The sequence below is a fragment of the Pseudomonas sp. L-22-4S-12 genome, assembly GCF_009799935.1.
Lineage (GTDB): Bacteria > Pseudomonadota > Gammaproteobacteria > Pseudomonadales > Pseudomonadaceae > Aquipseudomonas.
In genome coordinates this window covers 1-55,998 of the sequence record NZ_WELL01000010.1, presented here as the reverse complement: position 1 = coordinate 55,998, position 55,998 = coordinate 1, and the positions used below count along the sequence as shown (strand labels likewise).

Below are 55,998 nucleotides of genomic sequence, written 5' to 3'. Positions count from 1 at the left end.
AACCCCTGCTCGCCGGTTTCAGCGCCGGCCTGGCCCTGGCGCTGACCGCCTGCAGCGCGGCCAATAACGACGCCGAGAAGAAAGCCGCGGCCAAGCCGGTCGAGCCGGTCGTGCAGCAGCACGTGCTGCATGAGGAAGTGGACGCCAGCGCGGCCTATCGTGCACCGGCCAGGATCAAGGCCGAAGCGGCCAGCGTCGCCGGCGCCATGGAAACGAGCAAGATGCTGCCGCAGAGCATGCCGATGATCGCGCCGGCGCCCATGGCCGACAGCGCCCAGTTCGGCTATCAGGACGTGTACCGCGAGCAGTACCAGAAAGTCGCCGACAACCCGGTGCAGGCCGTGGCCGAGCAACCGGTGTCGACCTTCAGCATCGACGTCGACACCGGCAGCTACGCCAACGTGCGCCGTTTCCTCAACGACGGCAGCCTGCCGCCCAAGGACGCGGTGCGCCTGGAGGAGCTGGTCAACTACTTCCCCTATGCCTACCCACAACCCAAGGGCGACACCCCATTCGGCGTCGGCACCGAGCTGGCCACCTCACCGTGGAACCCGCAGACCCGCCTGCTACGCGTGGCGATCAAGGCCTCCGACCTGAGCGCCGCCGAGTTGCCGCCGGCCAACCTGGTGTTCCTGGTCGACGTGTCCGGCTCCATGGATCGCCGCGAAGGTCTGCCGATGGTGCAGAGTACCCTGAAACTGCTGGTCGACCAGCTGCGCCCGCAGGACCGCGTAGCTCTGGTCACTTATGCCGGCAATGCCAGCGTGGTGCTGGAGTCGACTGCCGGCAGCGAGAAAGCCAAGATCCGTGCGGCCATCGACCAGCTCAGCGCCGGCGGCTCCACCGCCGGCGAGTCGGGCATCCAGCTGGCCTACCAGGAGGCGCAGAAGGGCCTGCTCAAGAACGGTATCAACCGCATCCTGCTGGCCACCGATGGCGACTTCAACGTCGGCATCAGCGACTTCGAGACCCTCAAGCAGCTGGCCGCCGACAAGCGCAAGACGGGCGTGTCGCTGACCACCCTGGGCTTCGGCACCGACAACTACAACGAGCAGCTGATGGAGCAGCTGGCCGACGCCGGCGACGGCAACTACGCCTACATCGACAACCTGCGCGAGGCGCGCAAGGTGCTGGTGGATCAGCTCAGCTCGACCCTGGCCGTGGTGGCCAAGGACGTGAAAATCCAGGTCGAGTTCAACCCGGCCGAGGTCAGCGAGTACCGCCTGCTCGGCTACGAGAACCGCGCGCTGAAGCGCGAGGATTTCAGCAACGACAAGATCGATGCCGGCGAGATCGGTGCCGGGCACACGGTCACCGCGCTGTATGAAATCGTCCCGGTCGGCGCCAAGGGCTGGCTGGAGCCGCTGCGCTACGCCGAGGCCGGCAAGGGCGCGGGCAAACCCGGCGAGATCGCCTGGCTGCGCCTGCGCTACAAGGCGCCGGAGGGTGGCAGCAGCAAGCTGGTCGAGGTGCCGATCAACAAGGGCGATGGCGTGATGCCGATCGCCCAGGCCAGCGAGGACCTGCGTTTCGCCGCCGCCGTGGCCGCCTTCGCCCAGCAGCTCAAGGACGGCCAGTACACCGGCGAGTTCGGTCTGGCCGATAGCGCCGCCCTGGCCCGGGGTGCCAAGGGCGAGGACCGCTACGGCCTGCGTGCCGAGTTCGTGCAACTGGTGGAGCTCGCGCAAAGCCTGCAAACTCCGCAAAACGTTCAAGTCAGGGCCGACTAATTGAACCAACCGATGAGAGACGATGACGCCGCCTTGTTGCGGCGTTATCGCCAAGGCGATGCCGGGGCCTTTGCGCAGCTGTACGAGCGCCATCGCCTCGGTCTGTTTCGTTTCCTGCTGGGCCTGTGTGGCGACCATGCCCTGGCCGAGGAGGTGTTCCAGGACACCTGGATGAGCCTGATTCGCAGCGCCAGCGAGCAACGCGAGGCGGTGCTGTTCAAGACCTGGTTGTACCAGATCGCGCGTAACCGCCTGATCGACCACTGGCGCAAGTCCGGTCGCCACCAGGGAAAACTCGATGAGTACGACGAGCAGCAGCACGCCAGCGCCGATCCGGGCCCCGGACCCGAGCAGCAACTGCTGCTCAGTCGCGACCAGGAGCGCCTGCAGGCGGCCCTGGCCGACCTGCCCGAAGAGCAGCGCGAGGTGTTCCTGCTGCGCGCCCAGGGTGATCTGGAACTGCACGAGATCGCCGACCTCACCCAGACCCCGGCGGAAACCGTGAAGAGTCGTCTGCGTTACGCGTTGAACAAGTTGCGTCGGCTGCTGGCCGATCCGGCTTCGGCCGAGGAGGTATCCGCATGAGCCCCCAAGACAAAGACCTGCAGCAAGAACAGCAACTGCTGCAGCATTACCGCCAGCACAGCCAGGGCGAGCCGTCTGCCGTCGTGGATGCGCTGATCCTCGCCGCCGCCCGCCAGGCCGTCGCCCCGGCTACGCCCAGCGCCGCCCAGCGCCTGCATGGCTGGCTGTTCGGCCGCGGCAGCCGTACCCGCTGGTCGGTGGCTTTTGCCGGCCTGGCCACCCTGGGCATCGGCCTGAGCCTGACCTGGCGCACCCAGGAACAGGCGCCCACTGCCTACGATATGCCGGCACCTGTCGCTGCCGAGGCGCCGGCAGCACCCATGCTGGGTGAAATGGCGCCGCAGGTGGCCCGCGAGGCGCACCAGCCGTCTGCCGAGGTGGAGCAGAAAAAAGTCCAGGCGACGAGCAAGAAGGCCGAGGCCGCCGAGTCCGTTACCGAAGCGGTCGCCCCAAAAGTGGCCTACAGGGCCGCCCCGTCGACCACTGTCCTGCAACCTCAGGCGGCCCCGGCCAAGCCCGCCGCACTGCCGGCAGAGGCACTGGCCGATTTCGCTGCGGCTCCGGCGGCCCGTGACGAGGCCCAGGCGCTCGCCAAGGCCAAGCAGCAGGCGCAGACCGCAGCCAGGACCTGGGACGAGGAGCAGTCGGCGGGCCTGGGTCATTCCGAGGTGGACGAGGCACCGCCGCTGGAACTGCGCCTGCACAATATCCTGCGCCTGCGCGCGGAGGGCCGGCAGGCCGAGGCCGATCGGCTGTTGCAGGCCCTGCGTGCCGAGTACCCGCAGCTGGATCTGGATGCCGAGCTCAAGCGCCTGCAGGGCGCGGCGGAAAAGCCGGGCAGTTCCCGCTAGCGGCGGGCCGGCCCGGCTAGAATGCGGCTCCTTCCCGCGCAAGGAGCCGCGCCGTGTCGTACCAAGAAACCCCGGAAGAGGCCAGGGAACCGCTGAGCAAGATCGTCCTGATGCTGCTCTGGGAACTGGCCCGGCTGGTCGTGCCGATTGCCGCCGTGGCCCTGCTGCAGCCGCTGGTGGCGCTGGCCGTGGTGCTGCTATTCACCCTGGTGACCGGCCTGTGCGTCCGGCTCAAGTGGCCGAAAACCGCCAAGGCGCTGAGCTGGCTGCTGACTGCCGCGGTCATCGGCTTGTGCTTTGCCGTGTTCAACTGGATGTCCAGTTGGTGGGGTATCCCGGTCTGCGTCATTCTGCTGCTGGTCGGCATGGCCTGTGTCAGCAGTTACGAGCGCTATCTGGGGCTGGCCAAGGCCAAGCCGCAGCCGATCGAGGCGCCCGCGCAGCGCGGCGCCAGTGCCTGGCATGGCGATGACCTGCTGACGCCGGAGGGCGAGCCGGTGCGTTGCCTGTCCATGGGCGAGATCGCCATGGGCGGGCCGACCTACGGCACCTACCTGTTTCCCGATGGCGTGCTGCTCGACGGCCTGGGCTCCTCTCTGCGCTTTTCCAGCAGCGGCCGCTACTTTGCCGCACCCTTGCCGAGCCGCGAACGCTGGGGCCTGCTGATCCTCGATCGCCAGGAAAAGCGCGTGTACCGCAATGCCGAGATCGGCGAGTTCTGGGAAATCGACGAATTCACCGACCAGGCCATCAGCGGCCGGCACAGCCCGCTGGTGGGCAACCAGGGCTATCGCATGCCGCTGGCCGACCTGCTGGCGCAAAGCGAGGGCGTCGACCTGGTGGCGGTGCGCGACCTGTGGCTGGAGCCGGGCTGGCACCAGGCGTCGGCGGACAAGACGTTCCCCGCACCGGCCGGCGCGCATCGCCTGCGTGGCATCAGCCACCTGCCGGACAACCTGCGCGAGCTGGACGACCCCACCGAACTGCTGCGTTACCCGGCGCTGCGCCTGGAGATCGATGGTGCGTTGAGCGAACTGCTGATCGATGCCGACGAGCAGCCGCTGTGGCGTGCCGACGGCCAGGCCCTGGTCTGCCATGCCATCACCCTGGCCGCCACCCGGCGCTGGCCGCGCGAGCTGTGGCTGTGGCAGGCCGAGCAGGGCTGGCGGCAACTGCCCGCCGGCTGGGTCCAGGGCGAAGACGAGCCGGACCTGTCCTGGGATGAGGTGATTCGCCTGGAGCAGGATCAGCTGCAACTGGCCGGCAGCTTCAACGCGCCCTGTCTCGATCACCTGCATTTCGGCTACTGGCTGCACAGCACCTGCAGCGACATCGAGACCGGCGTGGGCCATGACGCCGAAGGGCGCATCCTGCTCGGCGAATACCGCCGCAGTCGCCTGACCCTGCTGCAGCCGCTGGCCGGGCAGGGTATGCGCGGTGAAGCGGGGCTGTTGAGCCAACCGCTGCTCGGCGAGGTACAAGCGCGCTTCGACTGGCGCCGCGACAGCCAGGATGGTCGCCTGGGCGCCTATGCCTGCCGTATCGGCGACTGGCAGCTGGAGGGCGAGTGGCTGCTCGATCACCGGGTTTCCGACTGCGGTCGTTACCTGGCCCTGGTGGCCTTTGCCGAGGCGCCGGCGGTGCCGCATCGGGTCTGCGTGGCCGACCTGCAGCAGCGCCGCCTGCTGGCTTACGCCGGGCAGCCGCTGGTGGCGCTCCTGCTGGATTTTCGCGGCGGCGTGCTGCGCCTGGCCGAGGTGCTCGGGCGCTTCGGCCGCGACGAGCGGGATACGCCGCTGCGCCGTTTCGACCAGGCCGCCCCGGCAGCCGAGCGGGCTGCGCGCTTTGTCGAAGGTGACGCCAACACGCGGCCCTATTACCAGCCACTCGCTCTGCGCGTCGGCGCACAGGATCTGCAGGCGCTGCCGAACTGGCGCCTGGTCGAGCGAGCGCAGGTGGCCAATGCCGATGGCGACTTCGTCCTGCCGGCGCCGGGCGGCCGTGATGCAGCCTGGTTGTTCGGCGCGCAGAGCGAGTTTTGCGACCACTACCTGCGCGAACGGCATCCGCGCGGCGGCGGCTGTTTACTCACCGCTTCCGGGCTGGCCCTGGCCAACCTGGGGCCGTCGCTGATCTGGTCGGAGGATGGCCGCTACCTGGCGCTGACTCGCCATATCCGGCGCCTGGAGGCCAGTGAGCGGGTCGACACCGATCAGTGGCAGCTGCTGCTGCTCGATGTACAGCAGCGCACCCTGCGCGATACGGCCAGCCATATCGGCTGCATGCCGCAGTTCCTCGGTTTCGACGCCGGCGGTATCGAATTGCGGGTGCTGCCGAGCGACTGGGAGCATGAGGACTCGGCCGGCGAATGGCAGGTGCGGCGCATCGAGCTAAGCCAGCTGCTGGCGCTGTGCACGGCCCAGTTCGAGGCCCGCGGTGCGCTGTGGCTGCCACCGGAGGAACTGGTGCGGGCCGGCCAGTGGCAGCGCCTGGAGAGCAGCCATCTGCAAGCCTGGCGCTTTGGCTAAGGCTGGAAACATCATGGCAAGGCGCTCTGCTTGTCAGAACGGCCGGCGGGGGCGAGCATAAGGCGTCCCGTTTCGATCCTGCCTGCCATGACCGCTTTTCGTTTGACTGCCCTGCTACTGGCGCTGGGCCTGCTTGCGGCCTGCGACGAACCACCCAAGCCGCCGGCTCCCGTGCCGACTCCGCCGAGTATCGCCGCGCCGCCTGCCGGCCCCGGCGAGCCGCCGGCCCGTGTCGCCGCGCCGCCGGCCGTTAGTCCAGTACAGACTCAGCCGGCGGCGCAGAACAAGCCTGAGCCCCGCGCACCCGTCCGCCAGCAGGCCAAATCGCAGCCTGTCGCGAAGGCTCAGGCTGAACGCCCCACGCGTTTGCCCCCGGTCAAGCTTGATCTGCGTCTGCCGGCCGAACTGGTCGAGCAGATGGAGCTGGGCGAGCCGCTGGCGGAGTTACCGAGCGAGCCCCTGCTGCCTCCGCTGTTCGGGGAGAAACCAGCCGAGCCGGGGCCGTTCCAGCTCAACGGCCGGTTGATCACCAACGATGAGAGCGAGGACTACTGGGATTCGGTGGAAGGCGCCGAGCTGCAGTTCGAGTTCCGCAACTAGCGAGGGCGAATTCGGAACGCTGTTGTGGGAGCGAATTTATTCGCGAAAGCAGGCGCATGGAGTGGCCATTATCGCGAATGAATTCGCTCCCACAGACGATTAGAGCTAGCGCCGCAAACTCCCGTCCAGCACAACCTTATGGGGGGTGTGCGGGGCCGGTCAGTCGACAAACAGGTCGGTCATCAGCTTGCCGGCCGGATCAAAGCGGTACTGCTCGAAGTCGCTCTGGCCCTGTTCGCGGAGGATTTCCTCGTCGATCAGCAGGCGGCCGCTGATGCTGCGTTCGCTGCTGGCGAGGATGGCGCAGGCGGCGTCGGCCATGATCGCCGGCAGGCGTGCGGCCTTCATCACCGCCGGGCCGCCGGCCTCGAACTCGATGGCTGCGGTGGCGATCACCGTCTTCGGCCACAGCGAGTTGACGCTGATGCCGTACTTGCGGAATTCCTCGTGCATGCCCAGGGTCAGCATGCTCATGCCGTACTTGGTGGTGGTGTAGGGGCCGTAGTTGGCGAACCACTTGGGGTCGAGGTTGATCGGCGGACTGAGGCTGAGGATGTGGCCCTTGCTCTGTTTCAGGTACGGCAGGGCGGCCTGGCTGCAGACCATCACCGCGCGGCTGTTGATCTGGAACATCAGGTCGTAGCGCTTGGGCTGCAGGTGTTCGACGCCCACCAGCTTGATCGCCCCGGCATTGTTGACCAGCGCGTCGATGCCGCCGAAGTGCGCGGCGGCCTGGGCCATGGCGGCCTTCACCGCTTCCTCGTCGCGTACGTCCAGCTGCAGGGCCAGGGCCTTGCCGCCGGCGGCCTCGACCTCGGCGGCCACCGAGTGGATGGTGCCCGGCAGCTTGGGATGGGCCTCGGCGCTCTTGGCCGCGATGACGATATTGGCGCCCTGGGCGGCAGCCTTGAGGGCGATCTCGCGGCCGATGCCACGGCTGGCGCCGGTGATGAACAGGGTCTTGCCGGAAAGGGACATGGGTGTACTCCGTGGAGCCTACGACTCGATGTGGGAGCGGCTTCAGCCGCGATATTCAGCTCACCTTGGACTCATTCGCGGCTAAAGCCGCTCCTACAGGTGCAGCGACAGTTCGTGGGCCGTAGCCCGGATGAAATCCAGGCCACGGTTTCAGGCTTCGGCGGCTTCGACTTCCACCAGCAGCTGGCGATTCTTCACCTGGTCGCCCTGGCTGACCTGCACGCGGCGGATCACGCCGTCGATGCCGGCCTTGAGCGGGTGTTCCATCTTCATCGCTTCCAGCACCACCAGCAGCTGGCCCTTGCTGACTTGCTGACCTTCGCTGACCAGCACCTCGACGATCGCGCCATCCATCGGCGCCTTGACCGTGCCGGAGCTGGCGGCGTTCTGCCCGCCGGCCGGTTCGTGGGTGACGTCGGTGAGTTCCAGGTTGCCGGCATGGCCGTACAGCCATACCTGCTCGCCGGCCAGGTGATAGGCGCGGCGCTGGCGGATGCCGTCCAGCTCCAGGCTGGCCCAGCGGCCGTCGCTGGCCAGCAGGCGCAGTTCGACCTGAGCTTCGCCGACCTGGGCGCGCAGCAGCGGCTGTGCGCCGGACTCCAGCACTTCCAGCTCGACTACATGCTTCTGCTCGCCCTGCTTGAGCACGAAGTGCCAGGGCGCGCCACCGGCGTTGCGCCAGCCGGCCAGGCCGGACTGATGCGCGCGGGCATTGGCCGAGGCCTGGTAGAGCAGGGCGCAGGCAGTAGCCAGCTCGGCGGCAGCCGGTGCCTGCGGGGTCAGGCTCGGGTCGTCGGCAAAGTGTTCGCCGATAAAGGCGGTGGTGGCGTTGCCGGCGGCAAACTCAGGGTGCTTGAGCAGGTTGGCGAGGAAGCGCTGGTTGCCGTTGACGCCGAGCAGCACGCAATCCTCGACCGCACGCGCCAGCTTGCGCCGGGCCTCGTCGCGGGTGGCGCCGTAGGCGATGACCTTGGCCAGCATCGGATCGTAGAACGGGGTGACGGCCTGGCCTTCGACCAGGCCGTGGTCGATGCGGATGCCGTCGAGCAGCGCCGGCTCCCAGCGCAGCACCTGGCCGGTCTGCGGCAGGAAGTTGTGCGCGGAATCCTCGGCATATAGGCGCACTTCCATGGCGTGACCGGTCAGGCGGATCTCGTCCTGCTTGAGCGGCAGCGGCTGGCCCTCGGCCGCGCGGATTTGCCAGACGACCAGGTCCTGGCCGGTGATCAGCTCGGTGACCGGGTGCTCCACCTGCAGGCGGGTGTTCATTTCCAGGAAGAAGAATTCGCCGCTCTGGTCCAGCAAAAACTCCACGGTACCGGCGCCGACGTAGTTGACCGAGGCGGCGGCCTTTACCGCCGCTTCGCCCATGGCTTTACGCAGCTCCGGTGTCATCACCGGGCAGGGCGCTTCCTCGACCACTTTCTGGTGGCGGCGCTGCACCGAGCAGTCGCGCTCGCCCAGATAAACGATGTTGCCGTGCTGGTCGCCGAACACCTGGATTTCCACATGGCGCGGCTGGATCACCGCGCGTTCCAGGATCAGCTCGCCGGAACCGAAGGCGTTCTGCGCCTCGGAACGGGCGGTGCGGATCTGCGCCAGCAGCTCGCCGGACTCATGGACCAGGCGCATGCCACGGCCGCCGCCACCGGCGCTGGCCTTGATCATCAGCGGGTAGCCGATGCGCTGGGCCTCGCGGCTCAGAGTCTGGTCGTCCTGCGCCGCGCCTTCGTAGCCGGGGATGCAGGGCACGCCGGCTTCGAGCATGGCGATCTTCGACAGGCGCTTGCTGCCCATCAGGTGGATGGCTTCCACGGTCGGGCCGATAAACACGATGCCGGCCGCCTCGCAGGCGCGGGCGAAGTCGGCGTTCTCGGAGAGAAAGCCGTAGCCGGGGTGGATCGCGTCGGCGCCGGTTTTCTGCGCCGCTTTGATGATGTTGTCGATCACCAGGTACGACTGGTTGACCTGGGCCGGGCCGATGCACACGGCCTCGTCGGCCAGCTGCACATGGCGGGCGCCGGCGTCGGCGGCGGAATACACCGCCACGGTGCGGTAGCCCAGGGCCTGCGCGGTGCGCATCACCCGGCAGGCGATTTCGCCACGGTTGGCGATCAGAATCTTGTTGAAGGCGGGCATCATCGTGCTCCTGCTGTTGTTATTGAGCCCAGGAGGGCTTGCGCTTCTGCACGAAGGCCATGGTGCCTTCCGCGCCTTCGCTGCCCAGCACCGCTTCGGCGAACTGGCCGGCGGCGTGGTCGAGCAGGCTGCCGAGGTGTTCCGTCTCGGTGGCCAGCAGCAGCGCCTTGGTTGCCGCATTGGCGCCGGGAGCGCACTGGCGCACCTGTTGCAAACATTCGGCGAGGCGGTCGACCACGGCCTGGTCGTCGGCTTCGCTGAAGTGCACCAGGCCCAGGCGTAGCGCCTCGGCACCGTCGAAACGGGCGGCGGTCAGGGCCAGGCGACGGGCCTGGGTCAGGCCGATGCGCTTGACCACGAACGGCGCGATCTGCGCCGGCAGAATCCCCAGGCTGGTTTCCGGCAGGCCGAACTTGGCGCCCTGGTGGGCGATGGCGATATCGGACACGCAGGCCAGGCCGAAGCCGCCGCCCAGCACCGCGCCTTCCAGCACGGCGACCAGCACCTGCGGCGCGCACTGGGCTTCCTCCAGCAGGCTGCCGAAGGCGCGGTTCAGCTCGCGATAGGCGTCGCCACGCCCTTCACCTTGAGAGCGTGCTCTGGCGCCGGCCATGTCCTTGATGTCGCCACCGGCGCAGAAGTGGCCGCCAGCGCCGCGCAGCACCAGGGCGCGCACAGCCTGGTTGCCGCGTACCGCACGCAGCACCGCGCGCAGTTCCTCGACCATGGCCAGGCTCATGGCGTTGCGGCTGTCCGGGCGGTTGAGGGTGACGTAGAGCACGCCCTCGACCAGCTCCAGCAGCAGGGTTTCGCAGCGGGGTAGGTCACTCATGTAGCACCTCGGTAACGATTCGCGGCTGAAGCCGCTCCCACGGTTCGTGATCTTTCCCACGCTCTGCGTGGAATAGGCTGGCGATGAGGTTATTTTTTCTTGCCGGGCAGAATGCCCATCAGCTTGCAGATGATGCCCAGCATGATTTCGTCGGCACCGCCGCCGATGGAGACCAGGCGCACGTCGCGGTAGGCGCGCGACACCGGGTTGTCCCACATGAAGCCCATGCCGCCCCAGTACTGCAGGCAGGCATCGGACACTTCACGGCCGAGGCGGCCGGCCTTGAGCTTGGCCATGGAGGCCAGCTTGGTCACGTCGCGGCCCTTCACGTACATCTCGGTGGCCTGGTAGACCAGCGCGCGCAGGCACTCGATCTCGGTCTGCAGCTCGGCCAGGCGGAAGTGGATGACCTGGTTGCCGATCAGCGGCTGGCCGAAGGTCTGGCGCTCCTTGCAGTACTCGATGGTGCTGTCGACGCAGTGCTCCAGGCCCTTGATCATGTTGGCCGCGCCGAACAGGCGTTCTTCCTGGAACTGCAGCATCTGCATCATGAAGCCGGCGCCTTCGTGGCCGATGCGGTTGCGCTGCGGTACGCGCACGTTGTCGAGGAACACCTGGGCGGTCTCCGAGCTGCGCATGCCGAGCTTGTCCAGGTGCGGGCTGACACTGATGCCCGGGGTATTCATCGGCACCACGATCAGCGACTTGTTGACGTGGGGCTTGTCGTCGCTGGTGTTGGCCAGCAGGCACATGAAGTCGGCGCTAGGGGAGTTGGTGATCCACATCTTGCTGCCGTTGATCACATAGTCGTCGCCGTCCTTGCGCGCGGTGGTCTTCAGGCCCGCCACGTCGGAACCGGCGCCGACTTCGGAGACGCCGATGCAGCCGACCATGTCGCCGGCAATCGCCGGCTTGAGGAACTCCTCGCGCAGCTCGTCGGAGCCGAAGCGCGCCAGGGCCGGGGTGCACATGTCGGTCTGCACGCCGATCGACATCGGGATGCCGCCGCAGCGAATGGTGCCGAACTCTTCGGCGGCGACGATCGAGTAGCTGTAGTCCAGGCCCATGCCGCCGAATTTCTCCGGCTTGGAGATACCCAGCAGGCCCAGGTCGCCGGCCTTCTTGAAGATTTCGTGGATGGGGAATTTGCCGGCCTTTTCCCACTCGTCGACGTGCGGGTTGATTTCCTTGTCGACGAAGTTGCGTACGGTGCGGCGGAGTTCTTCGTGTTCCTGGGTAAAGATCATTTTTGTTGTTCTCCTCGGACAATAACGGGGTTGCGTAGGTTGGGTTGAGCCTGCGAAGCCCAACGAGCTGCAGGGTTCAGCGCGTTGTTTGTTGGGCTTAGTCGCAGGCTCCTCAACCCAACCTACGGTTCAAAGGCGGGCTACGCCGAAGCTGTTGGGTTTGAGCGGCCGCACTTCGGCCTCGGCGCAGATATCCAGCAGGAAACCGAGCAACTTGCGCGTGTCACGCGGGTCGATCAGGCCGTCGTCCCACAGGCTGGCGGTGCCGTACAGCGCGGTGGACTGGCTGTCGAGCTTCTGCGCGGTGGCCATTTCCAGCATGTCGAGCATCTTCGGGTCGGCTGGGTTGCCTGCCTTGAGGTGCTTGTCCTCGGTGACGATGCGCAGCACCTTGCCGGCCTGGGCGCCGCCCATGACCGCGGTCTTGCTGTTGGGCCAGGCGAAGATAAAGCGCGGATCGAGCCCGCGACCGCACATGGCGTAGTTGCCGGCGCCGTAGGAGCCGCCGACCACGATGGTCAGCTTCGGCACGCGGGCGTTGGCCACCGCCTGGATCAGCTTGGAGCCGTGCTTGATCACGCCGTTCTGTTCCGACTCGGTGCCGACCATGAAGCCGGTGGTGTTGTGGAAGAACAGGATCGGCGTGTTGCTCTGGTCGCACAGCTGGATAAATTGCGCCGCCTTGGCCGCCCCGCACGGGGTGATCGGCCCGTTGTTGCCGATGAAGCCGCAGGGCTGGCCTTCGATGGCCAGGTGGCCGCAGACGGTCTGGCTGTCGAACTCGTTCTTGAAGTCGAGGAACTGCGAGCCATCGGCGATGCGGGCGATGATCTCGCGCACGTCGTAGGGCTTCTTGGCATCGGCCGGGACGATGCCGAGCAGTTCTTCGGCCGGGTACAGCGGCTCGCTGTAAGTCTTGGCCGGGCGAGTTGGCAGCTGTGCGTTCCACGGCAGCAGGCCGGCGATCTCGCGGGCAATGCGCACGCCATCGGCGTCGTTCTCGGCCAGGTATTCGGCGGTTCCGGCGACCTGGGCGTGCATCTCGGCGCCGCCCAGTTCTTCGTCTGTGGCCACTTCACCGGTGGCGGCCTTGAGCAGCGGCGGGCCGGCGAGGAACATCTTGGCCTTGCCGCGCACCACCACCACGTAATCCGACAGGCCCGGCTGGTAGGCCCCGCCTGCGGTGCTGGAGCCATGCACCACGGTGATCTGCGGCAGGCCCATGGCCGACATGCGTGCCTGGTTGGCGAAGCCGCGCGCGCCCTCGACGAAGATGTCGGCGGCGTAGTTGAGGTTGGCGCCGCCGCTCTCGGCCAGGGTGATCACCGGTAGTTTGTTTTCCACGGCGATCTGCTGCAGGCGCAGGGATTTCTTCAGCCCGGTGGGCGAGATGGTGCCGCCCTTGATCGCGCTGTTGTTGGCGATCACCAGGCAGCGCACGCCGGCCACGTAGCCGATGCCGGCGATGATGCCGCCGCCGGCCTGGGTGCCGTCCTTGTCGTCGTGCAGCTTGTAGCCGGCCAGCGAGGCCAGTTCGAGGAACGGTGCGCCGGAATCGAGCAGCAGGTTGATGCGCTCGCGCGGCAGCAGCTGGCCGCGCTTGATGAACTTGGGCTTGGCATCAAAGGCCTTGTCGAGGACCTTCTGTTCGACGTCGCGGAAGCTGGCGATGGTCGCCAGCATGGCCTCGCGGTTCTGTGCGAAGCTGTCGCCGTGGACGTCGAGTTCGGACTGAATCACCGGCATCGCATCACTCTCCCTGGTCTTTCAGTACTTCGGGCACATAGGCCCGGTGGAAGCCGTTGTAGGACTCGCTGTTTTTCGCCTTGCCCAGGGTCCAGGCACGGGTGCCCTGGCTGGCGGCGCCGTCGATGCGGATGGTGTTGCCGCTGATGAAGTTGGCGCCGGGGGAGAGCAGGAAGACGATGGCCGCCGCCACTTCCGACTCGGTGCCGATGCGCTGCAGCGGCACGTGATCCTTGAGGTTGCGGATCATGTTCTTCATCGACTCGGGGTAGGTGTCCATGCCGCTGGAGGCGATCCAGCCCGGCGCCACGGCGTTGACCCGCACGCCGGCGTGGCCCCACTCGTAGGCGGCGGTCTTGGTGAAGTTCTCCATGCCGGCGCGGGCGGCGCCGGAGTGGCCCATGCCGGGCATGCCGCCCCACATGTCGGCGAGCATGTTGACGATGCTGCCGCCGGTCTTGCTCATGCTCTGGCTGAATACTTCGCGGGCGATCAGAAAGCCGCCCACGAGATTGGTTCTGACCACGGTCTCAAAGCCTTTCTGGTTGATCGACACCAACGGCGCGGGGAACTGGCCGCCGGCGTTGTTGACCAGGTGATGGATCGGCCCGCGCTCGGCGATCACTGCCTTGACCATGGCCTTGACCGCTTCTTCCTCGCGGATGTCGCACACGGCAAAGCTGGCGCTGCCACCATCCTCGGCGATTTCGCCGGCGGTCTTTTCCAGCTTCTCCAGCTTGCGCCCGACCAGCACCACATGGGCGCCGAGGTGGGCCAGTTCATGGGCCACGCAGCGGCCGATGCCGCTACCGCCGCCGGTGACCAGGATGGTCTGGCCGCTGAACAGGCCGGGTTTGAAGACTGAGTCGTAGCTCATTGTTGTTGTCCTTTTCAGTCTTTTGTAGGAGCAGCTTTAGCCGCGATGGGCCAGAGGAGAAGCATCGCGGCTAAAGCCGCTCCTACAGGGAAAGTAGGGCCTGGGGCACCGGAATCGGGAACTCCAGCAACTGCTGGGCGAAGGCCTTGCCCTGCGGGTCGATGCGCAGGCTGGTCACGCCGCCGCCACCGAGGGCGTTCTCCAGCAGGAAGTTGAGGCTGTGGCTGCCCGGCAGGTACCAGCGGCTGACCTTGCCGGTCTGGCCATCGAGCACGTGCTGCATCCATTCGGCCACGGCACCCTCGGAGAGCGCAGCCGCGATCCAGGCCAGATACTCGGGCTTTCTGGCCATCACGCCGATATTGCTGTGGTTGCCCTTGTCGCCGGAGCGGGCCACGGCCAGCTTGATCAGCGGCACCGTGGCGTCGGCCTGGTCGCTGGCGGCCGGTACTGCGACGTCGGCGGCGATCTGCGCCGGGCTGAAGGCATCCAGCTGGGGCAGGGCGAGCGGGCTGCGCTGGCCATTGAGTTCCACTTCCAGGCTGCAGGCACTTTTGTCGACCAGGAAGCTGAACAGACGAATCACCGGGTACACGGTGGGGCGCCCGCCGACTATGCCGGTCAGGCCTGGGGCCATGCCGGTGGCGGCCTGGGCGATCTCGCGGGAGAACAGGATCAGCGCTTCCTTCTTCGCATGGCGCACGCCGATCTTGACCACTACTTCGCGGGTGTCGCGGCGCTGGCCGCGCGGACCGTAGGTGGCTTCCGAGCCGAGCAGCTCGATGCAGACTTCCTTGTACGGGCCCCAGCCGCGCGCGGCGAACATCTCCTCGGTCTTGCCGATGATCGCCTGGCTGACCCGTTCGGCCTTGGCCACCGCGTCGATGCCGGCCAGCAGGCAGCTGGCGGTGCAGCGGAAGCCGTCCGGATGGGTGGCGCTGACCTTGTACTGCGCGGTCGGCGGCAGGCCGCGGGCGCCTTTCAGTTCGACGCGGTTTTCGCCGACCTGGGCGAGCTGCACCTGTGTGAAGTCGCAGATCACGTCGGGCAGGTAATAGGCGCGCGGGTCGCCGATCTCGTAGAGCATCTGCTCGCCAACCGACAGGGTGGAGATCAGGCCGCCGGTGCCCTCCGGCTTGCCGACCACGAAACTGCCGTCGGCCTGCACCTCAACCACCGGGAAGCCGATATGTTCGTAGTCCGGCACGTCGCGCCAGTCGGTGAAGTTGCCGCCGGTGCACTGCGCGCCGCATTCGATGATGTGCCCGGCCAGGGCAGCCTGGGCCAGCTTGTCGTAATCGCTCCAGGCCCAGGCGAATTCGTGCACCAGGGCAGCGCTGACCACCGCGCTGTCGACCACGCGGCCGGTGATGACGATGTCGGCACCAAGCTTGAGCGCCTCGACTATGCCCGGCGCGCCGAGGTAGGCGTTGACCGATACGCACATCGGCGGCAGCGCGGCGCCCGTGAACATCTCCACGGTGCCAGCCTTGGCCAGCTCACCGAGCTTGGGTTGCAGGTTGTCGCCGTGCAGCACGGCGATCTTCAGCTCGACGCCGGCCTTGGCGCAGGCGGCGCTCAGGGCAGCGGCGCAGGCGCTGGGGTTGACCCCGCCGGCGTTGCTGATCACACGGATGTTCTTCGCGGCGATCTCACCGAGCAGCGGGGCGAGCACTTCGACGAAGTCGGTGGCGTAGCCTTCGTCCGGCTTCTTCATCCGTGCGCCGGCCATGATCGACATGGTCACTTCGGCCAGGTAGTCGAACACCAGGTAGTCCAGCTCGGTGCCGCGCACCAGCTGGGCGGCGGCGGTGGAGGTGTCGCCCCAGAAGGCGGAGGCGCAGCCAATGCGGATGGTCTTGCTCATTTATGGGGTTTCCATCGACGGCAGAAGATGAATGGGACATTACCAAGCAAGCGCTTGGTTGAAAAGCGCTGCGAGTAACTTTTTAGCCAAGCGCTTGCTTGGGTGGCCGGGGCGCCGTAAATTTCGTCCATATAGCCCTCATCCACGCAGGCAGTCTGCAGGACTGCCTGGTTGTTTTAGCTGGAGAAACGCGTTTGGACGATCACAAGGCTCGCGCCGTGATGCAGCAATTGGTGGCCAGCGGCCAGGTGACCGACCCGGAAAGCGCCCGTGGCAAGCTGCTGCAGACCGCTGCCCACCTGTTCCGCAGCAAAGGCTACGAGCGCACCACGGTGCGCGATCTGGCCGGTGCGGTGGGCATCCAGTCCGGCAGCATCTTTCACCACTTCAAGAGCAAGGACGAAATCCTGCGTTCGGTGATGGAGGAGACGGTGCGCTACAACACGGCGCTGATGCATGCGGCCCTGGCCGATGCCAGCGATCTGCGCGGGCGGGTGCTGGCGCTGATCCGTTGCGAGTTGCAGTCGATCATGGGCGGCACCGGCGAGGCCATGGCCGTGCTGGTTTACGAGTGGCGCTCGCTGTCCGACGAGGGCCGTGCGCACATCCTCGCCCTGCGCGACACCTACGAGCAGATCTGGCTGGACGTGCTCGGCGAGGCCCGCGCCGCCGGCTACGTCAAGGGCGACCCGTTCATCCTGCGCCGTTTCCTCACCGGCGCGCTGAGCTGGACCACCACCTGGTTCCGTCAGGACGGCAAGATGAGCCTCGACCAGCTGGCCGAAGAAGCCCTGGCGCTGGTGATCAAGGAAGGTTGAGGCGGACCGGCCCCTCTGGATAACGCCAAGGGGCGCCGCACGTGCTATGCGCACCGGCCGATGCGCTTTGGCCGCGCCGCCTGGCCAACATTTTTCAACGGCCTGCTAAGCTGCAGGCGAAGACCCCGCGAACGTGCGGGAACAGGGACGTGGTTGGCTGTAGCGTTGTTCCCCATGGTGCCTGCTCCTGTTCGAGGTGTTCGCGTTGTCTGTGCTTGCCCGCCTACTGCTGCTCATGCTGACCCTGTGTCTGCTGCCGCCCGCCATGGCCGCGCAACTGGTGCGGGTCGGCGCCTATCATTTCCCGCCCTATGTGACCAAGCCGGAAAGCCCGGCGCCCGGTGGCCTGCTGCCCGAGCTGCTGGCGGCGCTGAACGCGGCCCAGGACGACTACCGCTTCGAGCTGTTGCCGACCTCGGTCACCCGGCGCTACCGGGATTTCATCCAGGGGCGCTATGACCTGATCCTGTTCGAGTCGCCGAACTGGGGCTGGCAGGGCGTCGAGATGGACAAGCTCGACCTGCATATCAGCGATGCCGAGGTGTATGTCGCCCGGGCCGAGCCCGGCCGTGGCCAGGACTATTTCGCCAGCCTCAAGGGCAAGCGCATGGCCCTGTACAGTGGCTACCACTACGGCTTTGCCGGGTTCAACTCAGACCAGGAGTACCTCCGCCGCACCTTCAGCGCGGTGCTCACCTATTCCCACGACAGCAACCTGCGCATGCTGCTGCATGGCCGCGCCGAGCTCAGCGTGGTGCCACGCTCCTACCTGCACCTGTACCAACAGAGCAACCCGCAGGAGCGCGAGCGGCTGCTGGTGTCCGCGCGCACCGATCAGGTCTATCACCACCATGCCCTGCTGCGCCGCAACGGCCCGCTCGGGGCGCAGGCACTGGCCGAGCTGCTGGCTCGCCTGCAGGCCAGTGGCCGGCTGGCACAGTTGCTCGAGCGCTATCAGCTGCACGCCACCACGGACGCAGCGCTGGAGCAGGCCGACCCTATGCAGTTGTGACGTGCTGGGCTAGGCTTGGCAAAGGAAAGTTGTCGGTGGGGTCAGTATGGAGCTTTGCGGTCGCGGACGCTGGCAAGCCTGTCTGCTGGCACTGCTCGGCATGGGCGGTGGCACGGCCATGGCCGCGCAAACCGTGCAGATTGCGGCCGTGCATTTCCCTCCCTACGTGATCAAGCCGGAGCAGGGCGTGCAGCAGGGCCTGCTCAGCGAACTGGTCGCGGCGCTCAACCAGATCCAGGGCGACTACCAGTTCGTCCTGCGGGCCACTTCGCTGAATCGGCGCTTCGGCGATTTGCAGCAGGGCCGCATCGACATGGCCATCTTCGAGAACCCGGACTGGGGCTGGCAGGGCATCCCCGGGGCGCGCATCGATCTGGGCCTGGAAGATGCCGAGGTCTTCATCGCCCGGGTGCAGTCGGGGCGCGACCAACGCTACTTCGAAAACCTGATGGGCAAGCGCATGGCCTTGTTCAACGGCTACCACTACGGTTTTGCCGGCTTCAACAACGACCCGCTCTGGCTGGAGGAGAACTTCCAGGCCAAACTGACCTATTCCCATGAAAGCAACCTGAACATGGTGCTGCGCGGGCGCGTCGATGTGGCGCCGATCACCCGCTCCTGGCTGGGAGCCTACCTGCGCGAAAAGCCCGAGTTGCGCGAGCAGCTGCTGGTTTCCGAGTGGGTCGACCAGGTCTACCGGCATTACGCGATCCTGCGGCCGCAGGCGCCGATCAGCGCCGAGCGCTTTCGCCAGCTGATGCAGCAATTGCGCGCCAATGGCCAGCTGACCCGGGTGTTCGCGCCCTACGGCATCGAGGTCAGGCCACGCGTAGCGGGTAGCTCAGCAACAGCAGATGCAGCAGATTGACCGCCCCGTGCAGGGCGATGGCCAGGCTCAGGCGCCCGCTGCAGTGGAACGCCAGGCCGTAGCCGAGGCCGGCCAGGGCGGCGACTAGGGCAAATAGCGGGCTGAACGGGATATGCGCGGCGCCGAACAGCGCGGCGGTCAGCAGCAGCCCAGGCCACAGGCCCAGCAGTTTGATCAGCTGCGGTTGCAGCCAGGCGCGGAACAGCAACTCCTCGGCCAACACCGCCACCCCCAGGTTCACCGCCAGCCATAGCCACAGGCCCTGCGGCCATTTCGGTTGCCAGCTCACCACACCCAGCAGCAGTGCCAGCAGCGGCACCAGCAGCAAGGTCGGGCCCATGACCAGCCACACGGGTTTGCCCAGGGGCTGGCTGCGCGACGGCTGGCCCAGCCACCAGGCCAGCAGAGTCAGGCCGAGCAGCAGCTTGTCCCAGGACAGGCGCAGGGCATAGGGCCGAGCATCCGCACTGATCTGCCGGGGCGGCCACAGTTCGACAGGCAGGAAGCCGGGCAGCAGGTGGGCGGCCAGGGCGATGCCGGCGAGCAGGCCGCCCGACCACCACAGCCAGTGCGGCAGGTAGGGGCCGGCGAACAGCAGCCAGCCGATCAGCAGAATGGCAAACAGCAGGCCCAGCGGCTGGATAAAACCGAACGCCAGGCCCAGGCCGAGGGCTATGACCGGCAATAGCAAGCGCAGGTGCAGGGGTGGCATGCAACTTCCTTGTGGCGTAGCCCGGATGCCATCCGGGGCAGGACGAGTAGCGGATTTTCGGCGGCAGGTGGACCGTGCTTAGTGGTCTTTAGCGTCCTTGGCATCTTGCTCGGCATTGCGCGCATGGATGCGCTTGAGCTGTTCTTCGCTCAGCGGCAGCTTGCGTGCGCTGTCGCGCAGCAGCATCAGGCTGCCGACGATTGAGCCGAGGGCGAGGATCATGATTAACCAGGCATACCAGGGCATTAGGTTTCTCCTTTCGTTACAGCTCCACCATAACCCCCTACGCCAGACCTGTCAGTTGCCCAGCACACTTAGCAGGCTGCTGTCGTCCTTCAGCTCGACTCCAGACAATTGCAGGCGCAGGGCCTGACGGGCGAGGAACTCCAGTTTGTGCGCGGCCAGGGCATAGGGCAGGCCCTCGGGGCGCACGTTGGAGATGCAGTTGCGCTGGCTGTCCATCATGCCCGGCCGCGGCTGGTAGGTCAGGTAGATACCCAGGCTGTCCGGCGAACTGAGCCCCGGTCGTTCGCCGATCAGCACGATGACCAGGCGCGCGCGCAGGGCCTCGCCGATGCCGTCGCCAATCGCCACGCGGCCCTGTTCGGCCAGCACCACCGGGGTGTTGGCCCAGTCGGTGGCGAAACGTTCGCGCAGCAGTTCCAGCAGGGGCAGGGCATGGCGCTGGATGGCCACCGCCGACAGGCCATCGGCGAGGACGATGGCCAGCTCCGGTGCGGCCAGTTCGTGCAGCAGGCGGGCCCGGCACTCCTCGCTGAGGTGGCGGCCGTAATCCGGGCGCAGCAGGTAGGTCTGCCGGTCGCTGGCGTTGCTGTGCACCTGCAGGGTGCGGAAGCCGGCGTGACGCAGTTGCTGCTTGAGTTCGGCGAAATCCAGCGGGCGGTGCACGGCATCGCGGGCCTGGGCGTGGGCCAGGCCGAACTTGAGTACTTCGCGGGTCGGCAGGCTCGAACCGACCCGGCCCAGGGCGATGCGCGCCGAGGTGTGCGCGCGCAGCTCGTCCCAGGGGTTGGCTTGCGTCAGGTCCTGGTCGCTCATCAGGCGGCTCCCGAAACGAAAGGCAGTTGCTTGAGCAGGTGGTGGCCGCGACCGATCTCGCGCAGCGCGCCGGAAGGCTCGGTGATCGCCATGCGCGTGAGCCAGGCGTCGAATTCCGGGGCGCGCTTGAGGCCGAGGACCGAACGCAGGTACAGCGCGTCGTGGAACGAGGTGCTCTGGTAGTTGAGCATGATGTCGTCGGCGCCGGGTATGCCCATGATGAAGCTGAGGCCGGCCGCACCGAGCAGGGTCAGCAGGCTGTCCATGTCGTCCTGGTCGGCTTCGGCATGGTTGGTGTAGCACACGTCGCAACCCATCGGCAGGCCCAGCAGCTTGGCGCAGAAGTGGTCTTCCAGGCCGGCGCGGATGATCTGCTTGCCGTCGTACAGGTACTCCGGGCCGATGAAGCCGACCACGGTATTCACCAGCAGCGGCTTGAATTCGCGGGCTACCGCATAGGCGCGGGTCTCGCAGGTCTGCTGGTCGACGCCATGGTGGCCGCCGGCCGACAGCGCGCTGCCCTGGCCGGTCTCGAAGTACATCAGGTTGTCGCCGACTGTGCCGCGCTTGAGGCTCAGCGCCGCCTCGTGGGCTTCCTTGAGAATGGCCAGCGACACGCCGAAGCTGGCGTTGGTCTTCTCGCTGCCGGCGATCGACTGGAACACCAGGTCGATCGGCGCGCCGGCCTCGATGGCCTGGATCTGCGTGGTGACGTGGGTCAGCACGCAGCTCTGCATGGGGATGTCGAAGTGCTGGCGCACCTCGTCCATCATCTGCCACAGGCGCATCAGGGTCGGCAGCGAGTCGCTGGCCGGGTTGATGCCGACGGTGGCGTCACCCGAGCCATACAACAGGCCGTCGAGCAGGCTGGCGGCGATGCCGCGCACGTCGTCGGTGGGGTGGTTGGGCTGCAGGCGCACCGAGAGGTGGCCGGGCAGGCCGATGGTGTTGCGAAAGCGGGTGATCACCCGGCACTTCTTGGCCACCAGGATCAGGTCCTGGTTGCGCATCAGCTTGCTCACCGCGGCCACCATCTCCGGGGTCAGGCCCATGGCCATGGCACTCAGGGTGGCGCTGTCGGTGGAGTCGAGCAGCAGCCAGTCGCGCAGGTCGCCGACGGTGAGGTGGCTGATCGGGGCGAAGGCGCGCGCGTCGTGGCGGTCGATGATCAGCCGGGTGACTTCGTCCTGCTCGTAGGGAATCAGCGCCTCGTTGAGGAAGGCCTTGAGCGGCACGTCGGCCAGGGCCAGCTTGGCCGCCATGCGTTCTTCGTAGGTGGCGGCGGCGAGGCCGGCCAGGTAGTCGCCGGAGCGCGCCGGGCTGGCCTTGGCCAGCAGGGTCTTGAGGTCGGCGAAGCGGTAGACCTGGTTGCCGACGGTGGTCTGGAAGGGCATGGCGGGCTCCAGCCGAGTGCGCGAGTGAAAAAGCGAGCCCCGGCATGCCGGGGCTCGCGTTGCAGCATAGAGCTTTTATCAGGCGGCTTCACCGCTGAGCAGCGCATCGCTGGGGGCATCGGCCCGCTGCTGGGCGGTGAGCTGGAAGTAGGCGAAGCCGACCGCCATGAAGCCGAGGAAGATCAGGCCGATGGTGGTGTTGAACCAGGCCATGGCGACCAGGCAGACCAGCGCCAGGGCCAGGGCGATGCCCGGTACCAGCGGGTAGCCGGGGGCCATGAAGCTGCGCTCCAGGTTCGGCTCGCTCTGGCGCAGCTTGAACAGGCTGAGCATGCTCATGATGTACATGACAATGGCACCGAACACGCTCATGGTGATCATCGCCGCGGTCAGGCTCATGCCCTGCAGGTTGATCAGGCCGTCGCTGTAGATCGCCGCGATGCCGACCACGCCGCCGGCGAGGATCGCCCGGTGCGGGGTGTGGAAGCGCGACAGCTTGGCCAGGCCCTTGGGCAGGTAGCCGGCACGGGCCAGGGCGAAGAACTGCCGCGAGTAGCCGAGGATGATGCCGTGGAAGCTGGCCACCAGGCCGAACAGGCCGATCCACACCAGCATATGCAGCCAGCCGGAGTTTTCGCCGACCACGGTCTTCATCGCCTGCGGCAGCGGGTCGTTGATATTGGCCAGGGTGCTCCAGTCGCCGACGCCGCCGGCCATGATCATCACCCCGAGGGCCAGCGCCACCAGGGTCAGGATGCCGCTCAGGTAGGCCTTGGGAATGGTGCGCTTGGGGTCCTTGGCTTCCTCGGCGGCCATCGCCGCACCCTCGATGGCGAGGAAGAACCAGATGGCGAAGGGGATGGCGGCGAAGATCCCGGAAATCGCCGGCAGGCCGAACTCGTTGCTGCCGGCCCAGCCATTGAGCACGAAGTTGCTGAAGCTGAAGCCCGGCGCGACCACGCCCATGAACACCAGCAGTTCGGCCACGGCCAGCACGGTCACCACCAGCTCGAAGGTGGCGGCGATGCTCACCCCGAGGATATTCAGACCCATGAAGATGATGTAGGCGCCGACCGCCGCGTGCTTCGGATCGAGCCCGGGAAACTGCACGTTGAGGTAGGCGCCGATGGCCATGGCGATGGCCGGCGGGGCGAAGACGAACTCGATCAGCGTGGCCAGACCGGCGATCAGCCCGCCTTTCTCGCCGAAGGCGCGGCGGCTGTAGGCGAACGGGCCGCCGGCATGGGGGATGGCGGTGGTCAGCTCGGTGAAGCTGAAGATGAAGCAGGTGTACATGGCCGCGACCATCAGCGCGGTGATCAGGAACCCCAGGGTGCCCGCCACGCCCCAGCCGTAGCTCCAGCCGAAATACTCCCCGGAAATCACCAGGCCGACGGCGATGCCCCACAGGTGCAGGGTGCCGAGGCTGGCTTTGAGTTGTGTGGTCATGCGCTGTTCCCCTGTGCATTCAACCTGAGATGGGCGATGCAGTGCACTGCCTGTGCCAGGTCGGCGCAAGTCGCGCCAGCCGGCGCTTTGCCCGGCTCCGGAGGGGCTTGGCTGCTGCAGAGTGGTGCGCGGCGGGGCCGGCGCGATGCGTTTCGGTACGCGGCGAGGCGCGGGCGCGCCTGCCGCGGCGGCGTGACGGCTGTCACACGCCGGCAACCTGGTGCTGCTTCAATGCCGGCCATTCGTACTGTTCGGGATTGGTTCCATGGATGTTGTTCCCGCCCTGACCCACTTGCTGCGGCCGATTTCGCCCTTGCTCGCCACAATCAGCATCAGCGACGTGGCCGACCAGTTGTTGCGCCCCGAGCACCAGGCCTTCCTCTCGCTGCCGGTGGTGGATGAGCACGGCCGGCCGCTGGGCCTGGTCAGTCGTTCGACCCTGCAGGACATCTTCATGCAGCGCTTCGGCCGCGACCTGTGGGGGCGCAAGCCGGTAAGCGAGGTGATGAATCCGGCGCCGCTGGTGGTCAGTCAGCACACCAGCCTGGAGGAGGCGGCGCGGCAGATCACCGCGCAGCTGCAGTCGCCGATCCGCGACGACTTCATCCTGATCGACGAACACGGCCTGTATCGCGGCCTGGGCACCGTGCTCGACCTGCTCAAGGCCATGGAAAGCCGGGTGACCCAGCGCAACCTGGTACTGCGCAAGGCGCTGGTCGAGCTCAAGGAGTCCCAGGCGCAACTGGTGCAGTCGGAGAAGATGGCCTCGCTGGGGCAGATGGTCGCCGGCGTGGCCCACGAGCTGAACACCCCGCTGGGCTACGTGACGAACAACCTGCAGCTGCTGCGCGAACTGACCACGCCGCTGCTCGACCTGGCCGAGGCCCAGGCCCGCCTGGGCGATTGCCTGGCTGATCCGGCCTGCCGCGAAGACGCTCTGGCCCAGGCCTTCGACGGCGCGGCCCGGGCTCGCGCGCTGGCGGCTCCCGAGCTGCTGGGCGACGACCTGACGCAACTGTTCGACGACACCCGCTACGGCCTGCAGCAGATCGGCGAACTGGTGGTCGGCCTCAAGGACTTCGCCCGCCTGGAACGCGCCATGAGCGAGGAGGTCGATCTCAACGACTGCATCCGCAGCGCCCTGCTGATCGCCCGCAACCACATCAAGGACAAGGCCGAGGTGCAGCAGCAGCTCGGCGAGCTGCCGCGCATCGCCTGCGCGCCGTCGCAGATCAACCAGGTGCTGCTCAACCTGCTGAACAACGCGGCCCAGGCCATGGACGGCTTCGGCCGCATCCAGCTGAAGAGCTGGGCGGACGCGCGGCAGGTGCTGATTTCCGTGCAGGACAACGGCCGCGGCATGCCGCCGGAGGTGCTCAAGCGCATCTTCGACCCGTTCTTCACCACCAAACCGGTGGGCCAGGGCACCGGCCTGGGCCTGTCGATCAGTTTCAAGATCATCCAGGACCACGGCGGCAGCATCCGCGTGGTGTCTGAACCGGGGCGCGGCACGCGCTTCCTGATCAGCCTGCCGCATGGCCAGGCTGCCGCCCTGCAACGGAGCGCCTGACCCATGAACCCACCGATCCGCATCCTGTTCGTCGACGACGAGGAGCGCATCCTGCGCAGCCTCGCCCTGCAGTTTCGCCGCGACTACGAGGTGCTTACCGAGAGCGATCCGCGCCGCGCCCTGGAACGCCTGCGCCACGAGCCGGTGCAGGTGATCGTCAGCGACCAGCGCATGCCGCAGATGAGCGGCGCCGAGTTGCTGGCCCAGGCCCGCGAGCTGCAGCCGGACGCCATGCGCATCCTGCTGACCGGCTATTCCGATCTGGAGGCGGCGATCGAGGCCTTGAACGATGGCGGCATCTTCCGTTACCTGACCAAACCCTGGGACCCGCAGGAGATGGCCTTTACCCTGCGCCAGGCCGCGCAGATTGCCCAGAGCCAGCAACAGCTGCCGGCGCGTGCCACATTGCCAAGCGCGCCGCAGGGGTTGAATGTGCTGCTGCTGGATGACGCCGAGGAAACCTTCGACTGCGTGGGCGCCTTCTGCATGACCGGCGGCCATCGCCTGCTGCGTGCCGCCAGCCTGGGCGAGGCGCTGCGAGTGCTCAACAGCGAGCGGGTCGACCTGCTGGTCAGCGACCTGCGCCTGGCCGGCGAGGACACCGCGCCGTTGCTCAAGAGCCTGGCCCAGGCCCATCCGAAGTTGCTCAGCCTGGTGGTGACGCCGTTCTGCGATACCCAGGCGCTGCTCAAGCTGATCAACGAGGCGCAGATCTTCCGCTACCTGCCCAAGCCGGTCCGCCGCGGCCTGTTCGACAAGGGCCTGCGCGCCGCGGCCGAGCAGGCACTGATCTATCGCGCGCAGCCACAGCAGCTGGTCACTCGCCTGGCCGAGGTGCCGCGCGAGCAGCCCGAACGCGAGCGGGTCGGCAGCCTGCTGGGCATGCTCGGCCGCCTGCGCGAACGGCTCAGCGCCTGAGCCGCGGGCTTCCGCTCATCGACAAGGAGTACTCGGATGAACATTCGCATGAACCAGGTCGCCGAGCGCGGCTGGCTGGTCGAGTTCGGCCACTGTGCCGTGCCGTTTAGTTCGCAGGAGGCGGCCGGCCAGTTCGTCGAGCGCCTGCGCCAGCGTCTGGCGGCCCCGCATCGCCTGCCGCTGCGGGACGCCGATGGCCGCCTGGCGCAGCCGCTCGACCAGCCGGCCGCGGCGCTGTCCTAGTTCGGCCGCGCTGCGCACATGAAAAAGCCCCGCATGGCGGGGCTTCTGCAGAGCGACATGGCTCAGAGCGGCTGGATCTTGACCAGCATGCCCAGGCTGCCGTGGTCCAGGTAGGTCAGTTCGCCGTTCTTCAGGCGACTGCGCTGCTTCATGTGCTCGCTGCCGGTGAGCAGGCCGTCGGCGTCGAACTGGTTGACCCAGATATTGGCGTCGATATCGACCAGGCGTTCCAGCTGGGTGAGGGCGATGGCGCCTTCCACCGGGTAGTGGCCGAACTGCTCGTTGCCGATGCTCAGCGCCGCCTTGCTCGGCACCGCGCCCAGGCTCTGGGTCCAGCCCTTGTGCAGCAGCACCTGGTAGCCACTGCCGGGGTTGAGCTTGTCGGCGACTTCGGTCAGCGCCACCGGGCGCTCGCTGGCGCTGATCGGCTGGGCGCCCAGGGCCCAGTCGTCCGGCGCCGGCTGGCTGGCGACCACGGGCTGGCCGGCTTGGCGGAACACGATGACCTCGATCTGGTACAGCGCATCGGCGAAGGCCGACGGTGCCAGCAGGCAGAGCAGCAGGGTGAAGTGGCGGAACGCGCGCATGGGGGTCAGTCCTTTAAACAGATTGCGAGAGTAGACGCTCGAGCAGGGCCTCGAGGGTATTGAAACGTTCTTCCGGGCGCTCCATCGGCACCTGGAACTTGAACATCGTTGCGCCTTCAAACTTGTAGCGCTTGGGTTGGCTCTGGATCAGCTTGATCAGGGTCAGCGGATCGACACAGGTGGTGGCGGCGAACTCGATGCGTCCGCCCTGCGGGCCGGCATCGATCTTCTTGATCCCGAGCTTCTCTGCCTGCAGCTTGAGCAGGGTGATGCGCACCAGGTTCTTGGTCGGGTCTGGCAGCAGGCCGAAGCGGTCGATCATCTCTACCTGCAGCTCCTTCAGGCCATCTTCGTCGGCGGCGTTGGCGATGCGCTTGTAAAGGATCAGTCGTGCGTGCACGTCCGGCAGGTAGTCTTCGGGGATCAGTGCGGGAACCCGCAGGTTGATCTCGGGGCCGCCGCCGAGTGGCTGGTCGAGGTTGGGTTGCTCGCCCTTGCGGATGGCTTTGACCGCGCGTTCGAGCATTTCCATATAGAGGGTGAAGCCGACCGCCTGGATCTGTCCGCTCTGGCCGTCGCCGAGCAGTTCGCCGGCGCCGCGGATTTCCAGATCGTGGGTAGCCAGGACAAAGCCGGCGCCGAGGTCCTGGGCGTTGCTGATGGCTTCCAGGCGCTTCTGTGCGTCTTCGGTCATCTGCTTGCGCGGCGGAGTCAGCAGGTAGGCGTAGGCCTGGTGGTGGCTGCGACCGACGCGGCCGCGCAGCTGGTGTAGCTGTGCCAGGCCGAACTTGTCGGCGCGCTCGATGAGGATGGTGTTGGCGCTCGGCACGTCGATGCCAGTTTCGATGATGGTCGAGGCGATCAGCACGTTGAAGCGCTTGTGATAGAAGTCGCTCATCACCTGTTCCAGCTCGCGCTCGCGCATCTGCCCGTGGCCGATGCCGATGCGCGCTTCCGGCACCAGCTCGGCCAGGTCGGCGGCGCACTTCTCGATGGTCTTCACGTCGTTGTGCAGGTAATACACCTGGCCGCCGCGCAGCAGCTCACGCAGCAGCGCTTCCTTGATCGTCGGGTTGTTCTGCTCCATGACGAAGGTGCGCACCGACAGGCGGCGCGCCGGCGGGGTGGCGATGATCGACAGGTCGCGCATGCCGGCCACGGCCATGTTCAGGGTGCGTGGAATCGGCGTGGCGGTCAGGGTGAGGATGTCCACCTCGCTGCGCAGGGCCTTGAGCTGTTCCTTCTGGCGCACGCCGAAGCGGTGTTCCTCGTCGATGATGCACAGGCCCAGGTCCTTGAAGCGCACATCGTCCTGCAGCAGCTTGTGGGTGCCGATGACGATGTCGATCTTGCCTTCGGCCAGTTTGGCCACCGCCTCGTTGACCTCCTTGGCCGACTTGAAGCGGCTCATCACTTCGACCGTCACCGGCCAGTCGGCGAAGCGGTCGCGGAAGCTGTTGTAGTGCTGCTGGGCGAGCAGGGTGGTCGGTACCAGTACCGCCACCTGACGACCGCTATGTACGGCAATAAAGGCCGCGCGCATGGCCACTTCGGTCTTGCCGAAGCCGACGTCGCCGCAGACCAGGCGATCCATCGGTTTGGGTGCGAGCATATCGGCCAGCACCGCTTCGATGGCGGTCTGCTGGTCCGGGGTTTCCTCGAAAGGGAAGCCGGCGCTGAAGGTGGCGTAGTCGGCCAGTGGGTCCTTGAATGCATAGCCTTCGCGGGCGGCGCGGCGGGCGTAGATGTCGAGCAGCTCGGCAGCGACATCGCGCACCTGCTCGGCGGCTTTGCGCTTGGCCTTCTGCCAGGTTTCCGAACCCAGGCGGTGCAGCGGGGCTAGGGCGTCATCGCTGCCGGTGTAGCGGGCGATCAGGTGCAGGCTGGCCACCGGCACGTACAGCTTGGCTTCCTCGGCGTACATCAGGGCGAGGAATTCGGCGGCCTGGCCGTCGATTTCCAGGGTAACCAGGCCCAGGTAGCGGCCTACACCGTGGTCGATATGCACCACCGGCGAGCCTTCACGCAGCTCGGTGAGGTTCTTGATCACGTTGTCGCCACCATCGCGCGATTTCTCGCGGCGGCGGCGCTGCATCACGCGCTGGCCGAACAGCGGGCTCTCGGCGATCAGGGCGATGTCGTCGAGCAGCAGGCCTTCGTCCAGCGGGGCGATGCAGATGCCCAGGCGTGACTGGCTCTCGGCGAACTCCGGCCAACCGCCGACTTCCAGCGGTTTCAGCTTGAGGCGGGCGAGCAGCTCCAGCAGCACTTCGCGGCGCCCGGCCGATTCGGCGCAGAACAGCACCCGGCCGGGGTACTCCTCGATAAAGCGCCGTAGCGCCGCCAGCGGCTCGCTGGCCTTGGCCTGGATCGCCAGGTCGGGCAGGGCGCGGGCGTCGAAGCGCTCGCGGCCGACGCCGGTTTCGATATCGGCCGGGTCGGCGACCACCCGCGGCCAGTTCTTCAGGCGGGCGAAGCAGTCTTCCACCGGCAGGAACAGGTCGGCCGGCGGCAGCAGCGGGCGCTCGGGGTCGACCTTACGGTCTTCATAGCGGGCGCGGGCGTCGGTCCAGAAGTGTTCGGCGGCCTTCTCGATGCCGGGCAGGGAAAACACCTGGGTGTCGCCCGGCAGGTAGTCGAACAGGGTGGCGCTTTCTTCGAAGAACAGCGGCAGGTAGTACTCGATGCCGGCCGGGGTGATGCCGGTGGAAAGGTCCTGGTAGATCGGGCAGCGGCGGAAATCCACGTCGAAGCGCTCGCGGAAGCGGCCGCGAAAATCGGTGACGGATTTCTTGTCCAGCGGGAATTCGCGGGCCGGCAGCAGGCGGATCGACTCGACCTTGTCCACCGAACGCTGGGTTTCCGGGTCGAAGGTGCGCAGGGTCTCGATCTCGTCGTCGAACAGGTCGATGCGAAACGGCGTCTCGCTGCCCATCGGGAACAGGTCGATCAGCGCGCCGCGCACGGCGAACTCGCCGTGCTCGTAGACGGTATCCACGCAGCGGTAGCCGGCGGCTTCCAGGCGCGCGCGCATTTCGTCGACATCCAGCTTCTGGCCGACGTCCAGCACCAGCCCGGAGCCGAGCAGGAAGCGGGTCGGCGCCAGGCGGTGCAGGGCGGTGCTGATCGGCACCACCAGCACGCCGTGCTTGAGCTGCGGCAGGCGGTAAAGCGCGGCGATGCGCTGGGAAATGATGTCCTGGTGCGGGGAAAACAGGTCGTAGGGCAGGGTTTCCCAGTCGGGAAAGTGCAGCACCGGCAGGTCCGGGGCGAAAAACGCCAGTTCTTCCTGCAGGCGCTCGGCGCTCTGGCTGTCGGCGGTCAGCAGCAGGGTGAAGCGCTTGGCGGCGCTGGCGGCTTCGGCAATCGCCAGGGACAGCGCGGCGCCGGGCAGGTTGCCCCAGTGCTGCTTGCCGCTGGCGGCGGGTAGTTTCGGCAGGTGCAGTACGGACACGGGTGGCACTACGGCTGGGGAACAGGGTCGCGATTGTAACCAAGTGCAGGGTGGCGGGCGAGCCAGCCGAACGGTTGTGCGCTTGCGCCGTTGCATTGCCCTGCGTGGGTCGGCCTACACTGCAGCCAACCGACTCAAGGAGTGTGTCCATGGTTGAGCAGCAGTCTTCAGTTTCTTCCACCAAGGGGCTTGGCCTGATGGCCTGCACCGCATTGGTGGTGGGTAACATGATCGGTTCGGGGATTTTTCTGCTGCCGGCCTCGCTGGCGCCCTACGGCCCCATCTCGCTAGCTGGCTGGCTGCTGACCTCCTGTGGTGCGCTGGTGCTGGCGATCCTTTTCGGCCGGCTGTCGCAGCTGGTGCAGAAGACCGGTGGTCCCTACGCCTATACCGAGGCGGGCTATGGCGAATTCGCCGGATTCCTCATCGCCTGGGGCTACTGGATCACCCTCTGGACCGGCAATGCCGCGGTGGCGGTGGCGCTGGCCGGCTATGTCGGCTACCTGTTCCCGGCGATCGGTGAGTCTTCGGGCTACAGCCTGTTGACGGCACTGGCGGCGATCTGGTTGCTGACGCTGATCAACGTGCGCGGGGTGAAGGAGGCGGGGGCCGTGCAGGTGCTGACCACCGTGCTCAAGCTGGTGCCGCTGCTGTTGATCGGCGTGCTGGGCTGGTGGTGGGTAGAGCCGGCCCACTTCGCCGTGCTCAATCGCAGCGAGCAGTCCGACCTGGCAGCGATTTCCGCGGCAGCGGCAGTCACGCTGTGGGCCTTCCTCGGGCTGGAGTCGGCCACGGTACCGGCCGGCGAGGTCGTCGAGCCGGCGAAAACCATTCCGCGCGCCACCCTGTTCGGCGTGCTGCTGGCGGCAAGCGTGTACATGGCCGTGTCGGCGGTGGCCATGGGGGTGCTGCCAGCCGATCAGCTGGCGGCCTCCAGTGCGCCGCTGGCCGATGTGGCGCGTTCGATGTGGGGCGAGGTCGGCGGCGTGCTGGTGGCTGTCGGGGCGGTGATCGCCACCTTCGGCACCCTCAACGGTTTTACCCTGCTGACCGGCCAGGTGCCCTATGGCGCCGCGCTGGATCGGGTGTTTCCACGCAGTATGGGGCGCCTGTCGCGCTTCGGCACGCCGGCCAATGCGCTGGTGTTTTCCAATCTGCTGGCCTCGATCCTGGTGGTGATGAACTTCGCCCAGGGTCTGGTCGGCGCGTTCAGCGCGATCATCCTGCTGGCCGTCATGGCCAGCCTGGTGCCTTACGCCTTCTGTGCGCTGGCCGAGCTGATGATCCGTCTCAAGGGCAGGGAGGGCTTGCAGGGGGCGGCCCTGTTCAAGGTCGGCCTGCTCGGTGGGCTGGGTTTTCTCTACAGCGGCTGGGCAATCTACGGTGCCGGTGCCGAGACGGTCTATCTGGGCACCCTGTTGCTGCTTGCCGGCATCCCGGTACATGTCTGGATCAAATGGCACAACGACCGCGCCGATCGCCGCGCGGCATCTACCTGAGGCGATGTCCGGTGCTGGTGGACCCTATCGCGGCCCACCGGTTCGGGCGTGACGGTGCGCTTGCCGGCCCTGAACGCCCCGGGCGCTTAAGGGCGGGAGGCGTGCGGCGGGGTGGCGACAGGCGCGCATTGCTCAGGCGCGCGTGCGCCGTCATAATGTAGCCCCTTTTTTCAGCCCCTACATGTGGAAGGTATTGCCCGTGACTCAGAAGCCCGACCAGTGTCTCGGTGAGTGGATCGATCGCGAAGCCCTCGCAGAAGCGATGATTCCGATGATTGGCCAGCTCTACCGCAACAACAGTGTGGTGACCTCGATCTACGGCCGTGGTCTGATCAACCGTTCGGTGATCGACATTCTCAAAGCCCACCGCTTCGCCCGTCACCGCCTGGCTGATCAGGGCGAACTGTCGGTGCACGATACCTTCCCGATCCTCAAGGCCATGGGCGAGCTCAAGCTGGGCGCCGCTTCCGTGGACCTGGGCAAGATGGCCTGCAAGTTCAAGGCCGAAGGCGCTGGCCGCAGCGTCGAGCAGTTCGTCAAGGACGAGCTGGCCGATGTGGTGGGCAAGCAGAACGGCTCCGGCCGCGAAGGCACCGACGTGGTGCTGTATGGCTTCGGTCGCATCGGCCGCTTGCTGGCGCGCATCCTGATCGAGAAGACCGGTGGTGGCGACGGCCTGCGTCTGCGCGCCATCGTCGTGCGCAAGGGCGCGACCAATGACCTGGTCAAGCGCGCCAGCCTGCTGCGCCGCGACTCGGTACACGGCAAGTTCAACGGCACCATCACCATCGATGAAGCCAACAACACCCTGACCGCCAACGGCAACCTGATCCAGGTGATCTACGCCAAGGACCCGAAGGAAGTCGACTACACCCAATACGGCATCAAGAACGCCCTGCTGGTGGACAACACCGGCGTCTGGCGTGATGCCGACGGCCTGGGCCAGCACCTGGCCTGCCCGGGTGTCGATCGCGTGGTGCTGACCGCACCGGGCAAGGGCGCGCTGAAGAACATCGTGCACGGCATCAACCATGGCGAAATCACCGCCGACGACAAGATCATCTCGGCCGCTTCCTGCACCACCAACGCCATCGTGCCGGTGCTCAAGGCGGTGAATGACCAGTACGGCATCGTCAATGGCCACGTCGAAACCGTTCACTCGTACACCAACGACCAGAACCTGATCGACAACTTCCACAAGGGCGATCGCCGTGGTCGCAGCGCGCCGCTGAACATGGTGATCACCGAGACCGGTGCCGCCACTGCAGCCGCCAAGGCCCTGCCGGTACTCAAGGGCAAGCTGACCGGCAACGCGATTCGCGTACCGACGCCGAACGTCTCCATGGCCATCCTCAATCTGAACCTGGAGAAGGCCACCAGCCGCGAAGAAATCAACGAATACCTGCGCCAGATGGCCATGCATTCGGATCTGCAGAAGCAGATCGATTTCGTCCAGTCGCAGGAAGTGGTGTCCACCGACTTCGTCGGTTCGCGCCACGCCGGCGTGGTCGATGCCGAAGCCACCATCGTCAACGACAACCGTGTCGTGCTGTACGTGTGGTACGACAACGAGTTCGGCTACAGCTGCCAGGTGGTCCGCGTGATGGAAGAAATGGCCGGGGTCAACCCGCCAGCCTTCCCGCGCTAAGCCGCGAGAGCGTCAAACAAAACGGGAGCCTAGGCTCCCGTTTTGCATTTCAGCGGCCCGCGAAATCAGCGATCAGCCAGCAGTTGCTCGCGCAGTTTGTCCGACAGGCCCTCGGGGGCCAGCCAGATGCCCAGGTAGGCGCGGGCCAGTTCGCTATTGCTGCTGCGGAAAACCTCGCTGCCGTTGCGCTCCAGGGTCAGTCCCTGCTGTGCCGAGTAGTTCAGGGCGTAGCGATCACCGGGGCGGATATCACGGAAAGTGGCGTGCAGGGCATCCACTTCAGGTTTCAGTTTTTCAAGCTGGGTGGTGCTGTGCTGGCGCTCCAGGGTTGTCCAGGCGGCCTTGAGCACATCTTCCTTGGCGATTTCGCGGTAGTAATACAGTTCCAGTCGCTGCGCGGCGGGTTGGCTGACGGCTTGGCTTGGGTTGATGCTGGCTTCGGTGTAGAAGGCGGCGGAATAGACGTCGGCCCATAAATAGGTGAGCAGTGCCTGGTTCTTGCGCTCCAGTGGCGTGCCGGCCAGCACATAGGTGCTGCTGAAGCCAGCCTGGTCGAGGATGGGGTTGTCGCTCTTGGCCAGCAGGTTGCCGTTGCCGATGAGTACTAGGGTCAGTATAAGCAGGTAGCGCATGGAGCAAGCTCCTCGGAATTTCAGTGGTTTTCGCTGCTGCTGACCAGGGCGTCAAGTATCCCGCTGTTGCTTGGTGTTACGACTTGCGGGTCGAAACAGAAACTGGCGGGTGGGCAGTACGGGGTTATCTCCTTATAATCCCAAGGCTTTTCACTTCGGGGCTACCTTTGGGCCGTTATTGGCGTTGGCTGTGCTGGCTGCAGTCGAGGGCTTCCGGTTGTGTTCCAACTCTGCAAAAGCACTGATTTCAGTGTTTGGACCACTCAATGATCAAAATAAAATGTGGGCTGGATTTGCCCATCAGCGGTGCCCCCGAGCAGCGCATCGATGATGCCCGTGCCGTGCGCAGCGTTGCCTTGATGGGGTGCGATTATCACGGGATGAAGCCGACCATGGCCGTGCAGGTCGGCGACCGGGTCAAGCTTGGTCAGGTGCTGTTCTCCGACAAGAAGAATCCGGGCGTGCACTTCACCGCGCCGGGTGCCGGCGTGGTCAGTGCCATCCATCGCGGCGAGCAGCGCGTGCTGCAGTCGGTGGTGATCGACCTGGAGGGCGATGACGCCATCGCGTTCGCCCGCTACGAGGCGGCCCAGTTGGCCAGCCTGGAGCCCCAGGCCGTGCGTGACAATCTGCAGCAGTCCGGTCTGTGGACTGCGCTGCGCACACGCCCGTTCAGCAAGGTGCCGGCCGTGGATGCCGTGCCCAGCTCGATCTTCGTGACGGCCATCGATACCCAGCCCTTGGCGGCAGATCCTGCAGTGATCATCGCCGAACAGGCGGCCGACTTCGAAAACGGCCTGAAAGTCCTTGCCCGTCTGGCCAAGGTCTTCCTGTGCAAGGCCGAAGGCGTGCAGTTGCCGGGTGAAAGCCTGCCGGGCGTGCACTGCGAGGCCTTCAACGGCCCGCACCCGGCTGGTCTTCCGGGTACCCATATCCACTTCCTCGACCCGGCCAGCGCGACCAAGAGCGTGTGGCACATCGGCTGTCAGGACGTGATTGCCATCGGTCAGCTGTTCACCACGGGCCAGCTCAGCGTGGCGCGCGTGGTGTCGCTGGCCGGTCCGATGGTCGACAAGCCGCGCCTGCTGCGCACCCGTCTCGGCGCCAGCCTGGACGAGTTGACCGCTGGCGAGCTGCAGTCTGGCCATAACCGGGTGATTTCCGGTTCGGTGCTGGGCGGCCGCACCTCGCGCGGTGCTTTCTCTTTCCTGGGGCGTTACCACACGCTGGTTTCCTGCCTGCACGAAGGTCGTGAGCGCGAGTTCCTGCATTACCTGCGCGCCGGGGTGAACAAGCACTCGGTGCTGAACATCTTCGTTTCCAAGCTGCAGGCGGCCAAGCGCTTCGCCTTCGACACCAGCACCAACGGCAGCCCGCGCGCCATGGTGCCGGTGGGCAACTACGAGGCGGTGATGCCGCTGGATATCCTGCCCACCCAGTTGCTGCGCTACCTGATCGTCGGCGATACCGAGATGGCGCAGAAACTCGGCTGCCTGGAGCTGGACGAGGAAGACCTGGCGCTGTGCACCTACGTCTGCGCCGGTAAGTACGAATACGGTCCGATCCTGCGGGACAACCTGACCCGCATCGAGAAGGAGGGCTGATCCATGTCTTTGCGTAAATTCCTCGACAAGATCGAGCACAACTTCGAGCAGGGCGGCAAGTACGAGAAGTGGTATGCGCTTTACGAAGCCATCGATACCTTCTTCTATCGTCCGGGCAGCGTGACCAAGACCACCGCCCACGTGCGTGACGGCATCGACCTCAAGCGCATGATGATCACCGTCTGGGCCTGCACCTTCCCGGCGATGTTCTTCGGCATGTGGAACATCGGCTTCCAGGCCAACAGCATCATGGCCGGCAACCCCGAGCTGCTGGCCGCCCAGGATGGCTGGCGTTTCGGCCTGATCGGCATGTTGGCCGGTTTCGATCCGAACAGTCTGTGGGACTGCTTCATCCAGGGTGCGGCGTATTTCCTGCCGGTGTACCTGGTCACCTTCATTGTCGGCGGTTTCTGGGAAGTGCTGTTCGCCTCCATTCGCCGTCATGAGGTCAACGAAGGTTTCTTTGTCACCTCGGTGCTGTTCGCCCTGACCCTGCCGCCGGATATTCCGCTGTGGCAGGTGGCCCTGGGCATCAGCTTCGGCGTGGTGATCGGCAAGGAAGTGTTTGGCGGTACCGGCAAGAACTTCCTCAATCCGGCCCTGGTCGGGCGTGCCTTCCTGTTCTTCGCCTATCCGGCGCAGATGTCCGGCGATGCGGTCTGGACGGCAGTAGACGGCTATGCCGGCGCCACCGCCCTGTCGGTTGCCGCCTCGGGGGGCATCGAGCAGGTCACCGCCAGCGGTCTGTCCTGGTGGAATGCCTTTGTCGGCTTCGAACCCGGCTCGATGGGCGAGACCAGCACCCTGGCCATCTTCATCGGGGGTGCCTTCCTGCTGCTGAGCAAGATCGCTTCCTGGCGCATCGTCAGCGGCGTGATGCTGGGCATGATCGCCATGAGCTACCTGTTCAACGCCATCGGCTCGGCCAGCAATCCGATGTTCAGCATGCCCTGGCACTGGCACCTGGTGGTCGGCGGTTTCGCCTTCGGCCTGATCTTCATGGCCACCGACCCGGTGTCGGCCTCCATGACCAATACCGGCAAGTGGCTGTTCGGTGCGCTGATCGGGGTGATGGTGGTGCTGATCCGTGTGGTCAACCCGGCCTTCCCGGAAGGCATGATGCTGGCGATCCTGTTCGCCAACCTGTGTGCGCCACTGATCGACCACTTCGTCGTACAGGCCAACATCAAGCGGAGGATTGCGCGCAATGGCTAAGCAAGAATCTACTGCGCGCACCCTGACCGTTGCGCTGCTGGTGTGCCTGGTGTGCTCGGTGTTCGTCGCCGGCGCCGCCGTGGCGCTGAAGCCGACCCAGGTGGAAAACCGCCAGCTGGACAAACAACGCAGCATCCTGGCGATTGCCGGCCTGGGTGAGAGCGGCATGTCGGCCAAGGCGATCAAGGCCTTGTACGCCGAGCGCATCAAGGCCCGTGTGGTCGACCTGCAGACCGGTGTATTCAGCGATGCCCAGGATGCGGCCAGCTTCGACCCGCTCAAGGCGGCCAAGGATCCAGCACTGTCCGATGCCCTCAAGGGTGAGCAGGACATCGCCTCGATCAAGCGTCGCGAGCGCTTTTCCACCGTTTATATGGTGGAAACCGACGGCAAGCTCGACACCCTGATCCTGCCGGTACGTGGTTACGGCCTGTGGTCGACCCTGTACGGCTTCATCGCCATCAAGGGCGACCTGAACTCCGTGGTCGGCTTCGGCTTCTACCAGCACGGCGAGACCCCGGGCCTGGGCGGCGAGGTGGACAACCCGAAGTGGAAGGCGCTCTGGGCCGGCAAGACCCTGTTCGACGAGCAGGGCCAGCTTGCCGTGGAAATCATCAAGGGCAGCGTCGATCCGCAGTCGGCCAAGGCCACGCATCAGGTCGATGGCCTGGCGGGCGCTACCCTGACCAGCAAGGGCGTGAACAACCTGCTGCACTTCTGGCTGGGTGAAAGCGGCTTCGGTCCGTTCCTGGCCAAACTGCACAAAGGGGAGGCATAAGCATGTCGCAACCCACGATCAAGAGCGTGTTGCTCGACCCGATCTTTCACAACAACCCCATTGGTCTACAGATCCTCGGCATCTGCTCGGCGCTGGCGGTCACCTCGAACCTCAAGACGGCGCTGGTGATGTCGATTGCGCTGACCCTGGTGACCGGGTTCTCCAACCTGTTCATCTCGATGATCCGCAGTCAGATTCCCAGCTCGATCCGCATGATCGTGCAGATGGTGATCATCGCCTCGTTGGTGATCGTGGTCGATCAGGTGCTCAAGGCCTATGCCTTCAGCCTGGCCAAGCAGCTGTCGGTGTTCGTCGGCCTGATCATCACCAACTGCATCGTCATGGGCCGCGCCGAGGCCTTCGCCATGCAGAACCCGCCGCTGCTGTCGTTCTTCGACGGCATCGGCAACGGCCTGGGCTACAGCGCCATGTTGATTGTCCTGGGTGTGATCCGCGAGCTGTTCGGTGCCGGCAAGCTGCTCGGCTACAGCGTGCTGCCCACCGTCAGCGACGGTGGCTGGTACCAGCCCAACGGCATGCTGCTGCTGCCGCCTTCGGCGTTCTTCCTGATCGGTCTGATCATCTGGGCGCTGCGCAGCTGGAAACCGGCGCAGAAGGAAGCGCCGGCCTTCCGCATGGCCCCGCACGTCTCGGATAAGGAGGCCTACTGATGGAGCATTACCTCAGCCTGTTCGTGAAGGCCGTGTTCATCGAGAACATGGCGCTGGCCTTCTTCCTCGGCATGTGTACCTTCATCGCCATCTCCAAGAAGGTGGAAACCGCCATCGGTCTCGGCATCGCCGTGGTGGTGGTGCAGGCCATTACGGTGCCGGCCAACAACCTGCTGTACACCTACCTGCTCAAGGAAGGCGCACTGGCCTGGGCCGGGCTGCCGGAAGTGGACCTGTCCTTCCTCGGCCTGCTCAGCTACATCGGCGTGATCGCCGCCATCGTGCAGATCCTCGAGATGCTCCTGGATAAGTACGTGCCCTCGCTGTACAACGCCCTCGGCGTGTTCCTGCCGCTGATCACGGTGAACTGCGCGATCATGGCCGGCTCGCTGTTCATGGTGGAGCGCGACTACAACCTGGCCGAGAGCGTGACCTACGGCCTCGGTTCCGGCTTCTCCTGGGCCCTGGCCATCGCCCTGCTGGCCGGCATCCGCGAGAAGCTCAAGTACAGTGATGTTCCCGAAGGCCTGCAGGGCCTGGGCATCACCTTCATCACCATCGGTCTGATGTCGTTGGGCTTCATGTCCTTCGGCGGCATTCAGCTCTAAGGAGAACCAGATGGGTTTTGAAATTTCCCTGGCCATCGGCATGTTCACCGCCATCGTCCTGGCGCTGGTGGTGATCATCCTGGCGGCCCGTGCCAAGCTGGTATCCAGCGGCGACGTGAACATCGTCATCAACGGCGAGCGCACCCTCACCGTACCGGCCGGTGGCAAGCTGTTGCAGACCCTGGCGGCGAACAACGTGTTCCTGTCCTCGGCCTGCGGCGGTGGCGGCACCTGCGCCCAGTGCAAGTGCATCGTCGAAAGCGGCGGCGGCGAAATGCTGCCGACCGAGGAATCGCACTTCACCAAGCGCGAGGCCAAGGCCGGCTGGCGCCTGTCCTGCCAGACCCCGGTCAAGCAGGACATGCATATCGAGGTGGAAGAGTCGGTGTTCGGCGTGAAGAAGTGGGAATGCACGGTGGAGTCCAACCCCAACGTGGCCACCTTCATCAAGGAGCTGACCCTGCGCCTGCCGGAAGGCGAGAGCGTGGACTTCCGTGCCGGTGGCTACGTGCAGCTGGAATGCCCGCCGCACGAGGTGCACTACAAGGACTTCGACATTCAGCCCGAGTACCGCGGCGACTGGGACAAGTTCAACCAGTGGAAGTACGTGTCCAAGGTCGACGAGACGGTGATCCGTGCCTACTCCATGGCCAACTACCCGGACGAGAAGGGCATCGTCAAATTCAACATCCGCATCGCCTCGCCGCCGCCCGGCAAGGATCATCTGCCGCCGGGCCAGATGTCGTCCTGGGTGTTCGGCCTCAAGCCGGGCGACAAGGTCACCGTATACGGGCCGTTCGGCGAGTTCTTCGCCAAGGATACCGATGCCGAGATGGTCTTCATCGGCGGCGGTGCCGGCATGGCGCCGATGCGTTCGCACATCTTCGACCAGCTCAAGCGCCTGGGCTCCAAGCGCAAGATCAGCTTCTGGTACGGCGCGCGCTCGCTGCGCGAGGCCTTCTACGTCGAGGAATACGACGCGCTTGCGGCGGAAAATCCGAACTTCCAGTGGCACCTGGCGCTGTCCGATCCGCAGCCGGAAGATAACTGGACCGGCCTCAAGGGCTTCATCCACAACGTGCTGTACGAGCAGTACCTCAAGGACCACCCGGCGCCGGAAGACTGTGAGTTCTACATGTGCGGCCCGCCCATGATGAACGCCGCGGTGATCAAGATGCTGCTGGACCTGGGGGTGGAGCGCGAGAACATCCTGCTGGACGACTTCGGTGGCTAAACCCGCGGTATGCCTGTTGCTGGCCAGCGCACTGCTGGCTGGTTGCGGCGAGAAGATCGAGGAGTTCGGCGGCCCGACCATGGGCAGCCACTACTCGCTGAAATACCTGGCGGGCGAGGGCACGCCCGAACCCGCCGCGCTCAAAGCCGAAGTCGAGGGCCTGCTGGCGCAAGTCGACCAGCAGATGTCCACCTGGCGCAGTGATTCCGACCTTTCCGAATTCAATCACCTGCCGGCCGGCAGCTGCCGCGCCATGCCAGCCCCCGTGCTGGAGCTGGTGCGCTTCGGCGAGCGGCTGGCCGCCGACAGCGACGGCGCCTTCGACCTGACCATTCAGCCGCTGCTGGAGCTGTGGGGCTTCGGCCCGCAGTCGCGCGGCGAGCGGGTGCCGACGGCCGAGGAGATCGCCATGGCGCGGGCCAATGTCGGCCATGAGCACCTGCGCATCGACGGCGAGCAGCTGTGCAAGGACGCCGCCGTGCAGCTGGATCTCAACAGCATCGCCGCCGGCGCTACGGTCGATCGCCTCGCCGCGCGCCTGGCCGAGCTGGGGGTGAAAAGCTACCTGCTGGATGTCACCGGTGAGCTCAAGGCGCTCGGGCGCAAGCCGGACGGCAGCGCCTGGCGCATCGCCATCGAGGCGCCGCGCGATGACCGCCAGGTGGCGCAGAAGGTCCTGGCGCTGGATGGCCTGGGGGTCTCCACCTCCGGCGACTACCGCAACTACTTCGAGCGTGACGGCAAGCGCTACTCGCATACCCTCGATCCGCAAGCGGGCGCACCGATCAGTCATCGCCTGGCGGCGGTGACGGTGGTCGATCCCTCGACTTTGCGCGCCGACGGGCTGTCTACTCTATTGATGGTGCTGGGGCCGGAACGCGGCTATGCCTTCGCCGAGCAGGCGCAGGTGGCTGCTTTCTTCGTCACCCGTACCGACCAGGGCTTCGCCACCCGCGCGACGCCGGCTTTCGAGCGCCGTTTCGGCGCAGGAGAAACACCATGACCTGGCTGTTGGTATTCGGACTCATGCTGTTGGTGGTATTGGGCATGGCCGTCGGTGTGATCTTCGGGCGCAAGCCGATTGCCGGCTCCTGCGGCGGCATCGCCAATCTGGGCATCGAGAAGGAATGCTCGATCTGTGGCGGCAGCCGCGAGAAGTGCGAGGAAGTGAATCGCGACCAGGATGTAGTGAAGACAAAGCTCGCCTACGACGCGACCAAGCGCTAATGTGCGGCGCGAACCGGCATGGTTAAGCTGTGCCGACGATTCTAGTGCTGTGGCCATGGGGTGCCGCAGCCCTGTCCGGGTTCCTGACGCGAAGCCCGGTGCGTGATGAGGAGTAAGCATGGCGGTCTACAACTACGACGTGGTGGTGTTGGGCTCGGGCCCGGCGGGTGAAGGCGCAGCAATGAACGCGGCCAAGGCCGGGCGCAAGGTGGCGGTGGTCGACAACCGCCCGCAGGTAGGCGGCAACTGCACCCACCTCGGCACCATCCCGTCCAAGGCCCTGCGCCACTCGGTGCGGCAGATCATGCAGTACAACACCAACCCGCTGTTCCGCCAGATCGGCGAGCCGCGCTGGTTCTCCTTCCCCGACGTACTGAAGAGCGCCGAGCGGGTGATCGCCAAGCAGGTTGCCTCGCGCACCGGCTACTACGCGCGCAACCGCATCGACGTGTTCTTCGGCACCGCCAGCTTCGCCGACGAGCAGACCGTGGAAGTGGTCTGCCCCAGCGGCGTGGTGGAAAAACTGGTGGCCAAGCAGATCGTCATCGCCACCGGCTCGCGCCCCTACCGCCCGGCCGACGTGGACTTCCACCACCCGCGCATCTACGACAGCGACACCATCCTCAGCCTGACCCACACGCCGCGCCGGATCATCATCTACGGAGCGGGGGTGATCGGCTCCGAGTACGCCTCGATCTTCAGCGGCCTCGGCGTGCTGGTCGACTTGATCGACAACCGCGACCAACTGCTCAGCTTCCTCGACGACGAGATCTCCGATGCGCTGAGCTACCACCTGCGCAACAACAACGTGCTGATCCGTCACAACGAGGAGTACGAGCGCGTCGAGGGCGTGGAGCACGGGGTGATCCTGCACCTCAAGTCCGGCAAGAAGATCAAGGCCGACGCCTTTCTCTGGTGCAACGGGCGTACCGGCAACACCGACAAGCTGGGCCTGGAAAACATCGGCATCAAGGTCAACGGCCGCGGGCAGATCGAGGTGGATCAGTCCTACCGCACCGAGATCGGCAATATCTTCGCCGCCGGCGACGTGATCGGCTGGCCGAGCCTGGCCAGCGCCGCCTATGACCAGGGTCGTTCGGCCGCCGGCAGTGCGGTGGAGAACGACACGTGGCGCTTCGTCGACGACGTGCCGACCGGCATCTACACCATTCCGGAGATCAGCTCGATCGGCAAGAACGAGAAGGAGCTGACCCAGGCCAAGATTCCCTATGAAGTGGGCAAGGCCTTCTTCAAGGGCATGGCGCGGGCGCAGATCTCCCACGAGCCGGTGGGCATGCTGAAGATCCTGTTCCACCGCGACACCCTGGAAATCCTCGGCGTGCACTGCTTCGGCTACCAGGCCTCGGAGATCGTCCACATCGGCCAGGCGATCATGAACCAGAAGGGCGAGGCGAACAGCATCAAGTACTTCGTCAACACCACCTTCAACTACCCGACCATGGCCGAGGCTTATCGGGTGGCGGCGTTCGACGGTCTCAACCGGCTTTTTTGAGCGGCTCCGACCGGTGGCCTGAGCCGGTCGGGGTGGATCCCTTCAGCGATTCCCGCGAGTGGCGCTGGCCGAACCGGGAGAGCTTCTGACCAGGCAGCACAAAAAAACCGGCCCATGGGCCGGTTTTTTATTGCTGCAGCCTGCGCTAGGGGCTTTCCGTAGGAGCGGCTTCAGCCGCGAAAGATTCCTTCGTCTCGCCGCTCGAGCGCGGCTAAAGCCGCTCCCACAGTGGAGTCAGCGCTCCAGCGTATCGACCGCCAGCCCGGGGAAGTCGGTGATGATGCTGTCCACGCCGAAATCGGCCAGGCGCCGCATCAGCGCGGCATCGTTGACCGTCCACACCGACACGTGCAGCCCGGCCTTCTGCGCCTTGGCCAGGCGTTCCGGGGTGCACAGGGTCCAGTTCAGGGCGAGCATCGAGCAGTCGTGGTGGGCGGCGACCTTCAGCGGGTCGAGCCAGTCGTACTCTGCCACCAGGCCGCGCGACAGTTCCGGGGCCAGGCGCTTGAGGGCGCGCAGCACTTCGCGCGAGCTGCTGGTCACGGTGATGCGCTCGCTGATGGCGAAGCGTTCGGCCAGGGCCTGGATCGCCAGTACGGTGCGGGCGGCGCGCACCCGCGAGGCGCTTTTCACTTCCAGCTGCCAGTGCTCGAATGGGCACTGCTCGAACAGGCTGGCAAGGGTCGGGATCGGGCAGGGCGTCTTCCAGTCGGGGCCGCCATGGCGGGCGTCGTAGCCCACCAGTTCGGCGGCCGCGTGCTCGACCACCTTGCCGCGTCGCCCGGTGGTGCGCTTGAGGGTCGTGTCATGGATCACCATCAGCTCGCCGTCACGCGACAGGTGCAGGTCCAGTTCGCAGCGGGTGACGCCGTGTTTGAGGCATAGCTGGAAGCTGGCGAGGGTGTTTTCCGGCGCTTCGCCCTTGGCGCCGCGGTGGCCGTAGATAAGGGTCACTGTTGTTCCTTGGGGGTGGGATGACGGGGCTGGTGGTGGAGCACGCTGTTGACCACGTGATCGTACTCGAAATACACGCTGAACTCGCGGTAGTCCCAGCGGGTGATCGGCGGCTGGCCGACCGCGGCGTGCTCCTCGTCGGCCAGGCCGAAGCGCTCCAGCACCGAGCGCTGCGATTCGCCGCGCTGGGGCAGGGAGAGTCCGGCCTGGCCTTGCTGGCCGAGGGGGATGTGCAGGGTTTCGCCGGCAACGGGCAGGGCCAGGGCGAGGCTCAGCAGGCCGAGCAGACGGCGCACACGTCGCCTCACCGGTGCTGCTCGCGGGCCAGGCGGCGCTGTTGCGCCTGCTTCTGCAGGATATGCCGGGCCAGCAGCTGGCGCTGGGCATCGGTCAGGGCCTCGAACTCGGTGCCGATGTCGAACTGACCATCCTCGCGTACCTGGCAGTGCATGACCCTGGCCCGCAGCAGCAGGCCGAGGGCTTGTGGCATCAGTACCATCTTCAGCGCCAGGTGGCTGCCGGGTTCGATCTCCTGCGTGTGGTTGAAGCTGATGCCGCCCTCGGACAGCGATACCTGGCGTGGCGTGCCGATATCGCGCAGCAGGTTCTGCGCCAGGGCCTGGCCGAGCAGATCGATGCGCTTGTTCATCACCTTCAGGTAGTTGGCCAGGGTGCGGTCGCGCTCGCTGATATGGCGCAGCAGATGCTGCGACTCGAAGTCCATCAGGTGCAGGTCGCTGAGCAGATTGAACAGCGGCGAGGCATCGTGCAGCGCGTCACTGGCCAGCGCTTGCGGCCCGGAAAGCAGGCTGAAATCCAGTGCGATCGTATCCTCGATACGGTAGTATTCGCGGCGATCATCAGCGTCTCGATACGACATGGCGAACCCATGGCAGCAGTGGTGGTCTGAGTGTAAAGCTGCTCGCCTAGCCCCGCCACAAGGACGTTTCTTCTTTCGCCAGCGAACCCCATACATGTTCAGACCCTTGCCGTTCTTTATCGGCTTGCGTTACACGCGGGCCAAGCGTCGTAGCCTTTTCGTCTCCTTCATCTCCCTCACCTCGATCATCGGCCTCGCCCTGGGCGTGCTGGTGATGATCGTCGTGCTGTCGGTGATGAATGGCTTCGACCGCGAGATGCGCGACCGTGTGCTGGGCATGGTGCCGCATGCCACCCTCGAGAGCAGCCAGCCGCTGCCGGACTGGCAGCGTATCGCCGCCCGGGCGAGCGAAAACCAGCAGGTCGTGGCGACCGCTCCATTCACCCAAATGCAGGGGTTGCTGACCAACAATGGTCGGGTGCAGAAGATCCTGATCAATGCCATCGACCCGGTCGAGGAGCGCAAGGTCTCGATCATCGGCAACTTTTTCCTGAGAGACCAAGGCGCGCTCGAGTCCCTGCAGCCTGGTCAGTTCGGCATCGCCATCGGCGATCTGGCGGCGAAGAAGCTCGGCCTGGCGCTCGGCGACAAGGTCACCTTCGTCGCGCCCGAGGTGGCGGTCACTCCGGCCGGGATGTTCCCGCGCATGAAGCGCTTCACCGTGGTCGGCATCTTCCATGTCGGCGCCGGCGAGATCGATGGCCATGTGGCCATGGTGCATGTGCAGGATGCGGGGCGCCTGCTGCGCATGAAGCCGGGCGAGGTGCAGGGCATCCGCCTCAAGCTGCAGGACCTGTTCGAGGCGCCGCGGGTGGCCTGGGAGTTGTCCCAGGCCCTGCGCGCCGAGGATTTCTATGCGCGCGACTGGACCTCGACCCACGGCAATCTGTACCAGGCGATCCGCATGGAGAAGGCCATGATCGGTCTGCTGCTGTTGCTGATCGTCGCGGTCGCCGCGTTCAACATCGTTTCCACCCTGGTCATGGTGGTGACCGACAAGCAGGCGGATATCGCCATCCTGCGCACCCTCGGCGCCACGCCACGGCAGATCATGCTGACCTTCATGGTGCAGGGCACCGTGATCGGCGTGGTCGGCACCCTGGTCGGCGGCGTGCTGGGCGTGCTCGCCGCGCTCAATGTCAGCGCGGCGATCAAGTGGCTGGAAGGCATGCTGGGCATCCAGTTCCTCAATGCCGAAGTGTATTTCATCGACTACCTGCCTTCGCAGGTGCAGGTCGAGGACGTGGTGCTGGTGTGCGCCGCGGCGTTGCTTCTGAGTTTCTTTGCCACCCTTTACCCGGCTCGGCGTGCGGCGCGCACCCAGCCAGCGGAGGCTTTGCGTTATGAGTGATAAGGCAGTCCTGAGTTGCCGCAACCTGGGCAAGAGCTACGAGGAAGGCCCGCAGACGGTGGAGGTCCTAGCCGGCGTGGCGCTGGAGCTGCTGCCCGGCGAGCGGGTGGCCATCGTCGGCTCCTCCGGTTCCGGCAAGAGCACCCTGCTGAACATGCTCGGCGGCCTGGATACGCCGAGCCAGGGCAGCGTCTGGCTGGCCGGCGAGGAGCTGTCCGCCCTCAACGAGACGGCCCGCGGCCTGCTGCGCAACCGGGCGCTGGGCTTCGTCTACCAGTTCCATCACCTGCTGCCGGAGTTCACCGCCCTGGAGAACGTGTGCATGCCGCTGCTGATCGGCAAGACGCCGATCGCCGAGGCCCGTCAGCGCGCCACCGCGCTGCTGGAGCGGGTCGGTCTGGGCCATCGCCTGAGCCACAAACCGGCCGAGCTGTCCGGCGGCGAGCGCCAGCGGGTGGCCATCGCCCGTGCCCTGGTCAATCGGCCGGCGCTGGTGCTGCTCGACGAGCCCACCGGCAACCTCGACCAGCACACCGCCCACGGCATCCAGGAACTGATGCGCGAGCTCAGCGTCTCGTCGCAGACCGCCTTCCTGGTGGTGACCCACGACCTGCAGCTGGCCCAGCAGATGGACCGGGTGCTGCGCCTGGAAGAAGGCCGGCTGGTGGCTGCCTAATCATGTTCCGGCCTATCGCGATCTTCATCGGCACCCGTTACACCCGCGCCAAGCGGCGCAACCACTACATCTCCTTCATTTCGCTGACCTCGATGATCGGCCTCGGTCTCGGCGTGCTGGCGATGATCGTGGTGCTCTCGGTGATGAACGGTTTCCAGAAGGAAATGAGCACGCGCATCCTCGGCATGGTGCCGCACGCCACCCTCAGCGCCGAGCAGCCGCTGGCCGACTGGCATGCCGTGGCCGAGGTCGCCAAGCGCAACCCGCAGGTCGTCGGGGCGGCGCCTTTTGCCGAGCTGGAGGGGATGTTTTCCTCCCGCGGCGTCATGCAGCCGATCCTGGTCAACGGCATCGATCCGGCCCAGGAGCAGCAGGTCTCGATCATCGGCCAGCATATGGTCCAGGGGCGGCTGGATGAGCTGCGTCCCGGCGAGTTCGGCGTGGTGATCGGCGAGACGACCGCGCGGCGTTTCCGCCTCAACGTCGGCGACAAGCTGACCCTGATCGTGCCCGAGGTGAGCAGCAGCGCGAGCGGCATCACCCCGCGCATGCAGCGCCTGAACGTGGTCGGGGTGTTCAAGGTGGGCGCCGAGCTGGATGGCAGCCTGGCGCTGATCAGCGTCGCCGATGCCTCGAGCATCCTGCGCATCGCCCCGCAGCAGGTGCAGAGCGTGCGCATCGCGCTCAAGGATCTGTATCAGGCGCCGCAGGTTTCCGCCGCCATCGCCGCCAGCCTGGGCGCGGGCTACAAGGCCAACGACTGGACCCACACCCAGGGCAGTCTGTTCAGCGCGATGAAGATGGAGAAGACCATGATCGGTCTGCTCCTGCTGCTGATCATCGCAGTCGCCGCGTTCAACATCATCGCCACCCTGGTCATGGTGGTGGCCGACAAGCGCTCCGATATCGCCATCCTGCGCACCCTCGGCGCCACGCCGGGGCAGATCATGAGCACCTTCATGGTTCAGGGCACGGTAATCGGCAGCATCGGCACCTTGGTCGGCGGCGTGCTGGGGGTGGTTGTCGCGCTCAACGTGAGCGATTGGGTAGCCTGGTTGGAGCGGGCCAGCGGGGTGCATATCCTCAGTTCGGATATCTACTACATCAACAACCTGCCATCCGACCTGCAGGCCGCCGATGTCCTGCTGATCTGTGGCGCCGCGTTGCTGATGAGTTTCCTCGCCACCCTGTACCCGGCCTGGCGCGCCTCGCGCACCCAGCCGGCGGAAGCGCTGCGCTACGACTGAGGTTGCCGAACCGAATGAAAAACGCCGCTATCGAGCGGCGTTTTTCATTTCTGCCCGGGCTGTTGCTGGCGTCGCTCCTGGCGCTTGCGCCAGTTGTGGCGCACCCACCAGCGCCAGTAGAGCATGGTCAGGTTGTAGGCCAGCACGGCCAGCCCCAGGCCGGCCACCAGCGAGCCGAGCAGGAAGGGCTGCCAGAGGGTGGCCAGTTCGCCGGTGATCCATTCCCAGGTCAGCTCGTCCGGCAGCAGCATGGGCGGTACGCCCATGATCCAGGCCCCCAGCTTGTAGGTGCAGTAGAACACCGGCGGCATGGTGATCGGATTGGTCAGCCAGACCAGCCCCACCGAGATCGGCAGGTTGCCGCGCACCGGCACCGCCAGGCTGGCAGCCAGGAGCATCTGCATGGGCAGGGGGATGAAGGCGGCAAACAGGCCCACCGCCATGGCCCGGGCGACCGAGTGGCGGTTGAGGTGCCAGAGGTTGGGGTCATGGAGCAGCTTGCCCAGAAAGCGCAGCGATTTGTTTGATCGGATGCTCTCCGGGTCGGGCATGTAGCGCTTGAATACGCGGCGCGGCATAAGACTCTCGGGTGACGGAAGCGCGGCTATTATGCACCGATTGGCGGTGACTGGCTTGTGACAGGCCGGCGACCTCGGATCGGTGGCGCACCAGGACGGTTGCGCCGGCAGGGAGAACGGGATGCGCGCAGGGATGCTGGCACTGGCCGCCGGATTGGCCAGCCTTAGCTTATTGCCGGCTTTACCGCCGGCCTGGTTGCTGTGGCTGGCACTGCCTGTGGCGCTGATGCTGTTGCCGTATCGTAGCTATCCGCTGGCACTGTTCCTGTTCGGCCTGTGCTGGGCTTGCGTGTCGGCGCAGTGGGCGCTGGGCGAGCGCCTGGCGCCCGAGCTGGATGGCCAGACCCTGTGGCTGGAGGGGCAGGTGGTCGGCCTGCCGGAGCGGCGCGAGGGCGTGGTGCGTTTCCAGCTGGCCGAGGCGCAGGCGCGGCGGGCGTCCTTGCCGGGGCTGCTGCGTCTGGCCTGGTATGACGGGCCGCTGCTGCGGGCCGGTGAGCGCTGGCGCCTGGCGGTGCGTCTCAAGCGCCCGCAGGGCCTGGTCAATCCGCAGGGCTTCGACTACGAGGCCTGGCTGCTGGCGCAGCGCATCGGCGCCGGCGGCACGGTCAAGCAGGGTGAACGCCTGCAAGCGGCGGGAGGCCTGTCGGCCTGGCGTGACGCGCTGCGCCGGCGCGTGCTCGCTGTCGATGCCTGGCAGCGTGAGGGCGCCCTGGCCGCGCTGGTGCTGGGCGACGACTCGGGTCTGAGTCCGGCGGATTGGCGGGTGTTGCAGGACACCGGCACGGTGCACCTGCTGGTGATCTCCGGGCAGCATGTCGCCTTGCTGGCGGCCTTGCTCTATGGCTTGGTCGCCGGTCTGGCGCGGCTCGGCTGGTGGCCGCAACGGTTGCCCTGGCTGCCTGCGGCCTGTGCCCTGGCATTCGTCGCAGCCCTGGCTTACGGCCTGCTGGCCGGCTTCGAGGTGCCGGTGCGGCGGGCCTGCGTGATGATCGCGGTGGTGCTGCTGTGGCGCTTGCGCTTTCGCCATCTCGGGGTGTGGACTCCGCTGCTGCTGGCCTGGATTCTGGTGCTGCTGGTCGAGCCACTGGCGGTGCTGCAGGCCGGGTTCTGGCTGTCCTTCGGCGCGGTGGCGGTGCTGGCGCTGGTCTTTGGCGGCCGCCTGGGTGGCTGGTCCTGGTGGCAGGTGTGGTGGCGGGCGCAGTGGACCCTGGCCATTGGCCTGCTGCCGCTGTTCCTCGCCTTGGGCCTGCCGCTCAGTGCCAGCGGGCCGCTGGCCAACCTGCTGGCGGTGCCTTGGGTGAGTTTTCTGGTGGTGCCGCTGGCCTTGCTGGGAACCCTGCTGTTGCCCCTGCCTGGAGTGGGTGAGGGTCTGCTGTGGCTGGCCGGTGGCCTGCTCGAGGTGCTGTTCCAGCTGCTGGATCTGCTCGCCACGGCGCTGCCGGCCTGGTTGCCCATGCACCTGCCGCTCTGGGCCTGGTTGCTGGTCAGTCTGGGCGCCTGGCTGGTTCTGCTGCCGGCCGGGCTGCCCGTGCGCGTCCTGGGACTGGTGCTGTTGCTGCCGCTGGGCTTCCCGCCGCCGCAGCTGCCGGCGCCGGGGCGTGCGCAAGTCTGGCAGTTGGACGTGGGGCAGGGCCTGGCGGTGCTGGTGCGTACTCGCCAGCATGCCTTGTTGTATGACGCCGGGCCGCGCTATGGCGACTTCGATCTGGGCGAGCGGGTGGTGCTGCCGTCGCTGCGCTACCTGGGCCTGGAGCGCCTGGACATGCTGCTGCTCAGCCATGCCGATAGCGACCATGCCGGCGGTGCCCTGGCCGTGCGCCGGCGCATGCCGGTGGCGCAGGTGCTCGGTGGCGAAGCTGCCGCGCTGCCGGCGGCACTGGGCGCCGCGCCCTGCGTGGATGGCGCGACCTGGCAGTGGGATGGGGTGCGTTTCACCACCTGGCGCTGGGCCCAGGCGGCGGAGGGCAACCAGTCCTCCTGCGTGCTCAAGGTCGAGGCCGCGGGTGAGAGCCTGCTGCTCACCGGCGATATCGATGAGGCGGCGGAACAGGCACTGCTCCGCACGGGGCACGATCTGCGGGCCGACTGGCTGCAGATTCCCCATCACGGCAGCCGCAGTTCGTCCTCGGCCGCCTTTCTCGATGCCGTTGCGCCGACGGCGGCATTGCTGTCGCGGGGGCCGCACAATCCCTTCGGTCATCCCCATGCGCAGGTCGTGGCGCGTTACCGGGCGCGTTCCATTGCGCTCCATGACAACGTCGCCAGCGGCGCCCTGCGCATCGAACTGGGCGCGCGCCAGCCGGCATTTGGCTGGCGCGAGCGCGCGGTTTTCTGGCGGGAAAAATGAGAACCGGGGAGGTCTGTTCGGCGGCGTCCCTATGCTAGAGTGGCGCCACTTTTCCGAGGGGGATGCACTACCGTGTGGGAACTGGTCAAAGCGGGCGGCTGGATGATGCTGCCGATCATTCTGTGTTCCATCGCAGCCGCCGGCATCATCGCCGAACGTCTGTGGACCCTGCGGCCCAGCCGCATCACCCCGCCCCATCTGCTGGGCCAGGTGTGGCGCTGGATCAAGGAAAAAAAGCTCAACAACGACAAACTCAAGGAACTGCGCGCCAACTCCCCGCTGGGGCAGATCCTCGCCGCCGGCCTGGCCAACTCCAAGCATGGTCGCGAGATCATGAAGGAGTGCATCGAGGAGGCCGCCGCCCGCGTCATCCATGAGCTGGAGCGCTACCTCAACGCCCTCGGCACCATCGCCGGCATTGCGCCGCTGCTCGGCCTGCTCGGCACCGTACTGGGCATGATCGACATCTTCAGTGCCTTCATTGGCAACAGTACGGCGAATGCCTCGGTGCTCGCCGGCGGTATCTCCAAGGCGCTGATCACCACCGCAGCCGGCCTGATGGTGGCGATCCCGGCGCTGTTCTTCCACCGTTTCCTGCAGCGCCGGGTCGACGAGCTGGTGGTGGGCATGGAGCAGGAAGCGATCAAGCTGGTGGAAGTGGTGCAGGGCGACCGTGATGTCGATCTGGCCGATATGCCCGCTCCCGTGGCCAAGGCGGAAACCCGCAAAGAGGGCAGGAAGGCGTGAAGTTCCGGCGCAAACCGCGGGAAAACGTCGAGATCAACCTGGCTTCGTTGATCGACGTGGTGTTCATCCTGCTGCTGTTCTTCGTGGTCACCACCACCTTCACCCGCGAGACCCAGCTCAAGGTCGATCTGCCGGAAGCGGCCAGCGGCACGCCGCCGGAAGAAACCGCGCTGAAGCAGATGGAAGTCCTGATCAGTGCCGAAGGCAGCTACTCGCTGAATGGCCAGGCCCTGCTGAAAAGCGACCTGGAAAGCCTGATGGCGGCGCTGGGCAAGGAGTCCGCGGGTGACAACAGCCTGCCGCTGGTGATCAGCGCCGATGCGCAGACGCCGCACCAGGCGGTGATCACCGCCATGGATGCCGCCGGCAAGCTGGGCTTCGCCCACCTGCGCATCACCACGGTCGAGGCCGAAGCGGCCAAGCCCTGATGGCGCTCTCCGACCGCCTGCTCGATGCCTGGTACCGCGGCCATCCGCTGCTGACCCTGCTGCGCCCGCTGGAGTGGCTGTACCGGCGGGTGGTGCGCGGCAAGCGCCAGGCGTTCGTGGCCGGGCGTGGCGAGATCTATCGCGCGCCGGTGCCGGTCATAGTCGTCGGCAATATCACCGTCGGCGGTACCGGCAAGACCCCCCTGATTCTCTGGCTGATCGAGCATTGCCGCCGCCGCGGTCTACGCGTCGGCGTGGTCAGTCGTGGCTATGGCGCGCAGCCGCCGCAGTTGCCCTGGCGGGTGCGGGCCGAGCACTCGGCCGCCGAAGCCGGCGACGAGCCACTGCTGCTGGTGCAGCGCAGCGGTGTGCCGCTGGTGATCGACCCGCAGCGCTCACGCGCCGTGCAGGCGCTGCTGGAGCAGGAAGCGCTGGACCTGATCCTCTGTGACGACGGCCTGCAGCACTACCGCCTGGCGCGTGACCTGGAACTGGTGCTGATCGATGCCGCCCGTGGCCTGGGTAATCGCCGTTGCCTGCCGGCCGGGCCGCTGCGCGAGCCGGTCGAGCGCCTGGCTGAGGTGGATGCCGTGCTGTTCAATGGCGCCAGCGCCGACACCGAGCAGGGCTATGCCTTTCGCCTGCAGCCGACCGCCCTGGTCAACCTGCGCAGCGGCGCGCGCGCCGCGCTCGATCACTTCCCGCCCGGCCAGGCGGTGCATGCGGTGGCCGGCATCGGCAATCCGCAGCGTTTCTTCAATACCCTCGAGGCGTTAAACTGGCGGCCAATCGCGCATGCCTTCGCCGACCACGCCAGTTACAGCCCGCAGCTGCTGAGCTTCAGCCCGCCACTGCCGCTGCTGATGACCGAGAAGGACGCGGTGAAATGCCGGGCCTTTGCCGCCGATGACTGGTGGTACCTGGCGGTGGATGCCGTGCCGTCTGATGCGTTCGTCGCCTGGCTGGATGGCGAGCTGAGCCGCCTGGTGCCGCTCAAGCGCTGACTCTTTCTGCTGTTTTCAATCTTTCCAAGGACATCCCCATGGATCCCAAACTGCTCGACATCCTGGCCTGCCCGGTCTGCAAGGGCCCGCTGCAACTGAGCGAAGACAAGACCGAACTGATCAGCAAGGGCGCCGGCCTGGCCTACCCGATTCGCGACGGCATCCCGGTGATGCTGGAAAGCGAAGCGCGCACCCTCAACGTCGACGAACGCCTGGACAAGTAAATGACTGCCGCCTTTATCGTTGTCATCCCCGCGCGCTTTTCCTCCAGCCGCCTGCCGGGCAAGCCGCTGCAGGACATTGCCGGCAAGCCGATGGTCCAGCATGTCTGGGAGCAGGCGAAGAAGAGCAGTGCGGTGCGGGTGGTAGTGGCCACCGACGATGCGCGCATCTTCGAGGTGTGCCAGGGCTTCGGCGCCGAGGTGCTGATGACCGATGCCGCGCACAACTCCGGCACCGACCGCCTGGCCGAAGTGGCGACCCAGCTGGGTCTGGCCAGCGACGCCATCGTGGTCAACGTGCAGGGCGACGAGCCGCTGATCCCGCCGAGCATCATCGATCAGGTGGCCGCCAACCTGGCCGCCAACCCGCAGGCGGGCATCGCCACCCTGGCCGAGCCGATTGAGGATGTGCAGGCGCTGTTCAATCCCAACGTGGTCAAGGTGGTCAGCGACAAGAGCGGCCTGGCCCTGACCTTCAGCCGTGCGCCGCTGGCCTGGGCCCGCGATGCCTTCGCCAAGAACCGCGACGAGCTGCCGGCTGGCGTGCCCTATCGCCGCCATATCGGCATCTACGCCTACCGCGCCGGCTTCCTGCATGACTTCGTGGCCTGGGGCCCGTGCTGGCTGGAAGACACCGAGTGCCTGGAGCAGCTGCGCGCCTTGTGGCATGGCGTGCGTATTCATGTTGCCGATGCCCTGGAAGCACCGCCGGCCGGGGTCGATACCCCGGAAGACCTGGAGCGGGTACGCCGTCTGCTGGGGGCCTGATGAAGGTTCTGTTCGTCTGCCTGGGCAATATCTGTCGCTCACCGACCGCCGAAGGCGTGCTGCGTCAACGCCTGCAGGCGGCCGGCCTGGCCGAGCGGGTTCAGGTGGACTCCGCCGGCACCGGTGACTGGCATGTCGGCAAGGCGCCGGACCAGCGCACCCGCCTGGCCGCTCAGCGCCGTGGTTATGACCTGGCACCGCTGCGCGCCCGCCAGGTGGCAGTCGAGGATTTCCAGCGCTTCGACCTGATCCTGGCGATGGACCACAACAACCTCAAGCATCTGCAGGCGCTGCGCCCAGGGGCTGCGTCGGCTGAGCTGGACCTGTTCCTGCGCCGCTACCAGCTGGCCCTGGATGAAGTGCCGGACCCTTATTATGGGGGTGACGACGGCTTCGAACAGGTACTCGACCTGATCGAGCAGGCCAGCGATGCCCTGCTCGATGAAATCAGGGGGCGGTTGTGAGCCTGCCGTTGCACGAAAATCTCTCGCTCAAGCCCTTCAACACCTTCGGTGTCGATGTGCCGGCGCGCCTGTTCGCCGAGGCCAGCAATGACCAGCAGGTGCGCGAGGCGCTGGCCCTGGCCGCGCAACGCGAGCTGCCGCTGCTGGTGATCGGCGGCGGCAGCAACCTGCTGCTGACCGGCGTTGTCGAGGCCCTGGTGCTGCGCATGGCCAGTCGCGGCCTGCGCATCCTCAGCGATGACGGCGAGCGTGTGGTGGTTGAGGCCGAGGCCGGTGAGCCCTGGCATCCCTTCGTGCAGTGGAGCCTGGCGCAGGGCCTGGCCGGCCTGGAAAACCTCAGCCTGATCCCCGGTACGGTCGGTGCGGCGCCGATGCAGAACATCGGCGCCTACGGCGTGGAGATCAAGGATGTGTTCGCCGGCCTCACCGCCCTGGATCGCCAGACTGGCGAGCTGCGCGAATTTGCTCTGGACGAGTGTGCCTTCGCCTACCGCGACAGCCTGTTCAAGCAGCAGCCGGGGCGCTGGCTGATCCTGCGGGTGCGTTTCGCCCTCAGCCGCAAGACTGCGCTGCACCTGGATTACGGCCCGGTGCGCCAGCGCCTGCAGGCCGAAGGCATCGAGCAGCCCACGGCCAGCGATGTCAGCCGTGCAATCTGCTCCATTCGCAGTGAAAAACTGCCGGACCCGGCGCTGCTGGGCAATGCCGGCAGCTTCTTCAAGAACCCGCTGGTGCCGGCCGAACTGGCCGAGCGCATCCGTACCGAGCAGCCCGATCTGGTCAGCTACCCGGCGGCGGATGGCCAGGTCAAATTGGCGGCCGGCTGGCTGATCGAGCGGGCAGGCTGGAAGGGCTTCCGTGACGGTGATGCTGGCGTGCATCGCCTGCAGGCGCTGGTGCTGGTCAATTACGGCGCGGCCACGGGAGCGCAGTTGCTGGCCCTGGCGCAGCGTATTCAGGCGGATATCCGGGCGCGTTTTGGCGTAGAGCTGGAAATCGAGCCGAACATTCTTTGAATTAGGCCTGCATCTGTCGGAGCTGATTCAATCGCGAATTGCGCGAAAAAATTCACTCCGACGACATCACTCACTTTATTCCTGACATAAAAAAGCCCCGCACCAGGCGGGGCTTTTTCATTGCAGCTAACGCTTAGACCTGAACAGCAGGGATCTTGGCGTTGGCAGCGGCTTCGCGGAACTCGGCGATCTGGTCGAAGTTCAGGTAGCGGTAAACGTCGGCAGCCATGCTGTCGATGTCTTTTGCATACTGCATGTACTCTTCGACGGTCGGCAGCTTGCCGATGATCGAAGCGACCGCAGCCAGTTCGGCAGAGGCCAGGTACACGTTGGTCGCGTCGCCCAGGCGGTTCGGGAAGTTACGGGTCGAGGTGGAGACCACGGTCGAACCGGTCTGTACGCGTGCCTGGTTACCCATGCACAGCGAGCAGCCCGGCATTTCCATGCGCGCGCCAGCCTTGCCGTAGATGCCGTAGTAGCCTTCTTCGGTCAGCTGATGGGCGTCCATCTTGGTCGGCGGAGCCAGCCACAGACGGGTCGGAATGCCACCCTTGACCTTGTCCAGCAGTTTGCCGGCGGCGCGGAAGTGACCGATGTTGGTCATGCACGAACCGATGAACACTT

At 66.2% G+C, this 55,998-nt stretch carries 53 protein-coding genes (1 of these 53 only partly in view); 33 read left to right on the top strand and 20 right to left on the bottom strand.

Annotated features, from left to right (window positions below; all coding sequences use genetic code 11):
* The 5 genes from F3I16_RS19060 to F3I16_RS19040 form a co-directional block, all read left to right on the top strand.
* Positions 1–1,730, top strand: the 3' portion of a protein-coding gene (locus tag F3I16_RS19060) for a VWA domain-containing protein (RefSeq protein WP_160495110.1). 28 nt of this gene lie to the left of the window's left edge; the window shows 1,730 of its 1,758 coding nt (coding positions 29–1,758); its start codon lies off the left edge, out of view; its stop codon occupies positions 1,728–1,730.
* On the top strand, positions 1,731–2,315 hold the full coding sequence (locus F3I16_RS19055) for an RNA polymerase sigma factor (RefSeq protein ID WP_160495109.1): 585 nt from the start codon (positions 1,731–1,733) through the stop codon (positions 2,313–2,315). It abuts the gene before it with no gap.
* Positions 2,312–3,166, top strand: coding sequence for a hypothetical protein (locus F3I16_RS19050; protein WP_160495108.1), 855 nt, complete (start codon positions 2,312–2,314; stop codon positions 3,164–3,166). Before F3I16_RS19055 ends, F3I16_RS19050 begins: the two co-directional genes overlap by 4 nt.
* Positions 3,167–3,219: 53 nt before the next feature.
* Positions 3,220–5,694 carry a hypothetical protein gene (locus tag F3I16_RS19045; RefSeq protein WP_160495107.1) on the top strand — a complete coding sequence of 825 codons (2,475 nt, stop codon included), beginning with the start codon at positions 3,220–3,222 and terminating at the stop codon, positions 5,692–5,694.
* A gap of 87 nt (positions 5,695–5,781) precedes the next feature.
* The gene (locus F3I16_RS19040) at positions 5,782–6,294 is read left to right on the top strand and encodes a hypothetical protein (RefSeq protein ID WP_160495106.1); all 513 of its coding nucleotides are present in this window, start codon (positions 5,782–5,784) and stop codon (positions 6,292–6,294) included.
* A gap of 159 nt (positions 6,295–6,453) precedes the next feature.
* Here F3I16_RS19040 and F3I16_RS19035 read toward each other — a convergent pair whose 3' ends face one another.
* The 7 genes from F3I16_RS19035 to F3I16_RS19005 form a co-directional block, all read right to left on the bottom strand.
* Positions 6,454–7,272: an NAD(P)-dependent oxidoreductase gene (locus F3I16_RS19035; RefSeq protein WP_160495105.1), complete on the bottom strand. Its 819-nt coding sequence runs from the start codon at positions 7,270–7,272 to the stop codon at positions 6,454–6,456.
* 150 nt (positions 7,273–7,422) lie between these two features.
* Positions 7,423–9,411 (bottom strand): geranyl-CoA carboxylase subunit apha, encoded by a 1,989-nt coding sequence (atuF, locus tag F3I16_RS19030; RefSeq protein WP_160495104.1) that lies wholly within the window; start codon positions 9,409–9,411, stop codon positions 7,423–7,425.
* A 19-nt stretch (positions 9,412–9,430) separates the two neighbouring features.
* Positions 9,431–10,243: an enoyl-CoA hydratase/isomerase family protein gene (locus F3I16_RS19025; protein WP_160495103.1), complete on the bottom strand. Its 813-nt coding sequence runs from the start codon at positions 10,241–10,243 to the stop codon at positions 9,431–9,433.
* 89 nt (positions 10,244–10,332) lie between these two features.
* Complete coding sequence (gene atuD, locus F3I16_RS19020; RefSeq protein WP_160495102.1) at positions 10,333–11,490, bottom strand: citronellyl-CoA dehydrogenase; 1,158 nt, start codon at positions 11,488–11,490, stop codon at positions 10,333–10,335.
* Between the two features lie 129 nt (positions 11,491–11,619).
* Positions 11,620–13,236 (bottom strand): geranyl-CoA carboxylase subunit beta, encoded by a 1,617-nt coding sequence (atuC, locus tag F3I16_RS19015; RefSeq protein ID WP_160495101.1) that lies wholly within the window; start codon positions 13,234–13,236, stop codon positions 11,620–11,622.
* Between the two features lie 4 nt (positions 13,237–13,240).
* A complete protein-coding gene (locus tag F3I16_RS19010) occupies positions 13,241–14,113 on the bottom strand; it encodes an SDR family oxidoreductase (protein WP_160495100.1) in 873 nt (290 codons plus the stop codon).
* An 82-nt stretch (positions 14,114–14,195) separates the two neighbouring features.
* Positions 14,196–15,980, bottom strand: coding sequence for an acyclic terpene utilization AtuA family protein (locus F3I16_RS19005; protein WP_160495099.1), 1,785 nt, complete (start codon positions 15,978–15,980; stop codon positions 14,196–14,198).
* A 194-nt stretch (positions 15,981–16,174) separates the two neighbouring features.
* Between F3I16_RS19005 and F3I16_RS19000 the strand changes: the two genes are divergently transcribed.
* The 3 genes from F3I16_RS19000 (at position 16,175) to F3I16_RS18990 (ending at position 18,678) form a co-directional block, all read left to right on the top strand.
* Positions 16,175–16,798, top strand: a complete 624-nt coding sequence (locus F3I16_RS19000; RefSeq protein WP_160079542.1) for a TetR/AcrR family transcriptional regulator — start codon at positions 16,175–16,177, stop codon at positions 16,796–16,798.
* Between the two features lie 235 nt (positions 16,799–17,033).
* Complete coding sequence (locus tag F3I16_RS18995; RefSeq protein ID WP_160495172.1) at positions 17,034–17,810, top strand: ABC transporter substrate-binding protein; 777 nt, start codon at positions 17,034–17,036, stop codon at positions 17,808–17,810.
* Between the two features lie 118 nt (positions 17,811–17,928).
* The gene (locus tag F3I16_RS18990) at positions 17,929–18,678 is read left to right on the top strand and encodes a substrate-binding periplasmic protein (protein WP_372239662.1); all 750 of its coding nucleotides are present in this window, start codon (positions 17,929–17,931) and stop codon (positions 18,676–18,678) included.
* On the opposite strand, the gene F3I16_RS18985 is transcribed toward F3I16_RS18990, so the two are convergent.
* The 5 genes from F3I16_RS18985 to eat all read right to left on the bottom strand — a co-directional run bounded on the left by F3I16_RS18985 (position 18,629) and on the right by eat (position 23,292).
* A complete protein-coding gene (locus tag F3I16_RS18985) occupies positions 18,629–19,390 on the bottom strand; it encodes a CPBP family intramembrane glutamic endopeptidase (protein WP_160495098.1) in 762 nt (253 codons plus the stop codon). The two genes, F3I16_RS18990 and F3I16_RS18985, sit on opposite strands and share 50 nt — an antisense overlap.
* Before the next feature lie 78 nt (positions 19,391–19,468).
* Positions 19,469–19,636, bottom strand: coding sequence for a DUF2897 family protein (locus F3I16_RS18980; RefSeq protein WP_160495097.1), 168 nt, complete (start codon positions 19,634–19,636; stop codon positions 19,469–19,471).
* Between the two features lie 51 nt (positions 19,637–19,687).
* Positions 19,688–20,449, bottom strand: a complete 762-nt coding sequence (gene eutC / locus F3I16_RS18975) for an ethanolamine ammonia-lyase subunit EutC (RefSeq protein WP_160495096.1) — start codon at positions 20,447–20,449, stop codon at positions 19,688–19,690.
* Positions 20,449–21,843, bottom strand: a complete 1,395-nt coding sequence (locus tag F3I16_RS18970; RefSeq protein WP_160495095.1) for an ethanolamine ammonia-lyase subunit EutB — start codon at positions 21,841–21,843, stop codon at positions 20,449–20,451. The genes eutC and F3I16_RS18970 overlap by 1 nt, the downstream gene beginning before the upstream one ends.
* Before the next feature lie 78 nt (positions 21,844–21,921).
* A complete protein-coding gene (gene eat / locus F3I16_RS18965; protein WP_160495094.1) occupies positions 21,922–23,292 on the bottom strand; it encodes an ethanolamine permease in 1,371 nt (456 codons plus the stop codon).
* A gap of 265 nt (positions 23,293–23,557) precedes the next feature.
* Between eat and F3I16_RS18960 the strand changes: the two genes are divergently transcribed.
* From F3I16_RS18960 to F3I16_RS18950, 3 genes are read left to right on the top strand one after another with little or no spacing between them, the layout of a single operon-like run.
* Entirely contained in the window at positions 23,558–24,862 is a 1,305-nt protein-coding gene (locus tag F3I16_RS18960) for an ATP-binding protein (RefSeq protein WP_160495093.1), read from the top strand.
* A gap of 3 nt (positions 24,863–24,865) precedes the next feature.
* Entirely contained in the window at positions 24,866–25,780 is a 915-nt protein-coding gene (locus F3I16_RS18955; protein ID WP_160495092.1) for a response regulator, read from the top strand.
* A gap of 36 nt (positions 25,781–25,816) precedes the next feature.
* The gene (locus F3I16_RS18950) at positions 25,817–26,023 is read left to right on the top strand and encodes an iron-containing alcohol dehydrogenase (protein WP_160495091.1); all 207 of its coding nucleotides are present in this window, start codon (positions 25,817–25,819) and stop codon (positions 26,021–26,023) included.
* A gap of 62 nt (positions 26,024–26,085) precedes the next feature.
* Here the strand turns inward: F3I16_RS18950 and F3I16_RS18945 are convergent, their stop codons facing one another.
* On the bottom strand, positions 26,086–26,610 hold the full coding sequence (locus F3I16_RS18945) for a CsiV family protein (protein WP_160495090.1): 525 nt from the start codon (positions 26,608–26,610) through the stop codon (positions 26,086–26,088).
* Between the two features lie 13 nt (positions 26,611–26,623).
* Complete coding sequence (gene mfd, locus F3I16_RS18940; RefSeq protein WP_160495089.1) at positions 26,624–30,064, bottom strand: transcription-repair coupling factor; 3,441 nt, start codon at positions 30,062–30,064, stop codon at positions 26,624–26,626.
* 149 nt (positions 30,065–30,213) lie between these two features.
* Between mfd and F3I16_RS18935 the strand changes: the two genes are divergently transcribed.
* A complete protein-coding gene (locus F3I16_RS18935) occupies positions 30,214–31,563 on the top strand; it encodes an amino acid permease (protein ID WP_160495088.1) in 1,350 nt (449 codons plus the stop codon).
* A gap of 181 nt (positions 31,564–31,744) precedes the next feature.
* On the top strand, positions 31,745–33,211 hold the full coding sequence (locus F3I16_RS18930; protein WP_160495087.1) for a glyceraldehyde-3-phosphate dehydrogenase: 1,467 nt from the start codon (positions 31,745–31,747) through the stop codon (positions 33,209–33,211).
* A 65-nt stretch (positions 33,212–33,276) separates the two neighbouring features.
* Here F3I16_RS18930 and F3I16_RS18925 read toward each other — a convergent pair whose 3' ends face one another.
* Positions 33,277–33,843: a chalcone isomerase family protein gene (locus F3I16_RS18925; RefSeq protein WP_160495086.1), complete on the bottom strand. Its 567-nt coding sequence runs from the start codon at positions 33,841–33,843 to the stop codon at positions 33,277–33,279.
* 266 nt (positions 33,844–34,109) lie between these two features.
* Between F3I16_RS18925 and F3I16_RS18920 the strand changes: the two genes are divergently transcribed.
* The 9 genes from F3I16_RS18920 to sthA all read left to right on the top strand — a co-directional run bounded on the left by F3I16_RS18920 (position 34,110) and on the right by sthA (position 42,693).
* On the top strand, positions 34,110–35,447 hold the full coding sequence (locus tag F3I16_RS18920; protein WP_160495085.1) for a Na(+)-translocating NADH-quinone reductase subunit A: 1,338 nt from the start codon (positions 34,110–34,112) through the stop codon (positions 35,445–35,447).
* 3 nt (positions 35,448–35,450) lie between these two features.
* The gene (locus tag F3I16_RS18915) at positions 35,451–36,662 is read left to right on the top strand and encodes an NADH:ubiquinone reductase (Na(+)-transporting) subunit B (RefSeq protein WP_160495084.1); all 1,212 of its coding nucleotides are present in this window, start codon (positions 35,451–35,453) and stop codon (positions 36,660–36,662) included.
* On the top strand, positions 36,655–37,440 hold the full coding sequence (locus F3I16_RS18910) for a Na(+)-translocating NADH-quinone reductase subunit C (RefSeq protein WP_160495083.1): 786 nt from the start codon (positions 36,655–36,657) through the stop codon (positions 37,438–37,440). The genes F3I16_RS18915 and F3I16_RS18910 overlap by 8 nt, the downstream gene beginning before the upstream one ends.
* The gene (locus F3I16_RS18905) at positions 37,437–38,111 is read left to right on the top strand and encodes an NADH:ubiquinone reductase (Na(+)-transporting) subunit D (protein ID WP_178116693.1); all 675 of its coding nucleotides are present in this window, start codon (positions 37,437–37,439) and stop codon (positions 38,109–38,111) included. Before F3I16_RS18910 ends, F3I16_RS18905 begins: the two co-directional genes overlap by 4 nt.
* Entirely contained in the window at positions 38,111–38,719 is a 609-nt protein-coding gene (gene nqrE / locus F3I16_RS18900) for an NADH:ubiquinone reductase (Na(+)-transporting) subunit E (RefSeq protein WP_160079560.1), read from the top strand. The genes F3I16_RS18905 and nqrE overlap by 1 nt, the downstream gene beginning before the upstream one ends.
* 10 nt (positions 38,720–38,729) lie before the next feature.
* Positions 38,730–39,953 (top strand): NADH:ubiquinone reductase (Na(+)-transporting) subunit F, encoded by a 1,224-nt coding sequence (gene nqrF / locus F3I16_RS18895; protein ID WP_160495081.1) that lies wholly within the window; start codon positions 38,730–38,732, stop codon positions 39,951–39,953.
* Positions 39,946–40,956, top strand: coding sequence for an FAD:protein FMN transferase (locus F3I16_RS18890; RefSeq protein ID WP_372239661.1), 1,011 nt, complete (start codon positions 39,946–39,948; stop codon positions 40,954–40,956). The genes nqrF and F3I16_RS18890 overlap by 8 nt, the downstream gene beginning before the upstream one ends.
* The gene (nqrM, locus tag F3I16_RS18885; protein WP_160495080.1) at positions 40,953–41,180 is read left to right on the top strand and encodes a (Na+)-NQR maturation NqrM; all 228 of its coding nucleotides are present in this window, start codon (positions 40,953–40,955) and stop codon (positions 41,178–41,180) included. The genes F3I16_RS18890 and nqrM overlap by 4 nt, the downstream gene beginning before the upstream one ends.
* 118 nt (positions 41,181–41,298) lie before the next feature.
* Positions 41,299–42,693 carry a Si-specific NAD(P)(+) transhydrogenase gene (gene sthA, locus F3I16_RS18880; RefSeq protein WP_160079564.1) on the top strand — a complete coding sequence of 465 codons (1,395 nt, stop codon included), beginning with the start codon at positions 41,299–41,301 and terminating at the stop codon, positions 42,691–42,693.
* Positions 42,694–42,927: 234 nt separating this feature from the next.
* Here sthA and F3I16_RS18875 read toward each other — a convergent pair whose 3' ends face one another.
* Genes F3I16_RS18875 through F3I16_RS18865 form a run of 3 tightly spaced genes read right to left on the bottom strand, consistent with a single transcriptional unit; the run spans position 42,928 to position 44,527 of the window.
* The gene (locus F3I16_RS18875; RefSeq protein ID WP_160495079.1) at positions 42,928–43,647 is read right to left on the bottom strand and encodes a glycerophosphodiester phosphodiesterase; all 720 of its coding nucleotides are present in this window, start codon (positions 43,645–43,647) and stop codon (positions 42,928–42,930) included.
* Complete coding sequence (locus F3I16_RS18870; RefSeq protein ID WP_160495078.1) at positions 43,644–43,943, bottom strand: phosphodiesterase; 300 nt, start codon at positions 43,941–43,943, stop codon at positions 43,644–43,646. Before F3I16_RS18870 ends, F3I16_RS18875 begins: the two co-directional genes overlap by 4 nt.
* Before the next feature lie 8 nt (positions 43,944–43,951).
* Positions 43,952–44,527: a PilZ domain-containing protein gene (locus F3I16_RS18865; RefSeq protein WP_160495077.1), complete on the bottom strand. Its 576-nt coding sequence runs from the start codon at positions 44,525–44,527 to the stop codon at positions 43,952–43,954.
* Between the two features lie 94 nt (positions 44,528–44,621).
* On the opposite strand from F3I16_RS18865, the gene F3I16_RS18860 reads away from it, so the two are divergent.
* From F3I16_RS18860 to F3I16_RS18850, 3 genes are read left to right on the top strand one after another with little or no spacing between them, the layout of a single operon-like run.
* Entirely contained in the window at positions 44,622–45,878 is a 1,257-nt protein-coding gene (locus F3I16_RS18860; protein ID WP_160495076.1) for a lipoprotein-releasing ABC transporter permease subunit, read from the top strand.
* Positions 45,871–46,554 carry a lipoprotein-releasing ABC transporter ATP-binding protein LolD gene (gene lolD, locus F3I16_RS18855; RefSeq protein ID WP_160490901.1) on the top strand — a complete coding sequence of 228 codons (684 nt, stop codon included), beginning with the start codon at positions 45,871–45,873 and terminating at the stop codon, positions 46,552–46,554. Before F3I16_RS18860 ends, lolD begins: the two co-directional genes overlap by 8 nt.
* A 2-nt stretch (positions 46,555–46,556) precedes the next feature.
* The gene (locus F3I16_RS18850) at positions 46,557–47,801 is read left to right on the top strand and encodes a lipoprotein-releasing ABC transporter permease subunit (protein ID WP_160495075.1); all 1,245 of its coding nucleotides are present in this window, start codon (positions 46,557–46,559) and stop codon (positions 47,799–47,801) included.
* Positions 47,802–47,845: 44 nt separating this feature from the next.
* Here the strand turns inward: F3I16_RS18850 and F3I16_RS18845 are convergent, their stop codons facing one another.
* A complete protein-coding gene (locus tag F3I16_RS18845) occupies positions 47,846–48,379 on the bottom strand; it encodes a DUF2062 domain-containing protein (RefSeq protein ID WP_160495074.1) in 534 nt (177 codons plus the stop codon).
* A 121-nt stretch (positions 48,380–48,500) separates the two neighbouring features.
* Here F3I16_RS18845 and F3I16_RS18840 point away from each other — a divergent pair, with 121 nt between their 5' ends.
* From F3I16_RS18840 to murB, 8 genes are all read left to right on the top strand, one after another.
* The gene (locus F3I16_RS18840; RefSeq protein ID WP_178116690.1) at positions 48,501–50,726 is read left to right on the top strand and encodes a DNA internalization-related competence protein ComEC/Rec2; all 2,226 of its coding nucleotides are present in this window, start codon (positions 48,501–48,503) and stop codon (positions 50,724–50,726) included.
* A gap of 72 nt (positions 50,727–50,798) precedes the next feature.
* The gene (locus tag F3I16_RS18835; protein WP_160495073.1) at positions 50,799–51,473 is read left to right on the top strand and encodes a MotA/TolQ/ExbB proton channel family protein; all 675 of its coding nucleotides are present in this window, start codon (positions 50,799–50,801) and stop codon (positions 51,471–51,473) included.
* The gene (locus F3I16_RS18830) at positions 51,470–51,901 is read left to right on the top strand and encodes a biopolymer transporter ExbD (RefSeq protein ID WP_160495072.1); all 432 of its coding nucleotides are present in this window, start codon (positions 51,470–51,472) and stop codon (positions 51,899–51,901) included. The genes F3I16_RS18835 and F3I16_RS18830 overlap by 4 nt, the downstream gene beginning before the upstream one ends.
* On the top strand, positions 51,901–52,905 hold the full coding sequence (gene lpxK, locus F3I16_RS18825; protein WP_160495071.1) for a tetraacyldisaccharide 4'-kinase: 1,005 nt from the start codon (positions 51,901–51,903) through the stop codon (positions 52,903–52,905). The genes F3I16_RS18830 and lpxK overlap by 1 nt, the downstream gene beginning before the upstream one ends.
* Before the next feature lie 38 nt (positions 52,906–52,943).
* Entirely contained in the window at positions 52,944–53,129 is a 186-nt protein-coding gene (locus F3I16_RS18820) for a Trm112 family protein (protein ID WP_160079593.1), read from the top strand.
* On the top strand, positions 53,130–53,894 hold the full coding sequence (gene kdsB / locus F3I16_RS18815; protein WP_160495070.1) for a 3-deoxy-manno-octulosonate cytidylyltransferase: 765 nt from the start codon (positions 53,130–53,132) through the stop codon (positions 53,892–53,894).
* The gene (locus F3I16_RS18810; protein ID WP_160495069.1) at positions 53,894–54,358 is read left to right on the top strand and encodes a low molecular weight protein-tyrosine-phosphatase; all 465 of its coding nucleotides are present in this window, start codon (positions 53,894–53,896) and stop codon (positions 54,356–54,358) included. Before kdsB ends, F3I16_RS18810 begins: the two co-directional genes overlap by 1 nt.
* The gene (murB, locus tag F3I16_RS18805) at positions 54,355–55,374 is read left to right on the top strand and encodes a UDP-N-acetylmuramate dehydrogenase (RefSeq protein ID WP_160495068.1); all 1,020 of its coding nucleotides are present in this window, start codon (positions 54,355–54,357) and stop codon (positions 55,372–55,374) included. Before F3I16_RS18810 ends, murB begins: the two co-directional genes overlap by 4 nt.
* A gap of 133 nt (positions 55,375–55,507) precedes the next feature.
* On the opposite strand, the gene F3I16_RS18800 is transcribed toward murB, so the two are convergent.
* Positions 55,508–55,998: aconitase family protein (locus F3I16_RS18800; protein ID WP_256670234.1), on the bottom strand; the 491-nt coding region annotated here is incomplete at its 5' end.

Coding starts and splice junctions, on each gene's coding strand:
- F3I16_RS19050 (WP_160495108.1), top strand. CDS start 2,312: ATGAGCCCCCAAGACAAAGACCTGCAGCAAGAACAGCAACTGCTGCAG.
- F3I16_RS19040 (WP_160495106.1), top strand. CDS start 5,782: ATGACCGCTTTTCGTTTGACTGCCCTGCTACTGGCGCTGGGCCTGCTT.
- F3I16_RS19035 (WP_160495105.1), bottom strand. CDS start 7,272: ATGTCCCTTTCCGGCAAGACCCTGTTCATCACCGGCGCCAGCCGTGGC.
- atuF (WP_160495104.1), bottom strand. CDS start 9,411: ATGCCCGCCTTCAACAAGATTCTGATCGCCAACCGTGGCGAAATCGCC.
- F3I16_RS19025 (WP_160495103.1), bottom strand. CDS start 10,243: ATGAGTGACCTACCCCGCTGCGAAACCCTGCTGCTGGAGCTGGTCGAG.
- atuD (WP_160495102.1), bottom strand. CDS start 11,490: ATGATCTTTACCCAGGAACACGAAGAACTCCGCCGCACCGTACGCAAC.
- atuC (WP_160495101.1), bottom strand. CDS start 13,236: ATGCCGGTGATTCAGTCCGAACTCGACGTCCACGGCGACAGCTTCGCA.
- F3I16_RS19010 (WP_160495100.1), bottom strand. CDS start 14,113: ATGAGCTACGACTCAGTCTTCAAACCCGGCCTGTTCAGCGGCCAGACC.
- F3I16_RS19005 (WP_160495099.1), bottom strand. CDS start 15,980: ATGAGCAAGACCATCCGCATTGGCTGCGCCTCCGCCTTCTGGGGCGAC.
- F3I16_RS18995 (WP_160495172.1), top strand. CDS start 17,034: ATGCTGACCCTGTGTCTGCTGCCGCCCGCCATGGCCGCGCAACTGGTG.
- F3I16_RS18990 (WP_372239662.1), top strand. CDS start 17,929: ATGGCCGCGCAAACCGTGCAGATTGCGGCCGTGCATTTCCCTCCCTAC.
- F3I16_RS18985 (WP_160495098.1), bottom strand. CDS start 19,390: ATGCCACCCCTGCACCTGCGCTTGCTATTGCCGGTCATAGCCCTCGGC.
- F3I16_RS18980 (WP_160495097.1), bottom strand. CDS start 19,636: ATGCCCTGGTATGCCTGGTTAATCATGATCCTCGCCCTCGGCTCAATC.
- eutC (WP_160495096.1), bottom strand. CDS start 20,449: ATGAGCGACCAGGACCTGACGCAAGCCAACCCCTGGGACGAGCTGCGC.
- F3I16_RS18970 (WP_160495095.1), bottom strand. CDS start 21,843: ATGCCCTTCCAGACCACCGTCGGCAACCAGGTCTACCGCTTCGCCGAC.
- eat (WP_160495094.1), bottom strand. CDS start 23,292: ATGACCACACAACTCAAAGCCAGCCTCGGCACCCTGCACCTGTGGGGC.
- F3I16_RS18960 (WP_160495093.1), top strand. CDS start 23,558: ATGGATGTTGTTCCCGCCCTGACCCACTTGCTGCGGCCGATTTCGCCC.
- F3I16_RS18955 (WP_160495092.1), top strand. CDS start 24,866: ATGAACCCACCGATCCGCATCCTGTTCGTCGACGACGAGGAGCGCATC.
- F3I16_RS18950 (WP_160495091.1), top strand. CDS start 25,817: ATGAACATTCGCATGAACCAGGTCGCCGAGCGCGGCTGGCTGGTCGAG.
- F3I16_RS18945 (WP_160495090.1), bottom strand. CDS start 26,610: ATGCGCGCGTTCCGCCACTTCACCCTGCTGCTCTGCCTGCTGGCACCG.
- F3I16_RS18935 (WP_160495088.1), top strand. CDS start 30,214: ATGGTTGAGCAGCAGTCTTCAGTTTCTTCCACCAAGGGGCTTGGCCTG.
- F3I16_RS18930 (WP_160495087.1), top strand. CDS start 31,745: ATGTGGAAGGTATTGCCCGTGACTCAGAAGCCCGACCAGTGTCTCGGT.
- F3I16_RS18925 (WP_160495086.1), bottom strand. CDS start 33,843: ATGCGCTACCTGCTTATACTGACCCTAGTACTCATCGGCAACGGCAAC.
- F3I16_RS18920 (WP_160495085.1), top strand. CDS start 34,110: ATGATCAAAATAAAATGTGGGCTGGATTTGCCCATCAGCGGTGCCCCC.
- F3I16_RS18915 (WP_160495084.1), top strand. CDS start 35,451: ATGTCTTTGCGTAAATTCCTCGACAAGATCGAGCACAACTTCGAGCAG.
- F3I16_RS18910 (WP_160495083.1), top strand. CDS start 36,655: ATGGCTAAGCAAGAATCTACTGCGCGCACCCTGACCGTTGCGCTGCTG.
- nqrE (WP_160079560.1), top strand. CDS start 38,111: ATGGAGCATTACCTCAGCCTGTTCGTGAAGGCCGTGTTCATCGAGAAC.
- nqrF (WP_160495081.1), top strand. CDS start 38,730: ATGGGTTTTGAAATTTCCCTGGCCATCGGCATGTTCACCGCCATCGTC.
- nqrM (WP_160495080.1), top strand. CDS start 40,953: ATGACCTGGCTGTTGGTATTCGGACTCATGCTGTTGGTGGTATTGGGC.
- sthA (WP_160079564.1), top strand. CDS start 41,299: ATGGCGGTCTACAACTACGACGTGGTGGTGTTGGGCTCGGGCCCGGCG.
- F3I16_RS18865 (WP_160495077.1), bottom strand. CDS start 44,527: ATGTCGTATCGAGACGCTGATGATCGCCGCGAATACTACCGTATCGAG.
- F3I16_RS18860 (WP_160495076.1), top strand. CDS start 44,622: ATGTTCAGACCCTTGCCGTTCTTTATCGGCTTGCGTTACACGCGGGCC.
- lolD (WP_160490901.1), top strand. CDS start 45,871: ATGAGTGATAAGGCAGTCCTGAGTTGCCGCAACCTGGGCAAGAGCTAC.
- F3I16_RS18850 (WP_160495075.1), top strand. CDS start 46,557: ATGTTCCGGCCTATCGCGATCTTCATCGGCACCCGTTACACCCGCGCC.
- F3I16_RS18845 (WP_160495074.1), bottom strand. CDS start 48,379: ATGCCGCGCCGCGTATTCAAGCGCTACATGCCCGACCCGGAGAGCATC.
- F3I16_RS18840 (WP_178116690.1), top strand. CDS start 48,501: ATGCGCGCAGGGATGCTGGCACTGGCCGCCGGATTGGCCAGCCTTAGC.
- lpxK (WP_160495071.1), top strand. CDS start 51,901: ATGGCGCTCTCCGACCGCCTGCTCGATGCCTGGTACCGCGGCCATCCG.
- F3I16_RS18820 (WP_160079593.1), top strand. CDS start 52,944: ATGGATCCCAAACTGCTCGACATCCTGGCCTGCCCGGTCTGCAAGGGC.
- kdsB (WP_160495070.1), top strand. CDS start 53,130: ATGACTGCCGCCTTTATCGTTGTCATCCCCGCGCGCTTTTCCTCCAGC.
- F3I16_RS18810 (WP_160495069.1), top strand. CDS start 53,894: ATGAAGGTTCTGTTCGTCTGCCTGGGCAATATCTGTCGCTCACCGACC.